50 protein-coding genes and 1 riboswitch (1 of these 51 cut by a window edge) are annotated in these 57320 nt (G+C 63.9%); of the genes, 14 read left to right on the top strand and 36 right to left on the bottom strand.

The genetic code is table 11. The annotated features are described in order from the left end of the window. From J5M71_RS15580 to mdcA, 17 genes are all read right to left on the bottom strand, one after another. Positions 1-1347, bottom strand: partial view of a GspE/PulE family protein gene (locus tag J5M71_RS15580; protein ID WP_233694490.1) — the 5' portion only. The gene continues 459 nt to the left of window position 1, outside the view; only the first 1347 of its 1806 coding nucleotides appear in the window; the start codon lies at positions 1345-1347; its stop codon lies beyond the left edge, outside the window. A 60-nt stretch (positions 1348-1407) separates the two neighbouring features. Continuing rightward, positions 1408-1941 carry a response regulator gene (locus tag J5M71_RS15575; RefSeq protein ID WP_063914269.1) on the bottom strand — a complete coding sequence of 178 codons (534 nt, stop codon included), beginning with the start codon at positions 1939-1941 and terminating at the stop codon, positions 1408-1410. A 248-nt stretch (positions 1942-2189) separates the two neighbouring features. Beyond that, complete coding sequence (locus J5M71_RS15570) at positions 2190-2831, bottom strand: SurA N-terminal domain-containing protein (protein WP_207833351.1); 642 nt, start codon at positions 2829-2831, stop codon at positions 2190-2192. 12 nt (positions 2832-2843) lie between these two features. After that, entirely contained in the window at positions 2844-4334 is a 1491-nt protein-coding gene (locus J5M71_RS15565) for an ABC transporter substrate-binding protein (RefSeq protein ID WP_207833350.1), read from the bottom strand. A gap of 236 nt (positions 4335-4570) precedes the next feature. Then, the gene (locus tag J5M71_RS15560; RefSeq protein WP_207833348.1) at positions 4571-5236 is read right to left on the bottom strand and encodes an SCO family protein; all 666 of its coding nucleotides are present in this window, start codon (positions 5234-5236) and stop codon (positions 4571-4573) included. After that, positions 5233-5889, bottom strand: a complete 657-nt coding sequence (locus J5M71_RS15555; protein WP_207833346.1) for an SCO family protein — start codon at positions 5887-5889, stop codon at positions 5233-5235. The genes J5M71_RS15560 and J5M71_RS15555 overlap by 4 nt, the downstream gene beginning before the upstream one ends. Next, positions 5886-7862: a YncE family protein gene (locus J5M71_RS15550; protein WP_207833344.1), complete on the bottom strand. Its 1977-nt coding sequence runs from the start codon at positions 7860-7862 to the stop codon at positions 5886-5888. Before J5M71_RS15550 ends, J5M71_RS15555 begins: the two co-directional genes overlap by 4 nt. Before the next feature lie 18 nt (positions 7863-7880). Then, positions 7881-13727, bottom strand: coding sequence for a manganese-oxidizing multicopper oxidase MnxG (gene mnxG / locus J5M71_RS15545; RefSeq protein WP_207833342.1), 5847 nt, complete (start codon positions 13725-13727; stop codon positions 7881-7883). Positions 13728-14292: 565 nt separating this feature from the next. Further along, positions 14293-15057: a malonate transporter subunit MadM gene (gene madM, locus J5M71_RS15540; RefSeq protein WP_207833340.1), complete on the bottom strand. Its 765-nt coding sequence runs from the start codon at positions 15055-15057 to the stop codon at positions 14293-14295. Positions 15058-15059: 2 nt separating this feature from the next. Beyond that, the gene (gene madL, locus J5M71_RS15535) at positions 15060-15482 is read right to left on the bottom strand and encodes a malonate transporter subunit MadL (RefSeq protein WP_207833338.1); all 423 of its coding nucleotides are present in this window, start codon (positions 15480-15482) and stop codon (positions 15060-15062) included. A gap of 201 nt (positions 15483-15683) precedes the next feature. Next, on the bottom strand, positions 15684-16604 hold the full coding sequence (gene mdcH, locus J5M71_RS15530; RefSeq protein ID WP_207833336.1) for a malonate decarboxylase subunit epsilon: 921 nt from the start codon (positions 16602-16604) through the stop codon (positions 15684-15686). Then, the gene (locus J5M71_RS15525) at positions 16601-17215 is read right to left on the bottom strand and encodes a malonate decarboxylase holo-ACP synthase (RefSeq protein ID WP_207833334.1); all 615 of its coding nucleotides are present in this window, start codon (positions 17213-17215) and stop codon (positions 16601-16603) included. The genes mdcH and J5M71_RS15525 overlap by 4 nt, the downstream gene beginning before the upstream one ends. Position 17216: 1 nt before the next feature. Then, positions 17217-18008: a biotin-independent malonate decarboxylase subunit gamma gene (gene mdcE / locus J5M71_RS15520; RefSeq protein ID WP_207833332.1), complete on the bottom strand. Its 792-nt coding sequence runs from the start codon at positions 18006-18008 to the stop codon at positions 17217-17219. After that, the gene (locus J5M71_RS15515) at positions 18005-18853 is read right to left on the bottom strand and encodes a biotin-independent malonate decarboxylase subunit beta (protein ID WP_207833330.1); all 849 of its coding nucleotides are present in this window, start codon (positions 18851-18853) and stop codon (positions 18005-18007) included. Before J5M71_RS15515 ends, mdcE begins: the two co-directional genes overlap by 4 nt. Then, complete coding sequence (locus J5M71_RS15510) at positions 18846-19145, bottom strand: malonate decarboxylase subunit delta (RefSeq protein WP_207833328.1); 300 nt, start codon at positions 19143-19145, stop codon at positions 18846-18848. Before J5M71_RS15510 ends, J5M71_RS15515 begins: the two co-directional genes overlap by 8 nt. Before the next feature lies 1 nt (position 19146). Continuing rightward, positions 19147-20091, bottom strand: coding sequence for a triphosphoribosyl-dephospho-CoA synthase (locus J5M71_RS15505; RefSeq protein ID WP_243434207.1), 945 nt, complete (start codon positions 20089-20091; stop codon positions 19147-19149). Beyond that, complete coding sequence (gene mdcA, locus J5M71_RS15500; RefSeq protein WP_207833326.1) at positions 20091-21752, bottom strand: malonate decarboxylase subunit alpha; 1662 nt, start codon at positions 21750-21752, stop codon at positions 20091-20093. The genes J5M71_RS15505 and mdcA overlap by 1 nt, the downstream gene beginning before the upstream one ends. Positions 21753-22056: 304 nt before the next feature. Between mdcA and J5M71_RS15495 the strand changes: the two genes are divergently transcribed. Together J5M71_RS15495 and J5M71_RS15490 are read left to right on the top strand one after the other, a co-directional pair. Beyond that, positions 22057-23127, top strand: coding sequence for an enoyl-CoA hydratase/isomerase family protein (locus tag J5M71_RS15495; RefSeq protein WP_207833325.1), 1071 nt, complete (start codon positions 22057-22059; stop codon positions 23125-23127). Positions 23128-23143: 16 nt separating this feature from the next. Further along, positions 23144-24295: an acyl-CoA dehydrogenase family protein gene (locus J5M71_RS15490; protein WP_207833323.1), complete on the top strand. Its 1152-nt coding sequence runs from the start codon at positions 23144-23146 to the stop codon at positions 24293-24295. A 162-nt stretch (positions 24296-24457) separates the two neighbouring features. Here the strand turns inward: J5M71_RS15490 and J5M71_RS15485 are convergent, their stop codons facing one another. Beyond that, positions 24458-25390: a LysR family transcriptional regulator gene (locus J5M71_RS15485; protein ID WP_207833321.1), complete on the bottom strand. Its 933-nt coding sequence runs from the start codon at positions 25388-25390 to the stop codon at positions 24458-24460. A 125-nt stretch (positions 25391-25515) separates the two neighbouring features. On the opposite strand from J5M71_RS15485, the gene J5M71_RS15480 reads away from it, so the two are divergent. After that, positions 25516-25779 carry a DUF2790 domain-containing protein gene (locus J5M71_RS15480; RefSeq protein ID WP_207833319.1) on the top strand — a complete coding sequence of 88 codons (264 nt, stop codon included), beginning with the start codon at positions 25516-25518 and terminating at the stop codon, positions 25777-25779. A gap of 1 nt (position 25780) precedes the next feature. On the opposite strand, the gene J5M71_RS15475 is transcribed toward J5M71_RS15480, so the two are convergent. Next, positions 25781-26473 carry a tRNA (adenine(22)-N(1))-methyltransferase TrmK gene (locus J5M71_RS15475; protein ID WP_207833317.1) on the bottom strand — a complete coding sequence of 231 codons (693 nt, stop codon included), beginning with the start codon at positions 26471-26473 and terminating at the stop codon, positions 25781-25783. Positions 26474-26694: 221 nt separating this feature from the next. On the opposite strand from J5M71_RS15475, the gene J5M71_RS15470 reads away from it, so the two are divergent. The 3 genes from J5M71_RS15470 (at position 26695) to J5M71_RS15460 (ending at position 29918) form a co-directional block, all read left to right on the top strand. Continuing rightward, complete coding sequence (locus J5M71_RS15470; RefSeq protein ID WP_207833315.1) at positions 26695-26970, top strand: helix-turn-helix domain-containing protein; 276 nt, start codon at positions 26695-26697, stop codon at positions 26968-26970. Positions 26971-27367: 397 nt separating this feature from the next. Further along, positions 27368-28750, top strand: coding sequence for a primase-helicase family protein (locus tag J5M71_RS15465; protein WP_207833313.1), 1383 nt, complete (start codon positions 27368-27370; stop codon positions 28748-28750). A 136-nt stretch (positions 28751-28886) separates the two neighbouring features. Then, positions 28887-29918, top strand: a complete 1032-nt coding sequence (locus J5M71_RS15460) for a hypothetical protein (RefSeq protein ID WP_207833311.1) — start codon at positions 28887-28889, stop codon at positions 29916-29918. 12 nt (positions 29919-29930) lie between these two features. Here J5M71_RS15460 and J5M71_RS15455 read toward each other — a convergent pair whose 3' ends face one another. Continuing rightward, positions 29931-30224: a hypothetical protein gene (locus J5M71_RS15455; protein WP_207833309.1), complete on the bottom strand. Its 294-nt coding sequence runs from the start codon at positions 30222-30224 to the stop codon at positions 29931-29933. 129 nt (positions 30225-30353) lie between these two features. Here J5M71_RS15455 and J5M71_RS15450 point away from each other — a divergent pair, with 129 nt between their 5' ends. Beyond that, positions 30354-31310 carry a hypothetical protein gene (locus J5M71_RS15450; protein WP_207833307.1) on the top strand — a complete coding sequence of 319 codons (957 nt, stop codon included), beginning with the start codon at positions 30354-30356 and terminating at the stop codon, positions 31308-31310. 23 nt (positions 31311-31333) lie between these two features. Here J5M71_RS15450 and J5M71_RS15445 read toward each other — a convergent pair whose 3' ends face one another. Genes J5M71_RS15445 through J5M71_RS15405 form a run of 9 tightly spaced genes read right to left on the bottom strand, consistent with a single transcriptional unit; the run spans position 31334 to position 38967 of the window. After that, positions 31334-31726: a hypothetical protein gene (locus J5M71_RS15445; RefSeq protein WP_207833305.1), complete on the bottom strand. Its 393-nt coding sequence runs from the start codon at positions 31724-31726 to the stop codon at positions 31334-31336. A gap of 2 nt (positions 31727-31728) precedes the next feature. Further along, complete coding sequence (locus tag J5M71_RS15440; RefSeq protein WP_207833303.1) at positions 31729-32133, bottom strand: hypothetical protein; 405 nt, start codon at positions 32131-32133, stop codon at positions 31729-31731. A 2-nt stretch (positions 32134-32135) separates the two neighbouring features. Then, positions 32136-33119, bottom strand: coding sequence for a hypothetical protein (locus J5M71_RS15435; RefSeq protein ID WP_207833301.1), 984 nt, complete (start codon positions 33117-33119; stop codon positions 32136-32138). Then, on the bottom strand, positions 33106-33672 hold the full coding sequence (locus tag J5M71_RS15430) for a hypothetical protein (RefSeq protein WP_207833299.1): 567 nt from the start codon (positions 33670-33672) through the stop codon (positions 33106-33108). Before J5M71_RS15430 ends, J5M71_RS15435 begins: the two co-directional genes overlap by 14 nt. After that, positions 33665-33916 carry a hypothetical protein gene (locus J5M71_RS15425; protein WP_207833297.1) on the bottom strand — a complete coding sequence of 84 codons (252 nt, stop codon included), beginning with the start codon at positions 33914-33916 and terminating at the stop codon, positions 33665-33667. Before J5M71_RS15425 ends, J5M71_RS15430 begins: the two co-directional genes overlap by 8 nt. Beyond that, entirely contained in the window at positions 33913-37392 is a 3480-nt protein-coding gene (locus tag J5M71_RS15420) for a hypothetical protein (protein ID WP_207833295.1), read from the bottom strand. Before J5M71_RS15420 ends, J5M71_RS15425 begins: the two co-directional genes overlap by 4 nt. Positions 37393-37398: 6 nt before the next feature. Next, a complete protein-coding gene (locus tag J5M71_RS15415) occupies positions 37399-38331 on the bottom strand; it encodes a hypothetical protein (RefSeq protein WP_207833293.1) in 933 nt (310 codons plus the stop codon). A gap of 34 nt (positions 38332-38365) precedes the next feature. Next, a complete protein-coding gene (locus tag J5M71_RS15410) occupies positions 38366-38560 on the bottom strand; it encodes a hypothetical protein (RefSeq protein WP_207833291.1) in 195 nt (64 codons plus the stop codon). Further along, positions 38557-38967, bottom strand: a complete 411-nt coding sequence (locus J5M71_RS15405) for a hypothetical protein (protein WP_207833290.1) — start codon at positions 38965-38967, stop codon at positions 38557-38559. Before J5M71_RS15405 ends, J5M71_RS15410 begins: the two co-directional genes overlap by 4 nt. A gap of 649 nt (positions 38968-39616) precedes the next feature. Here J5M71_RS15405 and J5M71_RS15400 point away from each other — a divergent pair. Continuing rightward, a complete protein-coding gene (locus J5M71_RS15400) occupies positions 39617-40165 on the top strand; it encodes a tyrosine-type recombinase/integrase (RefSeq protein ID WP_207833288.1) in 549 nt (182 codons plus the stop codon). Positions 40166-40567: 402 nt separating this feature from the next. Here J5M71_RS15400 and J5M71_RS15395 read toward each other — a convergent pair whose 3' ends face one another. Further along, entirely contained in the window at positions 40568-41878 is a 1311-nt protein-coding gene (locus J5M71_RS15395; protein ID WP_347709865.1) for a site-specific integrase, read from the bottom strand. A gap of 192 nt (positions 41879-42070) precedes the next feature. Here J5M71_RS15395 and J5M71_RS15390 point away from each other — a divergent pair, with 192 nt between their 5' ends. Then, positions 42071-42451 carry a RidA family protein gene (locus tag J5M71_RS15390; protein ID WP_015270613.1) on the top strand — a complete coding sequence of 127 codons (381 nt, stop codon included), beginning with the start codon at positions 42071-42073 and terminating at the stop codon, positions 42449-42451. A 271-nt stretch (positions 42452-42722) separates the two neighbouring features. Further along, the gene (locus J5M71_RS15385) at positions 42723-44723 is read left to right on the top strand and encodes a U32 family peptidase (protein WP_207833284.1); all 2001 of its coding nucleotides are present in this window, start codon (positions 42723-42725) and stop codon (positions 44721-44723) included. A gap of 112 nt (positions 44724-44835) precedes the next feature. Here the strand turns inward: J5M71_RS15385 and J5M71_RS15380 are convergent, their stop codons facing one another. Next, the gene (locus J5M71_RS15380) at positions 44836-46161 is read right to left on the bottom strand and encodes a sigma-54 dependent transcriptional regulator (RefSeq protein WP_207833282.1); all 1326 of its coding nucleotides are present in this window, start codon (positions 46159-46161) and stop codon (positions 44836-44838) included. A gap of 341 nt (positions 46162-46502) precedes the next feature. Between J5M71_RS15380 and J5M71_RS15375 the strand changes: the two genes are divergently transcribed. Beyond that, complete coding sequence (locus J5M71_RS15375) at positions 46503-46769, top strand: hypothetical protein (protein ID WP_013972506.1); 267 nt, start codon at positions 46503-46505, stop codon at positions 46767-46769. A 106-nt stretch (positions 46770-46875) separates the two neighbouring features. Here the strand turns inward: J5M71_RS15375 and J5M71_RS15370 are convergent, their stop codons facing one another. From J5M71_RS15370 to cobW, 4 genes are all read right to left on the bottom strand, one after another. Continuing rightward, positions 46876-47442: a VWA domain-containing protein gene (locus J5M71_RS15370; RefSeq protein WP_207833280.1), complete on the bottom strand. Its 567-nt coding sequence runs from the start codon at positions 47440-47442 to the stop codon at positions 46876-46878. Between the two features lie 101 nt (positions 47443-47543). Then, entirely contained in the window at positions 47544-48566 is a 1023-nt protein-coding gene (locus J5M71_RS15365; protein ID WP_207833278.1) for an AAA family ATPase, read from the bottom strand. 1 nt (position 48567) lies between these two features. Further along, on the bottom strand, positions 48568-52329 hold the full coding sequence (gene cobN, locus J5M71_RS15360) for a cobaltochelatase subunit CobN (protein WP_207833276.1): 3762 nt from the start codon (positions 52327-52329) through the stop codon (positions 48568-48570). A 3-nt stretch (positions 52330-52332) separates the two neighbouring features. Next, positions 52333-53400 (bottom strand): cobalamin biosynthesis protein CobW, encoded by a 1068-nt coding sequence (gene cobW / locus J5M71_RS15355; protein ID WP_207833274.1) that lies wholly within the window; start codon positions 53398-53400, stop codon positions 52333-52335. Between the two features lie 99 nt (positions 53401-53499). Beyond that, positions 53500-53713: riboswitch (cobalamin riboswitch) on the bottom strand. Between the two features lie 189 nt (positions 53714-53902). On the opposite strand from cobW, the gene J5M71_RS15350 reads away from it, so the two are divergent. Continuing rightward, positions 53903-54922: a branched-chain amino acid aminotransferase gene (locus J5M71_RS15350; protein ID WP_046614378.1), complete on the top strand. Its 1020-nt coding sequence runs from the start codon at positions 53903-53905 to the stop codon at positions 54920-54922. A 218-nt stretch (positions 54923-55140) separates the two neighbouring features. Here the strand turns inward: J5M71_RS15350 and J5M71_RS15345 are convergent, their stop codons facing one another. Continuing rightward, positions 55141-55569: a multidrug/biocide efflux PACE transporter gene (locus tag J5M71_RS15345; RefSeq protein WP_207833272.1), complete on the bottom strand. Its 429-nt coding sequence runs from the start codon at positions 55567-55569 to the stop codon at positions 55141-55143. Between the two features lie 92 nt (positions 55570-55661). Here J5M71_RS15345 and J5M71_RS15340 point away from each other — a divergent pair, with 92 nt between their 5' ends. Together J5M71_RS15340 and J5M71_RS15335 are read left to right on the top strand one after the other, a co-directional pair. Next, positions 55662-56516, top strand: a complete 855-nt coding sequence (locus tag J5M71_RS15340) for a LysR family transcriptional regulator (RefSeq protein ID WP_207833270.1) — start codon at positions 55662-55664, stop codon at positions 56514-56516. Positions 56517-56839: 323 nt separating this feature from the next. Further along, the gene (locus tag J5M71_RS15335) at positions 56840-57172 is read left to right on the top strand and encodes a YegP family protein (protein ID WP_207833267.1); all 333 of its coding nucleotides are present in this window, start codon (positions 56840-56842) and stop codon (positions 57170-57172) included. Positions 57173-57320: the final 148 nt, after the last annotated feature.

The raw sequence follows: 57320 nt of genomic DNA, 5'->3' as shown, positions 1-57320 counted from the left end.
CAGGTGGCCGGTGAGCGCCGACTGCACGGCAATCTGCGCGGTGTCCGGATCGCGGATTTCGCCGACCAGGATCTTGTCCGGGTCGTGGCGCAGGATCGAGCGCAGGCCGCGGGCGAAAGTCAGGCCCTTCTTCTCGTTGACAGGGATCTGCAGGACGCCGGGCAGCTGGTATTCGACCGGGTCCTCGATGGTGATGATCTTGTCCACGCCGTGGTTGATCTCGCTGATCATGGCGTACAGGGTGGTGGTCTTGCCGCTGCCGGTGGGGCCGGTGACCAGGATCATGCCGTAGGGTTCGGCCGCCAGCCGGCGCAGGGCGCGCAGGGTTTCCTCGGCAAAGCCCAGGGCCTGCAGCTGCACGCCGCTGACCCGGTCGGACAGGTCCTGCTTGTCGAGTACCCGCAGCACCGCGTCTTCGCCAAAGATGCTGGGCATGATCGATACCCGGAAGTCGATTTGCCGGTCGCCCACGGCAACCTTGAAACGGCCGTCCTGGGGCACGCGCTTTTCGCCGATGTCCAGCTCGGCCATTACCTTGATGCGCGAGATCACCTGGTCGGCGAAGGCGCTGCCGCTGGCCTTGCCAGCGCCGTTGAGCACGCCGTCGATGCGGTACTTGATGGTCAGGCCCTGGCCGGTCATGCCCAGGTGGATGTCGCTGGCGTGCAGCTTGAGGGCGTCGTACAGGGTGGAGTTGACCAGCTTGACCACGCGGCTCTGGTCCTCGCTGATGCTGGCCAGCGACAGACGTTGCAGCGGGTCGCTTTCGCTGCTGGCTTCGGTGTCGTGGTCTAGGGCGTCCACGGCGTGGAAGCTTTCTTCGTGGCGGGCCAGGAAGGTGGCCAGGTCTGCGGCATGGGCCAGGTACAGCGGTGCGCCTTGCAGCACATCGTCGACCCAGGCCAGGCGGGCGTGGTCGAAGGGGTCGGCGAACACGCCCAGCAGTTGACCGCCCTGCTCGATCAGCACGAATTCACGCTTCAGGCACATCGCCAGGCTGACCTTGTCGAAGCGTGGGGTGCTGGCCAGCAGCGATTGGCTGTCCAGCACCGGGTAATGCAGGGTCAGGCCCAGACGCTGGGTGAAGGTATCGGGGGTGTCGCAGGCCAGCTGTTCCAGGCGGGTGAGCAGGCGTTCGTCGCTGGTTTGCAGGCGGGCCTGGGCCAAAAGGTCGCGGGGGTAGGCTGAATGTTCTGTGGCCTGAGCTGGCCCTTTCGCGGGTGAACCCGCTCCCACAGGATTCCCGCTGCCTTCAAGATTGCAGTGTACCTGTGGCAGCGGGTTTACCCGCGAAGAGGCCGGTGCAGGCGGTAGAGCTTCCTGGGTTGCATCGAATGCTTCTGGCATGGCCTGCGACTCCGCTCAGGGGCGCGTCGCAGGCTGGCTCGGCCAGGGGTGCGGGCGCCGCTATTCCCCTGTGAGCAGTTGATCGTCGTCGGGCCCTGGGGGCTTGGCGCCATTACGGCGGCGGTCGGCCAAAACCCAGCTTCCATCGTACAACTGCAGGGGGAACGATTCGTTCCTGTTCTGGCGTCGTTCGACAAACCCTTCAGCCGGGTTGTCCGTGGCCCTGCGCCGGCGCTCGATGCCCATCAGGTCGAAGATTGCACGGGCCAGTTCCACCAACGGGAACGGCTTGAACAGGACATGGCTCACACCCAGTTCGGCGGCCCGCTCACGCACTTCGACGGTGGGGTGGGCGGTAATCAGCACGAAGTGGCACTGCCTGTTCTTGCGTACGGTCTCCAGAACCTGAAAACCCTCCATGTCGGGCAAGCGGTAATCCAGCACGATCACTTGCGGTGCCAGGCTTGCAGCCTGTTCGATACCACTGGCACCGTCGTGGGCAACATGAACTTCCAGGCCTTGCGCCTGCAGGTACGCTTGCAGGTTCTGCGCAAGAGTCTGTTCGTCATCGACTACCAATACTCTGTTCACCAAGGTCGACTCCCAAGAACTGCCCGGTTACCCGGTTTGCGAAGTGCGCCCCTGTACAGGCTTGAGCAGGCTTCGTGCCAGGCGTGAATAGTCATGCTGCACCACTGTAAGTCATTGATTTACCAAGGGCGCCGATCAACACCCGTAAGGCGGCGGGCAGGCACACCCGCCCGGTTCCCCATATGCGGGGAAAATGATGGCACACTGCCATTTCTTTATTCCCCAGCATTGGGGAAACGCCATCACGGGCCTCAGTCGGCAATCTCCACGGTAGCGGACGCACGCAAACGTTGGCGCACGGACTGGCGCGCCTGCGCCTCCCGCTGCCCGATGAGTGTGGCCCTGGCCAGGACCAGCCCCTGTTCGCGTATGATCGAAGGCTTGTCACTTTGTTGCTGCGCTCCTTGCAGGGTTTCCCGGTTGGCATCATAGAATGCCTCGACTTCGGCCTGGCTGGGCGCGGCGACCGCGCTGAGCAGGGCATACACCTGCTGCGCGGCCAGCTCGTGCCGGGTGTAGTCATTGTACTGTGCCCTATCGAAACCCGCTTCCGCCAGCCGCCGTTCAAAAATTGCCGGGCTGCCAGACGCGGCCTCGACTTCGCCGACATGCGCCGACACCTGCTCGTCGCTGATGGCTATGCCGCGGCGCTGGGCCTCCTGCCACAACAGCTCCTTGTCGATCAGTTCATCCAGGGCCTGGTCGCGCAGGCGCTTGTACAGCGTCGGGTTGCGGATGCTGGCTACCGTGCGGCCCTGGGCGTCCAGGTACTCGCTGAAATAGCGCTCCAGGCGCGCCACTTCGATCTCCACACCGTTGACCCGCGCCGCCGCCACATCGGCCCAGCTTGCCTTGGCCAATACCTGCAACAGGCACAACAACAGAACACGCATGGCAACCTCCGCTCAAGGGCTGTCCGGCACTGGCCGGTAGGGGGTGACCGCGGTGAAGCGCGGCCCGGGCAGGGCCACCGCCACCACATGGGCACCGGCCATGCCCTGGCGGCGACCGGGGCCGAAGCCCAAGGCCGGGGTCAGGCCGGTGGGCACATCATGCAGACCTTCCAGCGCGGCAATCAGCTGCTCGCGGCTGGTGTCACGGCCAGTCTGCTTCAACGCTTCGCTCAACAGCCGCAGGGCGCACAGGGTGTTGACCTGCAACGACGCCTGGCGTGGGTCGAGGCCTTGGCGCTGTTGCAGGCCGGCCAGCGCGGCCAGGCCCTGCTCGGTCCAGTCCTCGGGCACGTAGGGATACGCCAGGAACACCCGTTGCGACCACGCCTCGGGCAAGTGCGCCACGGCGCTGGTCACCTGGCTGGAGGCGGCAAACAGGTACGGCTGGCGGCCAGCTGCATGCAGCGCCGAGGCCAATTCGGCAAAGGCCTGGGCACGGCCGAGGAAGACAATGCCCTGCCCGTCCACTACCTGGCCAGCAAAGACCTGGACGGCGGGTAGTGCCCAGCCCTGCTGAAGCAGGCGTTCGCGCACTTGCTCGGCCAACGCCGCTTGCTCATTGCCGGCATACACCACACGCAGGTCGCCCGCTGCCAGGCCCAACGCCGCACGGGCGTGACCTGCCAGGCTCAGCAGTTGCGCGGGCAAGCCGGGCAAGGGGTCAAAGATCTGTACGCTGCCGCCACTATGTGGGGTGCTGCCGATCAGCGGTACATTCTGTGGCGCCAGCAAGGTTGTCAGGCGCTGGTCGAGCATGGGCGCCAATGGCGCGATCAGGGCGAACACCTGCTCCTGCTCCAGCAACTGCTGCAGCGCCCGTTCGGCGCTGGCCGGGTCGAAGCCCGGGTCGAGCACTACCAGTTCCAGGCGTCGCCCGTGGATGCCGCCCTGCTGGTTGAGCTGCGCTAGGCCGTCTTCCAGCACCGCACGCACCACCTGCCCGGCCTCGGCCAGCGGGCCAGACGCCGGCAGCAAGGTACCCAGGCGCAGCACACCCTCCTCCACGCCAGGGTCGCGGTCCTGGGCCAGGCGCTTGAGGTAGGCCGTAAGGTTGCGCTGGTCGGCCAGGGTCAGCTCGAAGCGCGGCATGGCCGGGTCCAGGCGATTGCCGGCCGGGTCGACGCCTTGCTGAATGGCCCGGGCCAGGCTGCTGTCGGTGTATGCCGGGTAGCGGCGGCCGTTGCTTTCGCGTTCGCCTTGGCCTTGCGCCAGGCGCTGCCAGTCTAGGCTGGGTGGCCGCACACCACCTTCGGCACGACCGCGGCCATCGTTGCCGTGGCAGCTGGCGCAGGGCAGCACGCTGGCGGGGACCGTCATGTCGCTGGCGCCGACCCGGGCTTGCAGCTGTGCGTCACTGCTGGAGACGCCCTCGCGGTAGAGGCGTTTGCCGGCTTGTTCATGTTCGGTCAGGTCCAGGGCAAAGGCAGAAAAAAAGGGTGCCATGCCGAGCAACGCCAACCAGATCGCAAGCCCTGTGGGAGCGGTCTTTGTGGGAGCGGCCTTGCGTCGCGAAAGGGCTGCGCAGCAGCCCCAGCGATAGTTGCACCAGCCCAGAAAACGGGGAGCGCTTGGCGCTCCTTTCGCGACGCAAGGCCGCTCCCACAAAGACCGCATCCACAAAGGGAGTTCCCAGAGTGGCAGATGCCACAGAGGCCAATGCCGCAGGGATCGCATGATACTCACCGGTCTGCCAAAGGCAGGGCCAGCAACTGCATGCGCTGGGCAATCGCCGCGGGCGGTGCATCCGGGCGGATCTTGCTCCAGCGCTTGCCGGCCACATCGCCGGCAATCAGCTGTGTGGAATGCTGCTCGGGGCTGGGCAGGAACTGGCCAATGCGCCCAAGCACCAGGTCGACATTGGCCTTGTCGCCGGTCAGGAACAACCAGTTGGGCCCATCCACGCCCTGCTTCTCGGCAAACGCCTTGAGCACCTCGGGGGTGTCGTTGAGCGGGTCGCTGCTGATCGACACGAAGGTCACCTGGCTGGCCAGCTGTGGCCCCATGGCCTCACGGACTTCGCGCAACTTGCGGGTAATCAGCGGGCAGGCGTCGGTGCAGTGGGTGAAGATCACGTTGAGCATCACCACCTTGTCCTTGAGCACATCGCTGTAGAAGCGCAGCTCGCGGCCGTTCTGGTCCTTCACCACAGTGTCGGTGAACCAGGTCCGGGCATCGCGGGTGCCGCCGCCACTGGTCATCGCCTGCGGTGCCGGCTGCGGTTCGGGCGCCTGCGGGGCATGGCCCTCATGGGCGAACGCCACCGAAGCGAGGATCCACAGGCAGCCTCCCAGCACCAGCCAGTCAAAACCGCGCATCCCGACGCGGCGGGAGCTTACCTGGCTCATGGTTGCACCTCGTGATGGTCGGCAATGGCCGTGCTCTTGGCATGCACCCGGCGGGCGCCCAGGCGGTTGATTTCGTCGATCAGCACAGCCGGGTCGGTAAACCCGTAGTAGCGCGTCCAGTGCCCGGTGCGCCCGTCACCCACCAGGATCAGCGGCGGGTGCTGGCTGAGGTCGGCGCTGAAGCTGCCCAGGCCCTTGAGGGTTTCGCTGATGGCGTACGGCGTGCCGGTCAGCCAGCTCCAGCCCGGCCCCTTCTGGAAAGCCTTGGCGTAGTCTTGCAGGCGCTTGGCGTCGTCACGCTGCGGGTCGACGCTGATCGACACCAGATGAATCTCTTGCCCTACCCGGCCACCCAGTTGCTGCTGGACCTTGCCCATGATCGAGGACACCACCGGGCACACCGTGGTGCAACTGGTGTAGATAAAGCCCATGACCACCAGGTGGTCGCCCACCAGGTCTTTTTCCAGGCGTACCGGCATGCCGTCCTGGTTCAGCAACGATACATCGGCAAAACGCACGCTGGCCTTTTCCTGGCGCGCCGCCGGCGGCTGTTCGGCGTGGCCGTTGTGGTCGTGGCCGCCATGGGCCAGGGCCAGGTTGCTGGCAAAGGCCAGGCTCAGGGCCAACAGTTTGCAAGCATGCTTGGCGTTCATCGCAGATTCCTCACGTCAGTCTCGGAAGCGTTGGACGTTGTGGCCGGCAGGACACGCAGGCTGGTGTAGTTTTCTTCGGCGAACCTGCGCCCCAGCGACGGCGACTGCACATGCAGGTACCAGGCGCCGGCTTCGGGCAGGGTCAGGGCCGCTTGATAGATGCCCTCGCCCACCTCCTCCAGCTGCAGGTTGCGCGGCATCGACGAAGGCGCCAGGAAGTAGCGCAGGCTCAGGTCGCTCAGGCCCAGGCGCGGCAGGCCGTCGTCGCCGACAATGCGCACCCGGGCGGTAATCGAGCTGTGCTGCGCCAACGGCCGGTCCAGGCCGATGAACTCGGCGTGTGCGCCCTTGCGCTTGCCGGCATTCGGCGCTTCGGCCACGTCGGTGCTGAAGCAGTGGATGATCTGCGGCTGGTTGAGCAGAAACGCCACGTCGAACTTGCCGGCCGCGGGCATCTTCACCGTCGAGCCGTACACGCCCGGCGCCAGCTCGCGCAGGCTGCGGTCGACGACGATGGCGGCGCGGGCCTGGTGGCCACGGTTGTTGTAGCCGGACATCGGCGCGTTCATGCCTTCGGCGTAGAAGTAGGTGGTGTTGTCCACCGGGTTGACCACGAACACCGAATTGTCGTCACGCGACACCGACAGCCCCTGGGCCAGCGGCAGGTCACCGGCCTGGCGTGGCGCCGCCGGGCCGGCCTCGAAGCCCTGGACGATCGGTGAGCGCCCTTCGCCCAGGCTGGCCAGGTTGATCATGCTCACCTTCGGCGAAGCCAGGCCGCGCACGTAGGCATAGCCCTTGGTGAAGGTCAGCTGGTAGGGTTCGGCCGCTACCGGGATATGGTGGATCAGCTTGTCGGTACTGGCGTCGATCACCAGGGCCTGGTTCTCCAGGGTGTTGAGCACGATGCCGTAGCGGCCATCGCTGCTGAAGCGCATCGGCCCCAGGCCCTGCTCCGCCTGGACCATGTGGCGCAGCTGGTGGTTGCGGGCATCGAACACCCGCACGCTGCCCTCCTCGCCATCGACCACGTACACCGCCTGGGACAGCGCCGAATAGCTGACCGACAGCGGGTGCGGGCCAACCTTGATGGTTTTGACCAGGCGCATTTCCGGGATGTCGATGACGCTCAGGGTGCCGCTGTCGCGGTTACTGACATAGGCGTAGCGCGAGTCGGCGCTGAAGGCGATTTCGTGGTGCCCGCTGCCGGTGTTGAAGGTTTTCAGGGTGTTGCGCCCCGGCACATCGATCACCGTTACGCCGCCCTTGGCCGGATCACTGCTGTTGTTGCCCACCCACAACCGGTGCTGGTCCGGCTGCAGGGCCACGCGCAGCGGCTGGTCACCGGCGTCCAGGTCAGCCACGCGGGTGAAGGTTTCGGTGTCGATCACCGAGACCTTGCCGCGCTCGGGGATGGACACGAACACCTGTTTGTCGTCACCGGTGGCCACCCAGTCCATGGGCCGCCCAGGCAGGTCGATGCGGGCCAGGGTGCTGGTCACGCCCCCCACCGATACGGTCGGGTCGATTACCGTCAGGCTGGCGTCCTTGTTCATCATCAACAGGAAGTAGCTGTTCAGGTCGAGCAACGGCCGGGCGCCGATGCTGCTTTTGAGGAACAGCGCGACACGGGCCTTGCAGCTCTGGTCGCGGTCGCCCTCCGGGGCCGACTGCGTCGGGTCGATCCACGCCCCCGGGGCCATACCCGACAGCGGCTGGCCACTGGCCTGGTCGCTGACCTTGAAACGGATGTTGGCGAAACTGCCTTCCTGCAACTCGCCCCCCGCCAGCGGCCGGGCCTCGAACTCCACGGTCACGCCGTCCCGGCTGAGCCGGTGCAAGGCCTGCGGGTCGGCAGACTCCTGCAACAGCTCACGCGGATCGCACCAAAGGTTTTCATACGCCACGCCCAGGCCGATCAGCGCAACTCCCAGTGCTACCCCCAAGTAAGCAGGGCGAGTCTTCTTGTTCATGCTCGCACACCCCTTCCGTCACTGCGCCGGGGCCGTTGCCGGTGGCGCTTCATTGGTCACCCGCAAGATCCCCCACAGCCCCGAGAGGTTGCCGTAGGCGGCGTAGTCGCGGAACAGGTAGTCACCTGTCACCGCGTTGGCGCCCCCGGCACTCGGCAGCATGAAGCTGAAGTGCGCCGCCGGCAGCACGCTTTCCTGGGCACCGATGAACATGGCCATCGGGTTGTAGCCGAAGCGCACCGAGCCGATGCCGGGCAGGCTCAGCGGGTAGCCGTCAACGTCATTCTTCTCGGCCTGGTAGTTGTGCAGTGGCCAGACGTGGCCATCCAGCTGGTAGACCATGCCGCGGCTGCCACCACTGGGCATCACGATGTGGTTGCGCACGGGCTGGCCAGGTTTGGCGTACAGCACCGGGGTTTGCGGATCACCACCGACCAGGGCGTTGGCATAGGCCATATGGGCGTTGGGCACATCGCCAAAGCCCAGGCCAGCGGCGCGGCCGAATGGCGAGTCGGGGGCCATGCCGAAGCGCAGCCACAGGGGTTCGGTCTTGTAGTTGACTGCCATGTTGCCGTTGTCCTGCGGGTCGCCGGTGGCGCCGTTGCCTTCGGTATTGATGCCCTCCACCGGTCGGCCATCGGCCCAGCGCATGTTCAGCGCACGTTGCCAGACCGTGACGAAGTCGCGGTAGTCCGGTTGGCCTGTGACCTTGACCGTGGCCTGGGCACGGGTAGCGGTGTCCTCGGTCCAGGTGGCGGTCTGCGGCAAGATGCTCATGGCACCCACCAGGCCTTTCTGCGGCTGCTTGATGAAGTCCGACGGGGTCAGGTTGAGGCCGCCGAACTCGATGGCCGTGGTGTTGATGTTGTCCACCGTGCGGCCCAGTTGCGACACCGGCTTGCCTTCACGCTCCAGGTGGCCCGCATAGTACTGGTAGGTGCGGGTCGGCCAGGCGCCGCTGGTACCGGCACGCGGGGCCACGGTCTGCACCGGGTTGAGGCCGACGTTGGCACCGTCGGACTTGGTGATGTCGTAGGCCAGCAGCTGCGCATGCAGGCCCACGTGGCTGGACGGCCGCATCAGGTTGTTGGCGAAGGCAGTGGCCCCCTCGCTGTCGAAGCGGTCGCGCTTGACCACGTTGTGCATCACCGCAGTGCTGGGCAGGTCCGGCATTACCAGTGGCAGGCGGTTTTCCAGGGTGATGCTGATGCACTCGCCGGCGTTGGCGCGCAGCACCAGCGGCTCCACGGGCACGCCCGCCTTGAGCTTGCCGGTGGTGACGTCCAGGTCGGCCTTGCGCACATACAGGATTGCGGTCGGGTCGTGCAGCGGCGCGCTGTGGCCACCGATGGTGAAGGGTTCCCCATCTTCGGGGTCTACCCCACTGACCAGCGGGATGGTGGTCTTGCGGCTGTTGAACACCAGGGTGCCGCCGTTGGCCTTGAGCGGGCCGCCGACATGCTGGCCGACACCGGCCGGGTCGTTGATGCTGACCCCGTTGCGGTTCTCGAGGATGTCGTTGGCCAGTGCCGCGACGATCTCGTAGCTGCGCTTGACCGTGGGGCGGCTGCCGATGCCATTGGGATTGGCCGTGGTTTTCGGGCAGATGCCATCAAAGTTCACGGTGTTGCGCATGGCCACCGGCTGTGGGTTGTTGGGCAGCGGGAACAGGTCGGCACGCTGCGTGGTGTAGTTGCGCATGATGCCCCAGATGCCGTTCCAGTAGCCTTCCAGGGCCGCATCCAGCGAATACAGGTAGTCACCATTGGTGGCTGCCGAGCTGGAGATCATCGACACCGGCGCCATGAAGCCCAGTTGCTCGGAAATACCGATCATCTGCGATGACTTCCAGCCCGAGTTGGAACTGTTGCCATAGCCGGTGCCGTTCTGCAGCCACTTCACGCCATGCAGGGTGACGTTGTGCTCCTCCTCATGGCCGCCGGCGTGCATGCGCAAGCGCACGTTGTCGCCGGAGTAGGTGCGCAGCATCGGGGTAAACGGGTCGCCCGGTTCGCTGCCGGCCTTGTTGATGTGCGGCGGGAACAGCGTGGTGCCGCCGGTGGGGCCGACCGCCGAGGTGATCGCCGACGGCGCCAGGTTCAGCGCCGGGATGGCGCGGTCGGTACGGGTTTGCAGGGCATGGCTGAGGTCGCCGGCCAGGCCGTCGGCCTGCATGCCACGCTTGCCATCCGGGCCGACCTTGTTCGGGTCGAACACACGCAGGGCCAGGGGCTCGTTGCGGTAGTTGACGACGAACATGCCCGGGTCATCCACCGAGATTGCCTGCGGGCAGGGCCGGCTTGGGCAGCCTGGGTTGATGCCGCCGCGTTCCTCGACGATGGCCTCCAGCAGGTTCGACGCCTTGCCGCGCACCGGCGGGTTGATGGCGTAGCGGAAGCTGTCGGCGGTGGCCGGGTACGACTGGGCATTGGGAATGCCGTCCGGCCCGGCACCGACGTACACACCGGCTTCATAGGCGTGCTGGAAGTCGCTGTATTCCAGGAAGAACTCGCGGTAGCTGTCGTTCTTGCCGTCGCCATCGTGGTCGCCGGTCTGGATCACCGCCTGCCACGAGGTCGGGCCTCCGTCCTGGCGCGTGGCCGGGTTGTACAGCTTCTCGCCGGTTTCGGCGTGATACCAGGTGGAGTTGGCCGGTTCGGCCAGCACGGTGGCATACAGCCCAAGCTGCTGGTGGGTCGATGGGCCAAGGTGGTCATGGGTGAAGATGGTGCCCAGGCCGCGGTCGACGTTGTACACGTTGACCAGCGGGTCGGCGAACCAACGCTGCATGGCCGTGCGTGCGCCCAGCCAGTCGGCCCGGCCGAAGCGGCCGAAGTACGGGTGCTGCCGGGCTTGCGGGCAGGCGGCGGTGCCGTCGCGGCTATCGCCCTGGGTGCAGCCGTTATAGGCACGAATGGCCTGTATCCGCTCGACCACGCTGCCGGGCGAGAGAATGCCGTCTTCGTAGTTCCAGCCGTTGGCCGAGCCGTCGGCAGCGGTCAGGTCCCACTTGGGCAGGTGGATGTGCTGGCCGATCACGTCGGTCGGGGTGCGCACCTGGTAGTCGTCCATCTCATAGATGTTCGGGATCAGGTTGGTGTGCTGGTACATGGTGCAGTCGAAGGTGTTCATGCGCATCACCAGCGGCTCTGGCGGGCGCTGCTTGGTGATCACCGGCCAGGCGTCTTCCCACAAGGCGATGATACGGGCTTGCGGGAAGTGGTAGCCGACCTTGTTGTACACCGCATCGAACTGGATGTTGGCGCCCTTGTAGATGCGTGGGCGGTCGGCGGTGAAGGCCGAGGAGCCACGGAAGTTCAGGCCCGACAGGCTCTCGCCGCTGAAGAACTCGCCTACCCCGGAGGACTGGGTCAGGCGTTTGCCCCGGTCATCCATGCACGGCTCGTAGAACGGCGCGCCGGCAGTCGGCAAGGCGCCGTTGGTGCGGAACGTCCTGGCCACCGGCTCGCTGCCCGGGATCAGGGCAAAACTGGGGTGTTCGGCCAGGGCGTGGAACTGCATGGCCGCCTGCTCGACATCGGTGCCCTCTTCTGGCAGGTAGATCGGCTTGGCCTTGTGTACCACCTTGGTGAAATCGAGCTTGGTGGTGGTGGTTTCGGCTTCGCCGCCGGCGGATACACCGTCCAGCGCGTGGCGCCCCAGGCCACCGTCCCAGCCATCGACCTGGTTCGGGTCGAGGTTGGCCCAGAGTGCCTTGCCGCTTTCCTTGAGCTGGCGCGCCATGGCCGGGTCGAGCATGTCCAGTGGTGGGGTGGGTGGACGGTTGCCCACGCTGCTTTCCATACCGCCGATCCAGAACGGGTAGCCAGGGTTTTTCAGGGTACCGTCGGCGTTGCGGTTGGCGTCGCTGCGATCGACCAGCGCCAGCGAGCCGATGGCCTTGCGTACCGGCACCTGGTTGGCTGGCTCTTCATCCTCGTCTTCATCAGGCTCGTCGTCATCATTGGCGGCAACCAGCGCTTCGGACAGCTTCGGTACCACCACCACCTTGCCTGGCATCGGCGCCATGGCCTTGCCGGGAAGCGGCACGATGGCCGGGATCGGCGTGCCGGCAACGATCTCGCCATCGGGCAAGGCCCGGGCGCCAACCGCCGGCTTGCCACTGCGCAGGGCGAACGGGGTGCTGTGGAAGCCATTCTCGCCCTGCCCGCTCACCTCCAGGCGGGTGCCTTCCTCGAACACGTCGTGCACCCGCCACATGGCCCACATGCCCTGGGCGAAGTGCGGGTAGAAGTGGCAATGGTAAATGGCATCGCCCGCCACCCGGTTGCGGTTGCCCGAACCGCCGTTGGCGATTTCGTAGGTGTAGCCGACCCCCGCGCCGATGCCCTGGGCATCGATGTAGTCGGAATTGTCGTCATTGGGGTTGAACAGCCACTGGTGGCCATGCAGGTGGAAGATGTGCTGCTCATGGCCGTTGTGCGTGTTGCGGAACTTGGTGAAGTCACCAATGTAGCTGTGGTGCACGTTGGCAGGTTCGGCCGGATACAGGGCCATGCTGGCCTTGACCCCGACGGCACTGGCCGGCGGCACCTCGCCAGGGCGGATGTGCTCCAGGCCGACGTTGGCCGGCACGTCCACCAGGGTACCGACGTCGCCGACAGTGTGCGCACTGAGGAAGAACTCCTCATAGGCGCACGACAGGCAGTCGTGCATCGGTCCCACGCCCAGGCGGTTGGCCACCACTTCGGCGCCCATGCCACCGGAACCGTAGTTGATCATGAACGAGTCGCGGGTGGGTTCCAGCACATGGCCCATCACCGGGTCGGCCCAGTAGCCAGGGAACGCCTGGGTGCCAGCGACCTCGTCGGCGAATTGCGAGGCGAAGTCACGGAACGCCTCCAGGCGGTTGGGCAGTGCCGGGTTGCGCTTGCCCAGGCTTTCCAGCGGGTAAGTGGATTTGGGGAAGCTGCCATCCGGGTTGGGGCCCATGACGATGGCATCGGTTTCGCTGTTGATGATTTCGTTGCCGTCGACCATGGCAATGATCGGTTTGCCGGCCTTGCCTTCGGCGATCCAGGGCTGCATTTGCGGGTAGCGGGCTTCGTAGTCGATCACCGGCTGGCCGGTGGCGGTGCGGCCGGTGGTGGCCAGGCGCATTTCTTCTTCGGTAAGGGTATTGCGGTAGGTGCGACCGAGCTTGGGCACCACCACTACCTGGCCGAACAGGCCGTTGGCAACGTTCCCCGCAGTGCCCTCGCCGCCGAAGGTGGCGGCCTTGCTGGTGGCGGCGAAGGCGCCTTCGCGTTCGGCGTACAGGGTGTAGCTGCGGGTGCTGCCGGGGCTGACGAAGAAGTTGCCGTTGCGCCCGGTGTAGGCAGAAATGTCGGCGATGCTGTTGACCGCCTGCATGCCGTTGACCTGGAAGCCGACCATGCGCTCGGCCACCTGTTCGTCGGCGACGAAGCCTTCAGCGGCTTCATTTTCGAGCTCCGGCCCCTCCTCTTCGCCCTCAGGCTCTTGCGCCTCGATGCCGTGCTTGTTGGGGTTGGCCTGGTAGTCGAGCAGGTTGGTCAGGTTGACCGTCAGGCAGTCACCGGCGGCTACCCGCAGCACGATGGGCCGAGGGCGCTTGTCCGGGCGCAGGGTGACCTTGCCCGGTACCGCCGCCCCGCCGATGCTGAGGGGGACCCTCTTGTCGTCCACCACATCCTCGCGCAGGGCGAACATCATGCCATTGGCGTTTTGCGCGCCAAGGCGGTTGAACATCAGGGGCTGGTCCAGCGCCACCACGTTGGCGACCAAGGTGCGCTGGCACTGCACGGCCGCTTCGCTGGTCGACTGCCAGCCGAGCAAAGCCAGAACGAGTGATGACAGGATGGGGCCTTTGAGTGGCGTAGACATGCCGCACCTCCGGGACACAGGATCTCTGCGTGGAGTGGGAGCAAGGTGTATGCCAGGAGAAGATTGCTTTGATTTTCAGTTGGTTGCAGCGGCAAGCGAAACAGATTGGGGAGGATCCCCCAACGGTTTTCCCCGAATCGGGGGGCGGCTTGCAGGTGTTCGTCACAAGATTTTCAGTGCCAGTGAGATCGAGCGCCGCCCGCGCGGCGCATCGCGAGCGAAGCTCGCTCCTACATCTATTTCGGGCCAATTATTCCTGAGGCAGAGGTGCGCGACCCTTTGGCGTCCACCTCGATATCGTGTGAAACAAACAAGGCGGTCGCGCGCGCTGGTGCAGGCGTTACTGGCCGGAAACAGATGTAGGAGCGAGCTTCGCTCGCGATGCGCCGCGCGGGCGGCGCTCGATCTCACAGGCACCGACAATGTGGTGGCGAGCCCATGGCGGCCCTAACCCAATCCCCCACCCTGCACCTCACAAACAACAAGTCGCTACCTGTACCAGCCTCATCGCCGGCAAGCCAGCTCCCACAGGGATCTGCGCTGGCTTCCAGGTTTGCGTTTACCGTCAACTGACCAGGGCACGTACGCAGAAGTACAGGATCGACGGCCCCATCAGGCAGCCCAACCCGGTATGGAAGGTGGCTGTCAGCGCCCCGTACGGCACCAGGCGCCGGTCGGTCGCCGCCAGCCCGGCCGTCACCCCCGATACCGTCCCCGCCAACCCGCCGAACACCATCGCCGAACGTGGGTTGTCCAGCGCCAGCAGGCGCGCCGATACCGGGGTGAACACCATCACCAGGATCGCCTTGATCAGCCCGGTGGCAATCGACAGGGCCATCACATCCGAGCTGGCTCCCAGTGCCGCCCCGGTCACCGGCCCGACGATATAGGTCACCGCACCCGCACCGATGGTGGTCATGCTCACCGCATCACGGTAACCGAAGGCATAGGCCACCGCCGCGCCGACAATGAACGGCAGCACCGTGCCGAGCAGCAGCGCCACCGCGCCGATCATCCCGGCCCTGCGCGCCTCGGTGGCCTGCACCTCGAAGGCCGTGGCGACAATGGCGAAGTCGCGCAGCATGGCGCCGCCCATCAGGCCGATGCCGGAGAACAGCGCCATGTCGGCCAGGCCTTTCTGGCCACCAGTAAGGGTGCCACCCACCCAGGCCAGCACCAGGCCGATGACGATGGCGATGGCCGAGCCGTGCACGCGGCCGAAGGTCAGGTACTTCGACAGCACCACCGACAACCACATGATCGCGCCCACCACCGCGAAGGCAGTGATCAAACCGTTATGTTCCAGGGCATTGTCAATGATCGGCCACATGATCAACGCCCTCCTGCAGGGGCAGCCTGCACCTTGGTTTCGGGGCCGGCTTCCAGCGCCGGCAGGGGTTCGCCGCGGTGGCTGCGGCTGATCAGGGCAATGGTCGCACCGCACACCAGTACCGCACCTATCGCCGCCAGCAGTGCTACCGGGCCACCGTGCAGGGCAGTGACCACGTTCTGCTGGGCGGCCATGGCCACCACCACCGGGATATACATGGCGCCCCAGAAGCCCACGCCGAACTCGCATTCCTTGCTCATGCCGCCGTTGCGGTGCATGTAAAGGCGTGCGCAAATCAGCAGGATCATGGCGATGCCGACCCCGCCCACATTGGATTTGACGCCCAGCAGCACGCCCAGGAAGTCGCCGACGATGACGCCGGCAAGCGTACAGACCGCCAGCAGTGCCACACCATAGATGATCATTGTTGTTGTCCTCAGGTAGTGTCGAAGTTGCTTGTTGTTGTTCTTCGCCATCAGTAAACCTGCAAGCACCGCGCTGGCTTCTTCGCGGGTAAACCCGCTCCCACAGGTACTGCAAATACCTTGAGCCCTGTTTGATTCCTGTGGGAGCGGGTTTACCCGCGAACACGGGCGCAGCCCGTGCCATCCGCCGCGGTGTTGCCGTCATCGATCGTTGGCCACCTCCTGGCGCAGCAGCGCATCCAGGCTGTCCCAACGGGTGCCTTCAACAGCTACCACCCTGCCCTGCTCGAACACCGGCCGGGCCAGCCCGCTGAGCACGTTGCCGGGCGGCAGTTCCAGGTGCAGGCGCACGCCACGCTCGTAGGCGTTGCGCAACGTGGCACGCCAGTCGACCATCCGCGCCATGTTGCCGGCCAGGTCGTCACGCAGACGCTGCGGGTCGAATACCGGCCGTGCGCTGCTGCCGCTCAGGTAGGTGATACGCGGTCGCTGCAGCTCGACCGTGGCGAAGGTACTGGCCAGTTCGGCCGCCGGACCATCCAGCAACGGGCAATGCGACGGCACGCTGACCGCCAGGCGCCGGGCCGTACCTTGGCCCAGGCGCCGTGCTCTGGTGGCAACCGCGGCCATCGCGCTATCGCTACCGGCGATGACGATCTGGTTCTCGCTGTTGAGGTTGGCGACATACACCTCGCCGCCCACATCGCTCAGCAAACGCTCCACGCTGGCCAGGTCCAGGCCACTGAGCGCGGTCATGCCGTAGCCTTGCGGATAGGCGCGCTGCATCAGCTCGCCACGCAGGGCAACCAGGCGCACGGCATCGGCAAATGCCAGGGCGCCCGCCGTAACGGCTGCCGGATAGGCACCGATCGACAGGCCGGCCACGTAATCCGGCGCGGGGCTGCGCTGCATCAGCCAGCGCGCCCAGGCCACGCCAGCCAGCAGCAGGCACAGCTGCACGGCACGGGTGGTCTGCAGGGCCTGCTGGCTGTCCAGCGCCTGGGCCTGCTGGCCGAGGGTGTCACTGGCCTCTTCCAGCAGCTGCCCGGCCCCCTCCGGCAGGCGCTGCAGCATGCCCACCTGCTGGGCGCCCTGGCCGGGGAAGGCGAACAGGCTGCTCATGCGGCACGCTCCATCGCTGCCCAAGGGTCACTGATCAGGCGTGGGCCATGGGCCGACTTGAGCAGCACGCGACGGGCGAAACCGGCCCACTCACGCAGGGCAACAGCACCCGCCGGGGTCTCCAGCTGCAGATCGATACGACAAGGTGCGCAATCGAGGATATCCAGCAGCTCACGTGCCCGCGCCCGGGCCAGCGGTTGCGGCGTACGCAGCAGCAAGTCCAGGTCGCTCTCGGCGTGCACCACCTCCATACCCGTGGCGATCTGGTACCCCACCCCGCCTGTCGGCCCCCAGGCCAGGCCACTGGCATCCAGTACCGGCGCGACCGAGGCCAGGGCCTGCAACGCAGGCCAAGGGCTTTCGGCTAGCCAGTGCAGCGTTTCGGGGCCTTGCTGACGCTGGATATCGGCCAGGCACATCAACGCACCCAGGCGCTGCGCCCGGCTCTGACCACGCAACCCGACAGCTACCCAACCGCCCTCACAGACGGCACGGCGTACCACTACCGGCTGACCGCTGACCAACACGTCCTGCGCCCACTGCGGCGCATCGGCAGGCAAGCCCGACACAGGCATCCCCCAGAGCAGGTCGTGCGGCCTTGGCGCGTTCATCTCAAGCGCCCTGCCATTGACGGCGCAGCTGTTCGCGCACGCGGCGCGAGGCACTGCGGTTTTCGCCGGCCAGCCGCGACGACAGATCGCTCGAGCTGCCGATGTCGCGCACCGCCTCAGCCAGGCAGGCACGTACCTGGGCGATGTCGGAGCTGCTCGGCGTCTCGGCATTGTCCACCTTAAGGCGGCGCCACAGCAGGCCCAGCGAGGCGTAGCTGGCCAGGTCGTAGGCCATCGGCGGCACCTCGGCGGCCAAGGCCTCCAGCTGCTCGACGCTGCGCAAGGTGATGCGCGCCGCTGCCGCCTTGCCCATGGCGTGCACCATGACCCCGGCATCGTCCAGGGCGATCAGACGCTGGGCCTGGTAGCCGTGGGCCAGGAAGGCACCAGACATGGCCTTGCCGACCAGCAGGCCGATCACCGGGTGCCCGGCCAGCCGCGCCTGGGCATAGGCATGCACCGCAGCGGCCAGCGCCTGATGAATGCCCAACGCCTCCTCGCGGCGGCCATAGGCCTGGCTGGGTACGTCGATCACCGCGACGATCGCCCGCTTCTGCCTCTGGCGGTCAGCCTCGACCGCTTCGCTCACGGCCTTGGCCAGGCCCCAGCCCTCCAGCAGGCCGACTTCGCCCGAGCGCGCACGGGGGAACGGGTTGCCAGCATCCGGGACCACGGCGATGAAGCGCACCAGGCGGTTGTCCAGTTCGCCATCGATTACCCGCAACGACGCGGGATAACCCGGCAAGGCTTGCCCGCCGGCCAGGCCCGGCAGCCAGTTCAAGGCACGGTTCATTTGGCTTCTCCTTGGTAAAGGTCGCGCACGGCAGCGGCATCCAGTTGCGGGCAACCATCGCCCAGCCGGGCCAGGCGTTCGAGGAACCAGGCGTGTTGACTGGCACGATCCCTTGAAGGTTCGTCGAGCAGTTGCAGCAAGCGTTCGCGCAAAGCCTCGATGTCGTCAGCCACATAGGCATCGACCAGCCCGCTGGCGTGCCGCTGCTCGCCACCGGTCAGGCTCCAGATAAAGGGGCGGTCCTTGGCATCGTATTCACCAATGCCCGCTTCCTGTTCGATCACCTGCGGGCCATTAAGGCCCAGGCGCGCTTCGCGGGTGACCAGCAAGTGGCTGCACAGGCCGGCGGCGATGGACATGCCGCCGAAACAACCGACCGAACCTGCAACCAGGCCGACCACCGGCTGCCAGGCCCGCAGTTCGACAATCGCCGCCTGGATTTCGGCAATCGCCGCCAGGCCCAGGTTGGCCTCCTGCAGGCGTACACCACCGGTTTCCAGCAGTAATACGGCGCAGGTGGGGATGCCGTTGCGGTTGTCTTCAATGGCCAGCTCCAGCGCGCCGGCGATCTTGGCACCGCCCACCTCGCCCATGCTGCCACCCTGGAAGCCGCCCTCGATGGCAGCGACCACAGCGTTGCGCCCATTCAGCAGGCCCTTGGCAATGACCACGCCATCATCGGCCTGGGGCACGATGCCTTGGCGCGGCAGCCACGGCGACATCAGCCGGTCGAACGGGCCAAGCAGTTCACGGAAGCTACCCGGGTCGAGCACGGCGCGGGCGCGCTGACGGGCGCCCAGTTCGACAAAGCTGCGGCTACGCAGCAAGCGTTCGGTGTCAGTCATGAGCAATCTCCTCGAAGCCTTGCTCCAGGCGCAGACGCACCACGCCTGGGGTGGCGCCGAAATCATGGATGTCGATGTTCACCGCCGGCCAGGTGCGGCCCTCGAACAGGCGCTGGAACAGCTGCGCCCAGCGTGCAGCGCTGCCGTTGACCGAGGTCACTACCTGTATTTGCAGGTTGCCGGCGCTGCCGGGTTCGATCAGCACTTCAAGGTCGCCGGAGCTGACACAACCCACCAGCGTGCGGCCGCGCCCCGGTTCGGCGGCGGGGAAATTAAAGGTCAGGGTTTCCATGTCACAGGCTCCCGGCTTTGTCGAGGAACAGGCAGGCGGCCAGCAGATCGGCGGCGCCGCCCGGTGAGGCATTCAGGTGCAGCAGGTGCTGGTCCAGCCGACGCAGTTGCCGGCGCCCGGCCAGTGTGGCGCTGCCGCCTTCGGTGAGCACGGCACGCGCGCCTTGCTGGACGGCAGCCAACCCGGTCGGGCCGCTGCGCCAGAGCACGCAGGTGTCGCTGAGCACGGCCATGATCGCCAGCAGCGCGTCGAGCCGGGCGTTCAGCTCGCTGGCACCGGCGGCGCGGCTGCGCTGCAGTTGCGGCAGGCCGTGACCGATGACGGCGGGGAAGCCTTGTTGCGCCTGCTCGCGGGCGCCGCCAGTGCCATAGCGGCGGCGTACCTGCAGGCCATGGCTGTCTTGGCTGGTCATGGCGGGGTCGTCGAACAGTGCGATGCGACCGGCACGGGCAGCCAGGGTGTTGGTATCGGCCTGGGTGTCGAGGGCCTTGGATGCTACCAGCAGGCCGAGGGCCCAGATTGCGCCGCGATGGGTGTTGACCCCGCCGGTGGCGGCCAGCATCGCCGCCTCGCCTTCGCGGCCGAGCTGGCCCAGGGTGGCGCGCAGGGGCTGGCCGATGGTGCCGATGGCCTTGGCGGCTTCGGCCATGTTGCGCAGGCATGGCCACAGGGCCAGGGCCGAGGCGTGCATCAGGGCCAGGGTCATGTCGCGGTGGGCGCCGTTGCCACGGCGGTCGACCAGGCCGGGCTTTGGGGACAGGTCGGCTTCGTCGATCAGGGCTTCCACGGCCAGGTCGGCCAGGTGGTCGGCCAGGGGTAATTCGGTTGCCTGTGCAGGCCTCTTCGCGGGTAAACCCGCTCCCACAAGGATCGTGCGATGTTCAAATGCGTCACTATTCCTGTGCTTGCGAAGAAGCCCATGCGGTTGCAAGTCGAGTGCTTTCATCACCAGCTCCTGAACCGTGCAGGCGGGTTGTAGAGGCCGCCGGACCATTCGACCAGGTCAGCGATGCTGCGCGCAGCCAGCAGTTCGCGGCTGGCATCGGTGCGGCGGATGCCGAGGTCTTCGGGCAAGGCGACCAGGCCTTGCTGACGCAGGCGCAAGGTGTCCTTGGGGTCGTGCCGCAGGCCGATGGCGGTAACCCCGGCCACGGCGGCGATCATCTGCTGGCGCTCTGCAAGGTTGCGGGCCTTGTACAGGTAGGCAACGCCCTCCTCGGTCAGCAGGTGGGTGACGTCGTCGCCATAGATCATCACTGGGGCCAGCGGCATGCCGGCTTTCTTTGCCACGTCCACGGCATCGAGCGTTTCCACGAAGGTGGGCTTGCCGCCTTCCTGGTAGGTCTCGACCATCTGTACCACCAGCTTGCGACCGCGTTCGAGCATTGTTTCCGGCACGGTCATGTCGAGCCAGGCCGGGGTCGCGTGGCGTCGGCCACGCGGGTCGTGGCCCATGTTCGGTGCTCCGCCGAAGCCGGCCAGACGGCCGCGGGTCACGGTCGAGGAATGGCCATCGCCATCTACCTGCAGGGTGGCGCCAATGAACAGGTCGACGGCGTACTGCCCGGCCAGCTGGCACATCATGCGGTTGGAACGCAGCGAGCCATCACGGCCAGTGAAGAACACGTCCGGGCGCTGGGCGATGTAGTCCTCCATGCCCAGTTCGGTGCCGAAGCAGTGCACGCTTTCCACCCAGCCGGTCTCGATGGCCGGGATCAGGGTCGGGTGTGGGTTGAGTGTCCAGTTGCGGCAGATCTTGCCCTTCAGGCCCAGGGACTCGCCGTAGGTAGGCAGGATCAGCTCGATGGCAGCGGTGTTGAAGCCAATGCCATGATTCAGCGACTGCACCTGGTGCTTTTCGTAGATCCCGCGAATGGCCATCATCGCCATCAGCACATGCACCGGCTTGATATGACGCGGGTCGCGGGTGAACAGCGGCTCTATATAGAAAGGCTGGTCGGCAACCACCACGAAATCGACCCAGGACGCCGGGATATCGACCCTGGGCAGGTCATCCACGCGGTCCACCAACTGGTTGACCTGAGCGATGACGATACCGTCGCTGAACGCGGCCGGCTCCACCAGTGCCGGGGTGTCTTCGGTGCTGGGGCCGGTGAACAGGTTGCCATCGCGGTCGGCCATGAAGCCAGCCACCAGAGTGACGTTGGGGATCAGGTCGACCAGCAGCCGCGAGTACAGCTCGATATAGGTGTGGATGGCACCGACCTCGAGCAGGCCGTCTTCCAGCAGTTGGCCAATGCGCAGGCTTTGCGGGCCGGCGAAGGAGAAGTCGAGCTTGCGGGCAATGCCACGTTCGAACAGGTCCAGGTGCTCGGCGCGGCTGACGCTGGGCATGATCATGTGCAGGTCGTGCAGGCGCCCCGGGTCGACCCTGGCCAGCGCGCGCGAGAGGAAATCTGCCTGCTTCTGGTTGTTGCCTTCGAGCACTACCCGGTCGCCGGGTGCGAGCAGCAGTTCCAGGGCTTCGACGATACGCTCGGTGGGCAGCACCACGCCGTCGGCGAGGTGGCGGACCCGGTCAAGGCGACGCAGCTTTTCGGCGCGCCGCCGGGACCATTGCGGCGGTGGATTCTTGGTTGTTGTCATGGTGACTCCACGGGTTCGCTGTCGTGGGGTCACCTTAGGGCTGGGGGGTTGGGCTATCAATCAAGCTCAGTCGCGGATCGTTACGACCAGGTTAACGATCTAGCTGATGTACAAGGGCGATAGGGCCAGCCCTGCCAACCTGAAACCTTGCTAGAGTGGCGATATCGCCGCCCAAGGCAAAAATGCAGAATCCCCCTGCAGATTTGTCGATTGTGCAAGGCAAATTCGCATGACAGGATCCTGCGATCCTCCAGCGAACTCCAGACTTCACTTGGAAAATCAATAACAAAGCAGGGAGAACGCAATGACTGCGCACGCTCATACCTCGGCAACCGACCATGTGCTGGCCGAGGTCCGCAACCAGATTGGCCACCTGACCCTGAACCGTCCCGCCGGCCTCAATGCCCTGACCCTGGATATGGTCCGCAGCCTGCGCCAGCACCTCGACCTGTGGGCCGAAGACCCGCAAGTGCGCGCCGTGGTACTGCGTGGCGAGGGCCCCAAGGGCTTCTGCGCCGGTGGCGATATCCGCTCGCTGCACGACAGCTTCAAGGCCGGCGATACGCTGCATGAAACCTTCTTCGTCGAGGAATACGCCCTCGACCTGGCCATCCACCGCTACCACAAGCCCGTGCTGGTGCTGATGGACGGTTTCACCCTCGGTGGCGGCATGGGCCTGGCCCAGGGCTGCGACTTGCGCGTGGTCACCGAACGCAGTCGTCTGGGCATGCCCGAAGTAGGAATCGGCTACTTCCCGGATGTGGGCGGCAGCTACTTCCTGTCGCGCGTCCCCGGCGAGCTGGGCATCTATCTGGGCGTCAGCGGCACCCAGATCCAGGCTGCCGATGCGCTGTACTGTGGCCTGGCCGACTGGTACCTGGCCAGCGACCAGCTGGCAGCCCTCGACCAGGGGCTGGACAAGCTGCGCTTTGGCGACCACCCACTCAAGGACCTGCAGAGCCTGCTGGCCAGGCTCGGCACCCAGGTGCTCGACGATGCGCCGCTGGAAAAACTGCGCCCGGTCATCGACCACTTCTTCGCCCTGCCCGACGTGCCTGCCATCGTCGAGCAACTGCGTGCAGTGAGCATTGGCGACAGCCACGCCTGGGCCGTGGCCACCGCCGATCAGCTGGAAAGCCGCTCGCCATTGGCCATGGCGGTTACTCTGGAGATGCTGCGCCGTGGTCGCCAGCTGGGCCTTGACGAGTGCTTTGCCATGGAACTGCACCTGGACCGCCAGTGGTTCCAGCACGGCGACATCATCGAAGGCGTACGCGCGCTGATCATCGACAAGGACAAGCAGCCACGCTGGAACCCGCCGACCCTGGCCGCACTGCAACGCCAGCGGGTCGACCAATTCTTCGAAGGCCTGTGAGCCCGGGAGTACACAGATGCAAGACCTGGAACTGAACGAAGAACAGATCATGATCCGCGACATGGCCCGGGACTTTGCCCGTGGCGAGATCGCCCCGCATGCCCAGGCCTGGGAAAAGGCCGGCTGGATCGACGATGGCGTGGTGCGCAAGATGGGCGAACTGGGCCTGCTGGGCATGGTAGTGCCGGAAGACTTCGGCGGCAGCTACACCGACTACGTCGCCTACGCCCTGGCGGTAGAAGAGATCGCCGCCGGCTGCGGCGCCACCGGGGCGATGATGAGCATCCACAACTCGGTGGGCTGTGGCCCGCTGCTGGCCTACGGCACGGCCGAACAGCAACAGCAGTGGCTGCCACGCCTGGCCACCGGCGAGGTGATCGGCTGCTTCTGCCTGACCGAGCCACAGGCCGGTTCCGAGGCACACAACCTGCGCACCCGCGCCGAACTGGTGGATGGCCAGTGGGTGATCAACGGCGCCAAGCAGTTCGTCAGCAACGCGCGCCGCGCCGGATTGGCGATCGTCTTCGCAGTGACCGACCCGGAGCTGGGCAAAAAGGGCCTGTCGGCGTTCCTGGTACCCACCGACAACCCGGGCTTCAAGGTTGATCGCAGCGAACACAAGATGGGCATCCGCGCCTCCGACACTTGCGCGGTCACCTTCGACAACTGCCGCATCCCCGCCGCCAACATCCTCGGTGAGCGTGGCAAAGGCCTGGCCATCGCCCTGTCCAACCTCGAAGGCGGCCGTATCGGCATTGCGGCCCAGGCGCTGGGCATTGCTCGCGCCGCGTTCGAGGCGGCGTTGGCCTACTCGCGCGATCGGGTGCAGTTCGGCAAGCCGATCAACGAGCACCAGAGCATCGCCAACCTGCTGGCCGACATGCAGGTGCAGGTGAATGCCGCGCGGTTGCTGATCCTGCATGCCGCGCGCCTGCGCAGCGCCGGCAAGCCGTGCCTGTCGGAGGCCTCGCAGGCCAAGCTGTTCGCCTCGGAAATGGCCGAGCGGGTGTGCTCGATGGCGATCCAGGTGCATGGCGGCTATGGCTACCTGGAGGATTACCCGGTGGAGCGCTATTACCGCGATGCGCGGATCACGCAGATCTATGAAGGGTCTAGCGAGATCCAGCGGATGCTGATTGCGCGGGAGTTGAAGCACTATCCGCTTTAAAGCCTTGCGCAATCCCTGCAGGAGCGGCCTTGTGTCGTGAAAGGGCTGCGCAGCAGCCCCAGGATTCTAGCGCAGATGCAAAAATTGCTGGGGCCGCGTTGCGGCCCTTTCGCGACACAAGGCCGCTCCTACAAGGGCCAGCGTTAACCGCCCCACACTCGGCTATCGCCAATAGCGCGAATCATCCACCACCTTGGCATGCCCCTCGAACAGCGCCGGCAGTTGTTCCTTGAGGTAGTCGATCCAGGTGCGCACCTTGGCATCCAGGTAATGCCGTGACGGGTAGATCGCATACAGCGCGCTTTCACGCAGGCGATACGGTGCCAGCAACCGGCACAACCGCCCCTGCTCGATCGCCTGGCTGGCGGTGTAGAACGGCAGCAGGCCAATGCCCATGCCCAGCTCGCTGGCCACCAGCATGGCGTCGGCGACGTTGGTGGAGAAACTGTCGTTCGGCGCGATCACACACTGGTCCACACCTTGCGGGAACACCCAGTCACCTTCGTACACCGGATAAGCCATGCGCAGGCAACGGTGCTGGTGCAGGTCCTCGGGGCGCTCGGGCACCCCATGGGCCACCAGGTAGCTCGGCGCCGCGCAGGGGATGCTGAATATGTTGCCCAGCGGCACGGCGATCAACTGCGAGTCCGGTAACGCCCCGTCAACGGTAATCACCACATCGTGCCCTTCGGCCAGCGGGTCGGGGTTGCGCTGGGACAGGGTCAGCTCGATCACCACTTCCGGGCACAATGCGTTGTAGCCGGCCACCAGCGGCATCAGCAACAGGCCCAGCCCGTGCGGGCAATGCAAACGCAGGCGGCCGCGGGGCGTGAGGTGCGCACCACGGGCTTCGCCCACCGCTTCTTCGGTCAGCAGCATGATCTGCCGCGAGCGCTCGAGAAACCGCTCGCCCGCCTCGCTCATGCGCAAACGCCGCGTGGTGCGGTGCAGCAGGCGGGTCTGCAGCTGGTTTTCCAGCTCGGCAACGATGCGCGAAACCTGCGCCGCAGAAATGTCCAGGGCATTGGCGGCCGCAGCAAAGCTGCCACATTCCACCACACGGGCGAAGGTACGCATGGCATGCAGCATGTCCATGAAGGTGTGCTCCTTGTTCGGTCTTATTCTTGCGTTACAGGCAGGAATCTATCACGGGTTAGACCATTTATTGTGGATGACCAATGAATGGATCATTAGCCATACATTGAAAAAAGGAGCCTGCCATGAAACGTTTGATCGCTGTCCTTGCCGTTGCCGCTACCCTCGCCTCGTTCGGTGCCTTGGCCGACGCCAGCAGCAATCAACCGGTCAGCAGCGGCAACTACGAATACGGCATGCCGCTGGACATTGCCAAAGTCATCTCCATCACCCCGGCCAGCAACGCTGCCGACTGCCAGGTTGGCACCGCGCACATGGTGTATGTCGACCACCAGGGCCAGAAGCGCGAAGTCGACTACCGGGAAATGGGCAACTGCTCGCAGCAGTGAGTCAGGCCAGCGCCTCGGTGATCCAGCCGACCTGTTGCCTGAAGTCATCGATTTTCGCCTGAGGCACCGCATCGCGGGCCCGCTCGAAGTTGGCCAGGGTCTGCTGCTTCTGCCGCAGCATGCGCCGCCACTTGACCAGAAACGCCTCGCTTTTCTCCTGCAACAACACCGGGCCGAAGTACAGCTGTTCAGCGGTATACACCGCCCCGCCCGGCTCGGCGACGATGATCTCGTAGTCGAAGCGGTTTTCCCGCAGCAGTTCTTCGCTGACGATCCGGTAACCATTGCCCATCAGCCACTGGCGCAGTTCGCGCTCAGCGCCATTGGGTTGCAGCACCAGGCGCGTGACACCCGCCAGGCGCTGTTTGCCGGCCTCGAGGATCTCGCACATGGTGTCGCCCCCCATGCCGCAGATGCTGATCACCGAGATGCGATCTTCCGGCTCGACCGCTGCCAGGCCGTCGGCCAGGCGCACGCCGATTCGGCCTTCCAGGCCATTCCTGCGCACGTTGCGCTGGGCCGAGGCGAACGGCGTCTGCGCTACCTCGCCCGCGACCGCCGCTTCCAGCACCCCGCGCAGCATCAGGGCCACCGGCAGGTAGCCATGGTCCGAGCCGATGTCGGCCAGGCGCGCGCCTTGCGGTACTTGTGCCGCCACGCGCTCCAGGCGCCTGGACAATGTCTGTTCGTTCAACGTAAACCCCTGCTTTGCAATCGGCCGCGATTCTGACGGCGAACGCCGCGCATTTCAAACACGGGGGCGCCCTCGACCGGGCCGGCGCGCTCGCGTAGGCTTGCCGCTTTCCTTCCGTAGCAAGTGTTGCCCCGCCTACCTCGCCCTAGCTAGCTCTGGGTATTCAGAAAAGACCATCCGACCGTAAACCCCCAAATATGCCACCTGTGGGAGCGACGACGATGGGCAACCCTAGAATTGAAGTACCCGCACCGATAGCTGACGCGCTGGTGCACCCTACCCCCCTGTGCCAAGCACTGGGAATCAGCCGGGTGACCCTTGACCACTGGGTGGCTGCCGGGCACTTCCCTGCCCCCATCGTGATCGGTCAGATGCGCGGCAGCGGCAAGGTTTCCCGCACTGCCTTCCTGAAAAGCGAAATCGATGCCTGGATCGAAGCGCGCAAGGCCGAGCGTGACGCGGCAAAAAAGCTGCGCACCGAAACCCTGCCAGCCTGACAAAGAAAACCCCGGCGGATCAGGCCAGGGTTCAATGAGGTACCACTATGAATAGTTATATTGTAACGCTGCTAGCCAGCGCCGCAAGCCCATCCGTCACCACCAATGAATGCTGGGACGAATACGATCCGGGCGTCATCCACGCCCTGCTCACCAGTGAGCCGAACACCTGCACCAGTGGCAGCGCGGTCATGCTCAGTCCCGAGCAAGCCACCGCCGCAGTGCTGCGCCCGGCGCCATTACCCGCCCCAGCACGGCGCCCCCCTGTGCCGTTGCCCGTGCCAGTAGTCCGCAACACGGGCCAGCAGCGGACGCGCCAACAAACGGCACAGGGGGCGCCCCAGTGCGCAATGCGAACTCAACAGACGGCAGTGGTTAGCGGGGGTGTGCAATGGGCATGAACATCGACACCGAGTCGAGGGAAATCCTTCGCTATATCTCCCAGGACTTCGTGATGCTGACGGCGAACGGTGAGCAGCGCGCCTACCACATCGAGTCGGGGGATATTTTCGGCCAGAAGGGATTCATCAAGTATTGCAGCAAGCACTACGGTGAAATCACGATCATTCAGGGTGACGGCAAGGAAGAACGGGCCGCCTCGGGTGCCATCTGGTGGAACTGGGAGGACCCGCTGCAACGGGTAGCACGGCGTGTCGTCATGGAACCGACATCCAAGCCCGAGCATGAGGGCAACCCCGAGATGTTTAACCTCTGGTACGAGCGCAAGAAGACCATGTGCCCACCCGATCTGTACGCCACGCCCGAGAGCATTGAGATTTTCGTCAAGCACCTGCTCTACCTGGCCGACGGCGACCAGGTGGTGGTCATGTACTTCCTGAACTGGCTGGCGACCCTGTACCAGACGCCTGAAATCAAAATCCCGAGCGCGTTCCTCTTTTATTCCAAGCTCGGTGGCGTGGGCAAGTCCACGATGTTCAAGCTGCTGGCCCAAGTATTCGGGCCTTGCATGGTGGGCAGCTGCAGCGGCCGAGCGCTGACGAAATCCTTCGATGATGTCACCGAGCACAAACGCCTGTTGATGATCAACGAAATGGCCAGGTCCGAGAAAGCGGACGGCTACGAAAACTTCAAGAACATGATTTCCGAGGAACAGGTTTCGTTCGAAGGCAAGGGCCGGGCGGCCAAGGACATCAAGAACATCACCCACTACATCGTCACGACCAACAACAAGGACGCGCTGCCGCTGATGCAGGGGGACCGACGTATTGCCGTGTTCATGTGCAATGCTGCCCCGAAGGCAGATAGCTACTACGTCAAGTTGGTGGACTGGATGGAGCACGAAGGTCCGGCGCTGGTGGCTGGTGTTCTGGCGCAGTGGAAGTTCCCAGCCGACTGGAACCCATACGCACCTGTGCCGCAAACCGCTGCAGCCAGAGCCATGCAGGACGCTGCACAGGGCGAGCTTTACGGCGTCGTCAAAGAGCTGATCGATCAGCGTCGGGAGCCGTTCGATAAGGACATCATCGTGGTAGGTGAAGCCGCTACCAAGCTCAACAACATGGGGCTGGCCCTGACTAAACCGGCAAACATCACCAGCCTGGGCAAGGTGCTCAAGGTTCTTTGCGGGGAACCGGAACCGCTGCGCATCTTGAAGCGGGAAACCGGCAAGTCGATGCCACTCAATGTGTACCTGATCCGCAATGCCGAGCAGTGGAAAGCTGCGTCCGCCGAGCAACGCATGAACCACCTAGACACCGGGGTGCACCTGTTCCCTGTTCAAGATCAATTCGATGACAGCGAGGTGGCCAACGATGAATAGCGCACCGGTTTCGATCCATACCATTCCGACACATCCGCCTTGAGATGCGTTGCACGTGGCGCAGCGCTAGACATTGTGATGGCAATTGGATAGCGTTGGGTACTCCCATAGATTTCTTTCATACATCACCTTAAATATGAAAATTAATGAAGATCAAGCTCGCACAACGGTCTCAAAAATCTACCAAATTGTAGCCGCACTTCAAAATGAAATCGGACCTGATCGTCTGCCTCCAGATATTGGTGAACAACTTGATCGATTTAAATGGGAGATTGACAATTTTGCCTCTCAGCTCTCAAATGGTCACCCTGTAGATCTAGTAGGTAAAGCTAATCTACTTACCTCGAATACTCAGCAGATAATATCGACAATTCGAAGCGTCAAGTTAGATTTTCGGCCAGAGTTACTTGATGAGCTTTTTAGACAGGCTACGATTCTAAGCGCCATAATGTCTGTGCCGCACGAAAATGAAACAATTTCACTGCGAAACTTGGAAGAAGCTGAAAAAGAGCTGCGGAAACGTATAAATATTGAGCAGGCTCGATTAGCGGATATAGAAATAAAAATCGATAACTTACAGGATGCCGCTAACGACGAAATCAAAAAGATTTCTCTTGCATATGACGAGGCGAAAGCCAACTTAGATGAAAAGAAGACGCAGATTGATGAGTTGGTTGGTCACGCTTCGGCTCAGGTAGTGGCTGGTGATTATGCTAGGTCATCCGAAGTCGAGAAAAAGACGGCCGACAAGCTCAGATGGGGGTCTATTGCGTGCATGGCGTTGGTGGTCCTCCTTCTTGGCGTCACCGCATTCAAGAGCCTTGATGCTGAGATACATTGGGAAAATTTTGTCATTCGAATCACGTTGGCACTGTTGCTTTCGGTGCCGGCGGCCTACTTGGCCAGGGAGTCAGCGAAACACCGAGAGCAGCAATACCAGCACCTGCAGACATCGCTCGACCTGAAAGCCATTACCCCGTTCCTGGCCTCCCTGCCTCCAGAGGAACAGCACAAGATCAAGATCGACATTGCATCGAAAATATTCGCTGGCCGAGATTTCTCCAGGGTTGGTGCTGATCCTTTCCCAATCAATGCCCATGAACTAGTCATGGAAATCATCAAGAAACTTGAGCTGCCTAGGGGCAATTCTCGCGGCCCAGGGCAGTAAGCGGTGAGGCTGCTAAAGGCCGTCTCGGTACCGCTCCAGCTCTCTGTCGATCAAGGCCTGGAGCGCTGCAGTACTCCCCGTGAAATCAATCTCCACCGGCTCGCCTTTCAGCCTGGAAGTCACTGCCAGCTTGAGCCTGGTGGGGCCGCCACTACTGTGCTGTACAGCGCGGAAAATTCGGTTGCTGTCAGCACCACGACGCGGAGCCCCGAGGAAAAATGCCCAGCCGTCAGGGTTGTGGCGCGGCTCAGCTACCAGATGGCTGTACTCACGTTCAACGAATGCCAGGATGTCGTCGGGTGACATGGCTGCTTGCTCCGATGGTGGGCACAGTAAGTTCAGCACACGGTTGGCTTGCGGTCCATGCTGGCAAGATCATCCTCGACGCCGCTATCATCGCTGGCTATGTGCCATGGATAGAGCGAAGGGGTTGCAATGGTTTTATGGGAGCCGATTGACGGCGTATTTACGGCCTCGGCATCGTGGCTGCCGGCGATGGATTTTTGGGATAAGTTCGAGTGGTTCCCCTTCATCATGACGGCTGCCGCCGCGTTCATCACTGCACTGGTCGGTGCGTGGCTCGGTGCATGGGCAGCGCAGCGCATTGCCAGCAGGAACAAATTACGCGATGAGTTACAGAAAGAACTGCGCAGCACCAATGCCGGCATCATGCTGGCACATACGGTGGTTAACCTCGCTTACGCGCTCAAGAAGCAACATATAAAAAGGCTCAAAGAATCATACGAAAATGACTGCAAGGCTTTCGAGCAATACAAGCAGGAGGTGGCTGCGGGAAAAGAGGGAATTTCTTTTGAGATGGCACCCAATCTCGACCGTTTGGAGGAAATCACCACACCTATCACACATCTTCAAGATATCGTGATGGGAAAAATCTCCACCACAGGACGGGCCATTGCGTCCGTGGCTGCAATGTCTGATGCGATACAAAACCTGAATGACACCCTTCGGGGTCGTAATGGGCTTATTGAAAAAATTAAAGACGATAAGCTACCGGCCGGTGCAAAAATTGAAGATTTTTATTTCGGTCTCCCTTATGCAAAAGGAAAGGTTAACCTAGAGTATCGCTGCTACGTTCAGGCGCTATCGCTGTATACAGACGACACAATATTTTTCAGCATCAAGCTTTGTGACGACCTGCGTGAACACGGTTTACATGTAGTCAAGAAGTTCAGCAAAGAGTTCCGGGGGGAGGCACCAGGAGTTAGTAATTTCGACTGGAGCAAGGCAGAGCAGGAAGGTTTATTGCCGAAAGATGAGGATTACGAGAGCTGGCTGTCGGGCTTCCAGCCGTCACCCGAGAAAGAACCCCTAAGTCGGTGGCAGCTACTTAAGAAACGCCTCACGGTTTTTCGTCGCCAACGCGTAGAGTGAGCGGTATCCCTGCCACCTGCGCATCACGCCTCCGGCTGGCACAGGGACTGTCGTACCCGATAGACCAGCCTGAGACTGCAGCCCATTTCTGCGGCAACCACGACCGGTGGTGCGCCTTCGTTCAAGCGCGCAGCGATGCGCTGACGATGCGCTGCACGCTGGATGTCGTACTCGGTCGGTTCGCGGGGGGCCGCGGCCTCCGGCCCCGGTTCCTCGGGCACATAGCCGACCAGTTCATACGCCAGTTCGTTGCGCAGGTTTTCCAGTGTCGGAGCATCCGCCATGGCAGCGAGCGCAGCGCGCATGCCCCTCACGATCTGCCGGCGCTTGGGTCGCAGGTGCACGGGTGACCGCTCTGCGATGCGCTGGAGGTGGCGCAGCAGGCTGTCGACTTGGGGTTCAGTGATGGTCTGCATGGTCAATCCCTCACGATGTAGATTTGCCTCGACTGCCACCCGGCGAAGCGTCGGGCCTGCCCCTTGTGCGCCATGACGGCGGTGGACTCACAACCTTGTGCCTGCGCCCAGGTGCACAGCTGCTCCAGGTGGGCCGGCCAATCGTCCGGTAGCTCGCCATGGACCATGAACAGGTCGCATTCCTTGGCCTGCGGGTACTGGACGATCCGCGTGACGACCACGGCCAGCAGCCCGCCGTCACCGACGACAAGCCACAGCTGAGCATCACGCTCAAGGATCATCGCCAGGATGTCAGCGGCCTCCCAGCGGTGTTCCCTGGATTCGGTCAGGTACTGGTGCACAAGTGAACTGACGATGTGCCATGCCCTCGGCACATCGTCAGCTGGTACGCCTTGCAGGGTGCTCACGGTCAGAACCCGAACCGTGGGGCAGCGCCGTCGCGCATCGATTCGAACAACGCGTTGAACTCGGCATCAGACATCTGCGACACCTGGGAGGCAGAAAGCCGACCTTGTTCGTCCGGCGCCCGGCCGCCACCTGGAAGCGCGCCAAGGCTGGTCGGTGCACGCTTCATGCTCGGGGCGCGGTGCTGGGTCTGGTAGCCGAGGTCAGCGGCCCTGCTGTAAATCAGCTGGGCCGGATTCTGACCGGTGGATGCACAGTACTGGACGAATTGCAGCGTTGCCAACTGCTTGGCGAAAGCGCGCTGCTCCGGGCTTGCGCCGGGGCGCTGCGCTGCAATGCGGGCGTCCACTTCACGGTCAAGGTGTGCATACGCCTGGTGATAGTCGGGGTGCTGCGCTGCAAACTCGGCCTCTAGTTGCGTGACGATTGGTGCGGCTTGCGTAAGTTCGTGCTGCACCTGGGTGGCGGCTTGCTCGATGTGCTGACGCTGCACGGCCGCTTGCTGCTGACCGGCAATGTGCTGCTCGATCTGTGCGAACCGGGCGGCGATGTGCGCCTCAGGGTCTTCTTCGAACGCCGGGACTTGCGCCTGTTGCTGGGCCTGTTGCTGCTGGGCGGCGAGCTGCTGTTGCCACTGCTGGAACTGAGCGACCTGCTGCTGGTGCGCCGCCAGCTGTGCCTGCAGCTGGGCGATCTGTGCTTTGGCCTGTTGGTGACGGGCGCGTTCCCTATGCAGGGCACCGAGGGGCACACGCGGCCCGCCCTGTTCGTCCACCTGCTCGCCTTCGCCATCCTCGGCCAGGTGGCTGTCACGCTGCTCTGCATGCGCGGAGTATTCCTCCACCTCGTCTGCCAAGGCGTTCGGCACAGCGTCATCAGGGCCGGCGTCATTTGGCACGCCGACACTATTGGTCAATTCGGCGGCCAAGCCATCGACTGGCACAGGTTCATCAGGGCCATCGATTGGTTCGACTTCAATGCTGCTCATGGTTCACCTCTTGGCGCGATGCGCGCTTGGCTTTGCTTGGGCGGCCACTGATCGCGGCGCTTGGGGTTTCGGTAGGTGCATGGGCTGCAGCAAGGCCGTAGCGCTCACTCAAAACAGCGGCCCCGCGTGCACATTTTTCGCGGTCGGCCTGTTGTTCCAAGGCTTCGGCCAGCTGTGCCTGGAGCCGGGCGACTTCGCCTGCATGGCTGGTCCGTGCGCGATAGGTCGCCAGCTCGGTTTCGCTCAAGGGCGTGCGTGCGATCTGGTCGCTCGACCAGCCACACACGGTACCGAGTCGCACACGTTGACGTTCGGCTCGATGCAGTTTGATAAGGCCGTCGAGCAGTACCGCTTCTGCGCCCTGGGCAGAGCGGGCGTGCACAGTACGGTCCAAGATGGTTTCGGCCAGCGGGCCAAGCGGTACGACTGGCGGGTCAAACTTGATGATGTAGCCGTGGCCGTTCGACTCTGCGACAAGGGCGGCGCGGCTGAAATCGACGTTGTGTAAGCCGGCGTCTGTACGCAGGCGGTCGAGCTGATTGAGGTCAGACATGGTTGCGTTCCCCCCTGGCGGCGGTGATTTCGGCGGTGAGCTGGTCGATGATGGCTTGTTGATTGGCAGTGGCTGCAGTGCCGTCTGCCTGGGTGAGCCGGCGCAGCTTGGCGACAGCGGCTTCCAAGGCTTGCCCGGCAAGCGGTAGGTGCTTGGCGACATAGGCCTCTGCGTCCTGCAGCTCGGCTACCGCCTTGCGAGCGGCCAGCACAGCAGCCTGTGCCTGTTCGAGTTCGGTATTCATTTCTTGCTCCGGGCCTTGGCGGCCGTCTGCTGCCGGTGAAGGTTGATCGCGCCACGGCTGCCGTTGCGTAGGTACGGGGTGAATGCTTGCTTGGCACTGCGTCGGGCAGCAGACATCACCTTGTCCAAGGCGTCGACACGTTCGTCATCGTCCATGGCCTGCCACGCTTTGGAGCGCATCAAGGCACTGGCGTCGGCATGCATCCGGCTCCCAGCCAGTTCGTTCAGTTCGTTCAGCTGTTCGGTGGTCAGTTCCACCTTCTGGTTGCGCTGGCCGTGTACCTGGGATTTCAGGGAGAAGGTGCGCTTCATGGCCTGCGGCGCCCAACCGAGGCGCGCAGCTTCCTGCCGCAGCGGGTCGTCACTCGGCACAGTGGATGGGATGGGGCCGACCCTGCCGAACTGGCGTTGTGGCTCCATCTGCGCGGCGCCGAACTGATCCCTGCGGATGGGCAGCGTTTCCCGTGCGAACGGCAAGCGATACTTGAGCTGGTCGGTGAAGCTGTCGCGGTCGGTTTCGCGCTGGTACGGGTCCATGGCGCGGCCAACGTGGGCACCGATAGTCCACGGGTCAATCAGGGTGGCAGCGGTGCTGTTCGCCCAACTGGCACCGTACCTGTCAGGGTCAGCCAGCGCCTGAATCATGCTGGTAAGCCCTTTGAGGAAAGTCTTGTTCATGAGGTTATTGCCGATGGCTTTGGTCAGCGCAGCACCACCTGAGTCACCGGCTCTGTAGTTTTGTGCCACATCAGCGCTGATCCCCAGCAACGTCGAGAACGGTTCAATGCGCTGGTAGCTGTACCACTGCCCGTTGATCTTGAGGCTGTACGGCTGGTTGCCTGCGGCGAGCCATGCCCGGCGCTGTCCATCGTCGTTCGGGCCGTTACCAGTGAGGACTCCGGCTGCGCTGCCCAGTGCACCGAGGGACATAATCAGCGAGCCGACAGCCTGCCGGGCCAGCACCTGCTCATGGGCGGCGCCGCCTGCCTTGAATGCGTCACGCGAATCCTTGAAGGCGTAGGTCAGCAGTGGGGTGTGCTTCACCGAATACGCGGCCACTTTTCCCGGGGTCTTAACGAACGTCATCGGCAGGTTGCCAAGCCCCAGCGGAACCTTGTTCTTTGCCAGATTGAGCATGTTGATGACAGCGCCAGACTTGTCTGTGAACGTCTGGAATTCAGCTGATGCCTTGACGCCTGCCTTCATTTTTTCCGTGGGATTGGCAACCAACTCTTTGACGCGGGCACCGAGTGCATCACCTTCGAGGCCTTCACTTGCAGCCGTGCGGTAGGCCAAGGAATAGGTTTCCATTCCAGCGTTGACCGCTTTGAAGAAGGCGTCAGCAGCACCGAGGGCGCGCAGTGGCACACCCCAGTATTTCTGGCCCAGCAGGTCGCTGCGGTAAACGTCGTTCTTTGCGTTGCTGCTGGCTTCATATTCAGTTTCGCGACCCTGCCAGCTGTCGGCAAAGGCCTTGGCACCGCTGCTGATTCCGTCCACAAAGCCACGCAGCTGGTACGCCGGTTCAGCCATGCGGGTTTCACCTTGCAGCCCCACGGCGCGCTTGGCACTGCCGATACCACCGGCCACGGCGCGGGTTGGAATGTTCAGCACAGCGTTAGCCAGGTTGCTGGCCGAGTTCACGATGTGAGTATCAGGGCCAGATAACAGAGCGGCCTTGTAATACGTCCAGAACCAATCACTGCCGGCCTTGGACGCCAGCTTGTTGGCTGCCTTCACGCCCCCTGTGCGGGCTGCAGTGGTCAGTGCCTTGGCCATGTCCTTGGCCGACTCCATGCCACCTACAGAATCGAGCAGAGCGGCTGCCTGCTTACCGGTCTGTACGTTCATTCGTTGAATTGCGAGCGCCCGGCCCAATTCAGCACGACTGCCCATGACGGCGCCCTGCACAGTGCGCAGGTCGTTCAGCGCTGTCATGAAATCGGCGGCAAGTACGTCGTCAGTTTTACCGGCGTTCGTCAGCTCCGACATTTGGTTGGCCAGTTCGAGCGTGCGCGTGGTTTGCTGCTTCAAGAATCTGGTGGCTGCCAGATGATCTTCCGCATTCAGCGGCTGGCCTAAACGACGGGCGCGCATCTTGGCGATGGAAGTACCCGCCAAGTCTGCCAACTGGCTGGTTTCTTCCCATGTCATTTTCCCCCGGCGGGCGGCTTCGATGTTCGGTTCGTCATCCGCGAGCAGGGCCAGGCTGCTGTCCATCTGCTGTTGATCCAGGCCCATCGACTCGAACAGTGGACGCACATTCTGACTGCCCGCGAATGGCACAGGTTGCGGGGCTGGCTGCGGCGCTGGCCGTGGCGGGGTTGGCGGGGCAGCCGGCGCCGGGGTCGCCTGCTCGGGGTTCAAGTAGCGCTGGATCGCGCCGGGCACAGCTGCGCGGGCAGCAGCGACAACTGGATCAACCTGTGGTGCTGGCGGTACTGCGGGCTGTTCTGCCGGGGTGTTCACGGTCGGACGGCTGGCGAGGTTCACGCCACCGCCCATCACGCCACCCAGTACCGCGCCTTGTCCGGCAGCATTGGCCACGCCTTCCATCGCCGGGCGACCCGTCGCCAAGTTGGTCAAAACTTGCTGCTGTGCGGACTGACTGAGTTCTTCCAGGCTCTCGATGCCGGTACCAGCCAATGCCCGGTTGACCAGCGATTTGGCCACATCAGCGCCGCCTTGCCCGGCCAGCATCGAATCAACGTCTCCTATGCCGAGAGCGCGACCGACGCGGGCACCAGCGGCACCGAGCAGTCCAGTCATGCCACCCGACAGCAGCGCCAGGCCAGTTTGACCAGGGGTGAGGTCGCCTGTCCGTTGCACAGTTTGCGCGGCCTGTTGGCCTGCTGCGGCAAGGCCTTCACCGGCACCAGTACCGAGTGCACCGGCCAAGCCTGGGGCGGCACCGGCCAGCCTGGCACCGGCGGCGATGCCGCGACCCGCCACGCCCCCGGCTACCATCTGCGGCACGCTCTCGATGATCGCGCCTGCGGCATACGCTGGGTTGCGCAGTACGGCGCCAGCGGTACCGGCGAAGCCTTGGGCGTCCTCCACTTCCTTGCGCTGGGCCAGGGCCTGGGGCGACATTTCAGCATCGAGCGCGGCCCGGGCCTTCTGCGAGTCCAGGCCATGGCTTTGCAGCCAAGGCGTGACCGCGCCACCGGTTGCCAGGTCGCCTACGCCGGCCAGGGTATCGAACAGGCCATAGGCGCCGCGCCCGATGTGGGCGCCGACATCCGTTGCCCATTGGCCGGCGGTGCGGTTGGGCAGCTCGCCACCTGGCACAGGTTGAGCTGGGGCGGGCTGTACAGGTTGAGCCGGCTCGTCGTCAAGGGCGTCACCGAACGCGGACAGCGGGTCACCGAACGCGCTTACCTGTGGCTGCGCTGGCGCCGGTTGCGGTTGGCGCGCAGCAGGGCCAGGCGCCACTGGATCGTCGGGAATTTCGTCACCGAAAGCACTGGTGGCCATTGCACGTTAACCTCGCTTAGTGGCGGTCTTGCCACTTACTGGGTCGATGTACTGGGTGCCGGCCGGCAGAGCGTCATAGTCCGCTTTGGTGAGCGGGCGGGCGATCTGTGCCTGGCCAGGTACGCGCATGTTCGGCTTGGCCTTCGCTGCGGATTGGGCATTACCACCGGCTGCCGCCATCACGCCAACCGGGCCTTGCTGTGGCCTCGGCATGTAGCTCCCCAAGCTGCCGGTACCTGGCAGTGCGGACGTATCCGGCACAGGTTCGGCCTCGGCGCCCATGATCGCCTCAGTGGCGGCGTCAGCACCGGTTGCGGCTTTGCCGCGGTTCGAGAAGGGACTGTATGGCGATCCATGAGGCTTGTAAGTGCCGCTGGCCGCGTCGTACATGTGGTTTTGCACGCGGCCATCAGGCAGATGCTCCTGGATGATCTGCCGAGGCGTTGGCACTTTGGGCGCGGACGGTCCGGCGTTGGCACCGAGGCGGGCTTCCCGTTCGTTGAAATGGGCATTCTGCTGGGCCAGTTGGGCCTGGCGATGCTGGGCCAGGTTGTCGGCGTTGGTGGCGCGAATCAGCTCGGCCGGGTCGACCCCCAGCTGCGCCATCTGGCGGGCCATGGGGCTGAGCGATTGCAAGAACGCGGGGTCAGCCAGTCGGGCGCGGTATTCAGCCTGCTGCTGTGCCTTGGCCTGGGCGCTCTGCTGTTGCAGGGTCAGTTGCTCCTGCTGCATCCGCGCCAGGTTGTTGCGGTAGTCGGCCAGTTCCTGCTGGCGCTTCTGCTCGCCATACAGTTGCACAGCTTGGCTGCCTGCCTGACCGAGGGCCTGGGAACCGGAACCTTGCCGGCCCTGGCTGAGCAACTGCAGACCCAGCACCATGCGCGGGTCTTGCATCAGGTTGCCGATGCTCTCGGCGGAAAAGAGGTCTGCGAAAGCCATTTCTCCTGTCGCTCCCCTGACGCATGGTCAGGAATCAATGGATGGTGAATCCGCCCTGGTCGCGTTCTTCCAAGGCAATGAGCTGCATCAGCACAAGTTCACGTTCCAGGCCGCGCAGAATCTTGTCGCAGCTTTCCTCATACAGCTGTACGAGGCCCATGAAGGTTTCGAGCGGCAGGCCGCCGACAGTGGGCGCGGGCGGCGTGGCGAAGGCTTCGGCGAAGTTCATGGTCGTGGCTCCTGTTTGACGGCTTGCCGGATGGCCGCCTGTTGGTCTAGGTCGAAATCGTCGGGGCCGAGCTGGGGCACAGCGGTGTAGCCGCCCTGGTCGTTGTCCACCAGACGGTGCGGGCGCTTCGTGGCGTGGCGGTTGCGTGGCGGTGCGGTGCGGCCAGCCAAGGCCAGGCGCAAACGGACTTCCGCTTCGGAAAGGTGCGCGGTCTGGTCGAAGGCGAACGCGGCCAGGTCTTCCAGGGTGAAAGCATGCTGTGGCTTGCCAGGGCGGCCGGTATGCACAGGTGCGGCATGTGGCAGCTCGGGGTGGTGGCAAAGGGCGCTAGGGGTAATAGCCAGAAGATCAGCCAGTTGCTGGCTGGTGACTGCGGCTGTTGCGCTGGTAGTTGGCTGGAAGTTCATCGGCGCATCCCCCCGGATGTTTCGCTGAGTACATTCAAACTAATATCTAATGGTTGTCTATACAATAACTTTCCGACGAGCGGTATGATTCTTGCATATAGTCCTTGCGGCGTAAAAAGTTGCGGGTGAACAATGGGTTAGAATTACCGGGAGATTTTATCCCGGTACCGTTTCGTTTATTTAAATTAAGGGTTGGCACAACTTATTGATTGGGTGGCGGAATTTTAAGTTGCGTTTAAATTTTGCGTTTGCGAGTTGCACAGGTTTAAGTGGTTGGGGCTTGGATTTCCAGCTACAAAAAATTTTTCGGCGCAGGTGATGGGGCTTGGATTTTTGGAAAATCCTGTTGGGGTTTCACGCCTGTATTAGCGTATTACGCGAGATGCAAAGGACGCACCACCCGGCGTACGGTCGCATTCTCAGCCCGTCACCCCCCTTTTCCAGGCGACCCCCACCCCCTGCCGGCATCCGCGCCCTGGCGACGACGCCCGTTGTCGACGCCCCTGTGCCGCTCCCTCTAATTTACACAATACCATTCTGTTAACTAGCCAACCCTCATGGCTGTTGACTTCAAGCAAAAGCGGGCGCATCCTGACCATCAAGAAACATTGTGTTAACTAGCGAAGCCAGCAAACTCAAGGGGTGAGCCATGCAACTCGTTGAAGCGGTGAAGACGCAAGCGAACATCGATCTGGTCCAGCGCAAGCTGACCCTCAACGCCCGGGGCAACACGCTGTACGCGGACGTCTGGAAGTTCGGGATCAACACGGCGCTGCGCATCAGCGACCTGCTGGAAATCACGCTGCAGGAGGCACAGACGGGGCAGCTGAGGGTGGTGGAGGGCAAGACCGGCAAGCCACGCACCATCAAGCTGAATGAGCCGGCTATGGCCATCGTGAAGGCCAGGTCAAAGCCTGGAGCGGTGTACCTGTTCGAAGTGGACAGCAACCGCGCCAAGGGCAAGCCAGTGAGCCGTGTGGCCGTGGCTAAGGCGTTCAAGGCCGTGGGTGATGAGCTGGGCATTGCGCTGGGCACCCACAGCATGCGCAAAACACGGGGGTGGATGATGCACAAGGCAGGCAAGTCCATCGAGCTGATCTGCAAGGTGCTGAACCACAGCAGCCCGGCCGTGACCATGGCCTACATCGGGCTTACTGCACAGGATGTGGCAGACACCTACGACCAGTTCGAACTGTGATCGTTGATCGTGGTTCTCGGGGCCATGGATGGCCGCCAATGATGGCACCGCTATCGGGAGTGTAGTTGGGCAGCGGCGGAGTGTAGTTAGGACCTAACTACAGGCAAAACAGCTCTAGCACAAGGGTTTGAGCACAGGTGTAGTTAGCGTAGCTAGGTTTTACCCTATTTTGCTGGCAATACCTGTATAACCCTGTAGTAGCTATAGGGTTATTACTCTTCCTCTAATTCATGTAAAAACCTAACTACATAACTACAGCAGGACTCAAATACCTGTGCTAGACGCCCCAAGCCTGTAGTTACCTTTTCCGAAACATGCCTACATACCTAACTACCTAACTACACGCTGTGCCATCATGCCGAAGACCCAAGAATCCCGATAAAACCGCCCCACCCTACCCGCCTACAACCCCGTAAGCGAAGCCTCGGCCTGCGCCCTGGAAACGCCGTGCACGACCTCGAACCACAGGTCTTCCACATACGCCGCCCACTTCTCCATCGCCTCCCGCCGCTGCGGCAGCAGGTGCGCCCTGGCGTAGGTATCACCCAATGTCCCTGGCATCCTGTGCCCTAGGCACAGCTCCAGGACGATAGCCTCGATACCCAGCTTTTCGTGAGCCAGGCTGCGGAACGTCGACCGGAACCCGTGTGAAGTCAGCTCGCCCTTTTCATATCCCAGCGCCCGAATCCCGTTGAGCATCGTGGTAGAACAGATGGACTTGCCGGCACCACGGGTAGAAGCAAACACCCAGCCTGTCGCCACTCTTGGCTTGGCAATGCCCCCGAAGGGTGACGGCACAGTTGCAGCCGCCGCCTGTGCTCGATGCTCCCGGATCATGGCGAGCATGCTGATAGCCCGGTCGGGTAGCGGCACGACATGCTGCTTGCCGGTCTTGGGCACCGTGTAGCGCCATTCGGCCTCGCCCGTATTGATGTCCTCCCAGCGCATCTTCGCTAGCTCACTGGGTCGTACAGGCAATAGAACCAGCATCCACAGCGCCCAGGTGGTCGGGCTGCCAGCTGGGGCCTGCTGTTCGAGGCGACGCAAGAATTCCTTGAGGTCGTCTGGACGCTCAATAGCTGCGTGGTGGACGGTCTTGCGTTTTCGGATCAGCCCCTTGCCCCGCCGCGCCGCCACGTTGTCGTCGATCAGCTCCGCCTCCACCGCGTAGTCCAGCACGGCGCGTATGGTGACAAGCGCGTGATTGGCGGCTGCAGGGTGCTGACCAAGATCGACCAAGACCTTCTTTACATGACGGTACTGCACCAGATGGACCGGCAGCGCACCCAGCGCAGGTAGTACGTGGAGGTCCAGCGTACTGCGATAGTTCAGCAGCGTCTTGTGAGCCAGGTCGCCCCTGCTCGCCAACCACTCGCTGCACACCTTTTCGAACGTCTCGCCCTTCTGTGCAAGCTCGGCTGCGATCCGCGCATCCCTCATGTCCTTCGGCTTGTGCCCCTCGGCAACCCAGGTGCGGGCCTCCTGCCCCAGCTCACAGGCTCTGGCATGGCTGATGTCGGGGAACCCGCCGATGGTGTAGGTGCCTTCGACGCCATGAAGCCGGTATTTGAGGAACCAGACTTTTGAGGCCTTTTTCACATGCAAGTACATGCCAGGAATCGACCCCGAGGGGTACTTGCCCGGCTTGTCGAGACTGCGGGCGGCGGCGTCGCTGTTGGCGCGGGGTTTCTCTGGCGATGGCTGTCCTGACACTGGGGGTATCCGCTGCGGCTTGGGGGTACGATTCGCCTGGATCATACCACCAGAAATCGCTATATACACTCCCCAATAGTGGGGGTATAGTGAAGCCAAATCAGGACAAAAGCACCGTAAATGCTGGGCCTGACAGATGGTCACTGAGAGTTAGGCGAATAACAATCCTTCCGTAGCAAGGCAAAACACACCATGGCACAAGCAGACATCATCTACACCCCGGACCCGGACGCCGAGTCGATTTCCTCCGACGTCGCCGAATACAACGGCGTGCTGGTCACCACGCAGATCCCGACCCACGCCGATGGCAGCCTGGAGCTGGGCGGCATCGTCGAGCAGAGCGAGTGCACCCTGCAGGCGCTGAAAGTGGCGCTGGAGAAGGCCGGCAGCGGCATGGACCGCGTGCTGCACCTGACCATCTACCTGACCGACATGGCTGACCGCGCTGCGTTCAACGAGGTGTACCAGCGCTTCTTCAGCAAGCCCTGGCCGGTACGCGCCGCCGTGGGTGTGGCTGCACTGGCATTCGAAGGCATGCGCGTGGAAGTCACGGCAATGGCCGCCAAGCGCTGATTCACCCTGTCAGGTCCAACCTGATGGGAGCGGCCTGTGGGAGCGGCCTTGTGTCGCGAAAGGGCCGCAAAGCGGCCCCAATGATCTTGCGGTGGATCCAAGCCCCTGGGGGCGCTACGCCCCCCTTTTCGCGACGCAAGGCCGCTCCCACCGTTGCCCGTGCCCCACAATATTCCTGCATCCTGCACCTCTCGGCACCCCGATGATGCCGCCAGCCCGTTTCGTCGCTACAATGCCCGCCTAAACCGTGACAGCCCGAACCTATAACGACATGTCCCTTCCAAAGAATCACCTGGAACTGCTCAGCCCTGCCCGTGACGTGACCATCGCCCGTGAAGCGATCCTGCACGGCGCAGACGCCATCTACATCGGTGGCCCGAGCTTCGGCGCGCGCCATAACGCCTGCAACGAAGTCAGCGATATCGCCGAGCTGGTCAAGTTCGCCCATCGCTACCATGCACGCGTGTTCACCACCATCAACACCATCCTCCACGACAATGAACTGGAGCCTGCGCGCAAGCTCATCCACCAGTTGTACGACGCCGGTGTCGATGCGCTGATCGTGCAGGACCTGGGGGTGATGGAACTGGACATCCCGCCGATCGAGCTGCACGCCAGCACCCAGACCGACATCCGCACACTGGCGCGAGCCAAGTTCCTCGACCAGGCCGGCTTCTCCCAGCTGGTACTGGCCCGTGAGCTGAACCTGCAGCAAATCCGTGCAATCGCCGCCGAAACCGACGCCGCCATCGAGTTCTTCATCCACGGTGCGCTGTGCGTGGCCTTCTCCGGCCAGTGCAACATCTCCCATGCGCAGACCGGCCGCAGCGCCAACCGTGGCGACTGCTCGCAAGCCTGCCGCCTGCCCTACACCCTGAAGGATGACCAAGGCCGCGTGGTCGCGTTCGAGAAGCACCTGCTGTCGATGAAGGACAACAACCAGACCGCCAACCTGGCTGACCTGGTCGATGCCGGCGTGCGCTCGTTCAAGATCGAAGGCCGCTACAAGGACGTGGGCTACGTGAAGAACATCACCGCCCATTACCGCAAGGAACTCGACGCCATCCTCGAAGGCCGCCCGGAGCTGGCCCGCGCCTCCAGCGGCCGCACCGAGCACTTTTTCGTGCCCGACCCGGACAAGACGTTCCACCGCGGCAGCACCGACTACTTCGTCACCGACCGCAAGGTCGACATCGGAGCCTTCGACTCGCCAACCTTCACCGGCCTGCCGGTGGGTGTGGTGGAAAAGGTCGGCAAGCGTGACATGCAAGTCGTCACCGAGGTGCCACTGACCAACGGCGACGGGCTCAATGTGCTGGTCAAGCGTGAAGTGGTGGGCTTCCGTGCCAACATCGCCGAACCGCGTGGCGAGTTCGAGGAAGACGGCGAGAAGCGCTACCGCTACCGCGTCGAGCCCAACGAAATGCCCGAAGGCTTGCACAAGCTGCGGCCCAACCACCCGTTGTCGCGCAACCTCGACCACAACTGGCAGCAGGCCCTGCAACGCACCTCGGCCGAACGCCGCGTCGGCGTGCAATGGCACGCGGTACTGCGCGAGCAACGCCTGGTGCTGACTGTCACCAGCGAGGAAGGCGTGAGCGCGCAAGTGGCACTGGACGGCCCGTTCGGCCCGGCCAACAAGCCGCAGCAGGCGCTGGACCAGCTGCACGACCTGCTCGGCCAGCTGGGTACCACCATGTACCACGCCGACAGCATCGAGCTGGACGCTCCGCAGGCGTACTTCATCCCCAACTCGCAGCTCAAGGCCCTGCGCCGCGAAGCCGTCGAGGCGCTGACTGAAGCACGGGTGCAGGCGCACCCGCGTGGCGGGCGCAAGGCCGAGACCACCCCACCGCCGGTATACCCCGAGTCGCACCTGTCGTTCCTGGCCAACGTCTACAACCAGAAGGCCCGCGACTTCTACCACCGCCACGGCGTGCAGCTGATCGACGCGGCCTACGAGGCCCATGAAGAGCACGGCGAAGTGCCGGTGATGATCACCAAGCATTGCCTGCGCTTTTCCTTCAACCTGTGCCCCAAGCAAGCCAAGGGCGTGACCGGCGTGCGCACCAAGGTGGCGCCGATGCAGCTGATCCAGGGTGATGAAGTGCTGACCCTGAAGTTCGACTGCAAACCGTGCGAAATGCATGTGATCGGCAAGATGAAAAGCCACATCATCGACCTGCCGACCCCGGGCAGCGCGGTGGCCCAGGTGGTGGGGCACATCAGCCCGGAAGACCTGCTGAAGACCATTCCCCGCGGGCCGCATTGATCGGTAGCCTGTAGGGGCCTCTTCGCGGGCATGCCCGCTCCCACAGGAACTGCGCGTACCTGTGGGAGCGGGTTTACCCGCGAACACCGGCGTAGCCGGTGCCATCCACTGCTCAGCGCATCTGATGCTTGTGCAGCAACCGATAGAAAGTCGGCCGCGATATGCCCAGCACCTTCGCCGCCACGCTCAGGTTGTCACTGTGCCGGCTAAGGACATCGCACAACGCCTGGCGCTCGGCCCGGTGCTTGTACTCCTCCAGCGTGCCCAGCGGATGCTGCACCTGGTCAAGGGTCTGCAACCCCAGGTCCTGCGCCTCGATTTGCCGGCCTTCGGCCAGCACCAGCCCGCGCCGTACCCGGTTGGCCAACTCGCGGACATTGCCCGGCCAGTCATGCCGGCCCATGGCCGCCAGGGCATGGTCGCTGAACGAACGGGGTCGGCGCCCGGTTTCCAGGCTGTAAAAATGGGCAAAATGACTGGCCAGCATCGACAGGTCGCCATGCCGGTCGCGCAAAGGCGCGGTCACTACCTGCAACACGTTCAGGCGGTAGTACAGGTCTTCGCGAAAGCGCCCTTGCTCGATGGCCCTTTCCAGGTCTACGTGGGTAGCCGCCAATACCCGCACATCCACCGGGATCGGCTGGCTGCCGCCCACCCGCTCAATGTGTTTTTCCTGCAGAAAGCGCAGCAGGTTGGCCTGCAACTCCAGCGGCAGGTCGCCGATTTCATCGAGGAACAACGTGCCACCATGGGCCGCTTCGATGCGCCCGGCTTTGCGCTGATGAGCACCGGTGAAGGCGCCCTTCTCATGGCCGAACAGTTCGGACTGGATCAGGTGCTCGGGGATCGCCCCACAGTTGATGGCAATGAACGGTTGCTCGCTGCGCTGCGACTGACGGTGCAGGGTACGCGCCACCAGTTCCTTGCCGGTACCACTTTCACCGCAGATCAGCACCGGCGATTCGGTGGGCGCCAGCTTGCCCAGCAGCTTGCGCAGCTCACGGATCGGGCGGCTTTCGCCGAGCAGTTCGTGGCTCGCTTCATCCACCCTCGCCGCCCCTTTGCCACGCAGGCGTGCCATGCCGAACGCCCGGCCCAAGGTGACCTGCACGCGGGAAACGTCGAACGGCAGGGTGTGGAAGTCGAAGAACCATTCGCAAACAAAATCGCCGACAGCCGGCATGCGCAGCTGTTCGGCACTGAGCACGGCAATCCATTCGGTATTACTGCGCTTGATCAAGTCCTTGACCCCGTCCGGGCGCCTCAGGTGCGACGCCTGCAAGCGCAACAGGCCCACATCGCAAGGATGATCCAGCGCGGCACCGAGCATGCAGCTGTCCACATCCCAGCCTGCGCTACGCAAACCAGGCAACAAACGGTGACAGTCATCGCAGGGGTCGACAATGAGCAAACGGCGTTGGACGGCAGGCTGCTGCATGACCAATCCTTGGCGCCAGTTTTAGGTTTCTTGAAATAAAACAGTAAGTTGTGGCGCCCGATTAACAGTAGCAACGAATTTGACGGTTCCCAGTACCGTCTGTCTGCCGAATCATTTTTTTACAATACGTGACGGGAATTTTCGCACTTTATCGACATCACATGGCGGCGTGGGCCAGAACGGATTCGACCCTGCAAAAATTTTTTACAACCAATGTGTGACTTGCCCCCGGACAACGAGCATCAGTACACATAACCCCGCGCTGCACTTCGCGATAACCGAGGCGACTTTGAAGCAACGCGGACTCACTTCGATGTTTGGGACCATAGAGAGACCGAACCATGAATGCCCCGCTCCGTGTCAACGAAGCACTGCTGATTGCCGACCACGCCTTCGAACCTTTCCAGTGCGTAGCCTGGGATGCACCCAACGGTACTGGTGAACTGAGCCTGGCAGTGATCGACCGGACCAGCACCCGCATCGGCAGCAAGCAAGTGTCCTCGCGTATTTACTCCGACCCGGCCCAGTGGGCCAGCCTGATCGAGGAAGTGCGCGCCGAACTGTGCGAAAAAGGTTACGACCTGCAACCGTGGTCGATGCCGAAATAATATCGGCTGGCAAACCAAGTGCGTGCGCAGCCACGCACTTGTACAACTTCCGGGTTGCTGTTCTGGCAACTTTCCTAATTGCGACATAGTGTCGCATCGATACTTTTCAATCCATCAGCCTGAACTGTTGCAGGTGCTGGTAATCGGCCTGTAGTTGTTGCGCCAGGCGCTGCGCACGGCCCAGGCGCACCGGCGCCAGTTCCATATCCACCAGCAACGTGGCACACGGCATCGGCTGCACGGCGTTCCAGTGCTGCAGGCGACCGTCGGTAAACACCAGACAGCGCAGCGCCTCTTCGGGGTGGGCCCGTTGCCGCGCCAGTAACCAGTGCCGAGCCTGTTCCAGTGCAGCGATCAACGGGGTTCCGCCACCGGCCCCCAAGGCTTGCAGCCAAGGTTGCAAAGCGGCCGAGGCCTTCAGGCCGTGGCGCTGCCACTGCGGCGTGCGCCCACTGGCGGTAAGCAGGGCCAGCCGGGCACGCTGGCGGTAGGCCTGGTCGAACAGCGCCGCCAGCAGCCCTTTGGTTTGCGCCAACGCCTGGTGGCGGCGGGTCGAGGCCGAAGCATCGACGATGACCAACCACAGTTCTGCGGGCCTGGCCTGGCGTTGCTGCCAGCACAGGTCCTGGCGCTGGCGTGGCCGGCCTTTGAGCAGGGTCGGCAGCCAGGCCACCCGACCGGCCGCGGCACTGCGCGCCCGGCCCCGGCTGGCGCCGTACTGCTCACCTGTGCCTGCTTTGGCATCCGCCCCTTTGGCAGGTGGCTGGGGGATGCTCAGGGCTTTTTTGCCCAGTTCGGCACCTCACGGCGGGCGCCGCTGGCCACCGGTTGCGCTGGCATTGCGCCCCAGTCACCCTGGCCACCCTGTTCGCCAGGGTTACCTGCGCCTTGCTGACCGGGCTGCTGCTCAGGCTGCGGCGGCGCGGAAGGCGGGTTGGCCTGGGGCGTAACGCGGCGGCGATGGCGCAAGGCGAACTCGGCCACTGCATCGACATCGGCTTCTTCGATGGCCGCGCCGCCGCGCCAGGCACAGTGCGCGCGTGCGGCGCGCAGCCAGACCAGGTCGGCGCGCAGGCCGTCGACCCCGGCGGCGTAGCAGCGTTCGGTGATCCAGGCCAGCGCCTGGTCGTCCAGGGCAATGCCGGCCAGGGCGTGGCGCGCCGCCTGGCAGCGCTCGCGCAATTGCGCCTGGGCCTCGGCCCATTGCGCGCAGAAGGCCTGCGGATCACTGTCAAACGCGAGGCGGCGGCGAATGATCTGCTGACGCGCCTCAGGCTCGGGCAAGCCTTCAAGCGCCACATTCAGGCCAAAGCGATCGAGCAGCTGTGGGCGCAACTCGCCCTCCTCCGGGTTCATGGTGCCGATCAGCACGAAACGGGCACTGTGCCGGTGCGAGATGCCATCACGCTCGACGCGGTTGGTGCCACTGGCGGCCACGTCGAGCAACAGGTCTACCAAGGTGTCAGGCAGCAGATTGACTTCATCGACATACAACACGCCACCATCGGCCTGGGCCAGCACACCCGGGGAAAACTGCGCCTTGCCCTGCCCCAGCGCGGCATCCAGGTCGAGGGTGCCGACCAACCGTTCTTCGCTGGCGCCCAGTGGCAGGGTGACGAATGGTCCCTCACCGAGCAGGTCAGCCAGGCCTCGGGCCAGGGTACTCTTGGCCATGCCGCGCGGCCCCTCGATCAGCACGCCGCCGATCTTCGGGTCGATGGCGGTCAGGCACAGCGCCAGTTTCAAGTCGTCCGCACCAACCACGGCGGCCAGCGGAAATTGCACGGGTTCACTCATTTCAAGCCTGTTCCTCGCCGTCGAGCAGTTGTTCCTCAAGGGCTTCGCGGTACTCGCCCGGCGCCTGCCACAGGCCGCGCTGCTGGGCCTCCAGCAAACGCTCGGTAAGGTCGCGCAGGGCCTCGGGGTTGTGCTCGCGCATGAAATCGCGGGTCGCCGGGTCGAGCACGTAGGCATCGGCCAGCGCCTGGTAATGATGGTCGTCGATCAGTTGCGTGGTGGCGTCGAAGGCGAACAGGTTGTCGACTGTCGCCGCCATCTCGAAGGCGCCTTTGTAGCCATGGCGCTTGACCCCGTCGATCCACTTCGGGTTCAACGCCCGGGCACGGATGACCCGGTTCAACTCTTCCTTGAGGGTACGGATGCGCGGCCGGTCGGCCTGGCTGTGGTCGCCGTGGTAGCTGGCCACTGCCGCACCGGACAAGGTTTCCGATGCCGCCAGCATGCCACCCTGGAACTGGTAATAGTCGTTGGAATCGAGCAGGTCGTGCTCGTGGTTGTCCTGGTTCTGCAGCACCGCCTGCACCTTGGCCAGGCGCTGGGCGAACTGGGCGCGTGCCGGGGTACCGTCGTCGCTGGCGCCGTAGGCATAGCCACCGTGGTTGAGGTAAACCTCGGCCAGGTCGTCGCGGCTGTGCCACAGGCGCCCGTCGATGGCGTTCTGCACTCCGGCACCGTAGGCCCCGGGCTTGGCACCGAACACCCGCCAGCCGGCCTGGCGCGCAGCCTGCTCGGCGTCAACGCCCTGCGCCTGCAGCGCGGCGCGCTCGCTACGCACGCGGGCGGCCAAGGGGTTGAGGTCATCGGGTTCGTCCAGCGCGGCCACCGCCTGCACTGCCGCATCGAACAGGCGGATGAGGTTGCCGAAGGCATCACGGAAAAAGCCGGAAACGCGCAAGGTCACGTCCACCCGCGGGCGGTCGAGCAGGCTGAGCGGCAAGATTTCGAAGTCGTCGACCCGCTGGCTGCCGGTGGCCCACACCGGTCGCACGCCCATCAGCGCCATGGCCTGGGCGATGTCATCGCCGCCGGTACGCATGGTTGCCGTGCCCCACACCGACAGGCCGAGCTGGCGCAGGTGATCACCGTGGTCCTGCAGGTGGCGCTCGAGGATCAGGTTGGCCGAGGCGAAGCCCAGGCGCCAGGCGGTGGTGGTGGGCAGGTTGCGCACGTCCACGGTGTAGAAATTGCGACCGGTGGGCAGCACGTCCAGGCGCCCACGGCTGGGCGCGCCACTGGGACCGGCGGGCACGAAACGCCCGGCCAGCGCCGCCAGCAGGCCATGCATTTCAGCGCTGCCGCAGGCGTCCAGGCTGGGGGCCACCGCTTCGCGCAGCGCCTGCACCACGTCGTGTACCGGCTGCCATTCGCTCAGGGCCGGTAACTGGGCGGTTCCGCCCAGCGCCTGGTCGATCACCTGCAGCGCCAACAGCTCGAGGCGTTCGCGGGTATCGCCACAGGTGCGCCAGGGCTCGCTGCTCATGGCCTGCAACTGCTCAGGGCGTGCGCCCTGCCATGGCTGGCCAAGTTCGCAATCGAGCGGGTCAAAGCCCGGCACCAGCGCCTTGGCCAGGGCCCGCAGCAGGCTGGCATTGCCGCCGCGACCGTCGCCGCGCTCGACCCGCAACAGCGCCAGCAAGGTATCCAGGCGCAGCCGGCCCTCAGGCGATTGGCCGAACACATGCAGGCCATCGCGAATCTGCGATTCCTTCAAGTCACACAGGTAGGTATCCAGACGCGGCAGCCACACGGCGGCATCGTCCAGTTGGCCTTCCAGCTGCAGTTCGCGGTCGATGTGGTTGGCCTTGACCAGCTCGAGAATGTCGCGTTGCAACTCGCGGGCCCGCCGCGGGTCGAGCAGCTGTGCTTCGTAGAACTCGTCGGCCAATTGCTCCAGGTGGCGCAACGGGCCATAGGTTTCGGCACGGGTGAGCGGCGGCATCAGGTGGTCGATGATCACCGCCTGGGTGCGGCGCTTGGCCTGGGCACCCTCGCCCGGGTCGTTGACGATGAACGGGTAGATGTTCGGCAACGGGCCGAGCAAGGCGTCCGGCCAGCACTGCGCCGACAACCCGACGCCCTTGCCGGGCAGCCATTCGAGGTTGCCGTGCTTGCCGACGTGGATCACCGCGTCGGCGGCAAAGGCATGGCGCAACCAGAAGTGAAACGCCAGGTAACCGTGCGGCGGCACCAGGTCGGGGTCGTGGTACACCGCGCTGGGATCCACCTGGTAACCCCGCGCCGGCTGGATGCCGACGAAGGTCAAGCCAAAGCGCAGGCCGGCCACCATCAGCCGGCCACTGCGGTACATCGGGTCCTGCTGCGGCGGCCCCCAGCGCTCCAGCACCGCCTGGCGGTTGGCCTCGGGCAGGCGCTCGAAGGCGGCCTGGTAGTCGGCCAGGCTCAGGCTCTGCGCGCAGGGGCGCAGGTCCAGCTGGTCGAGGTCGTTGGTCACGCCGCCGAGCAACTGGTGGATCAGTTGCGTGCCGCTGCCCGGCAAGTCGGCCAGCGGGTAGCCTTCGGCCTGCAGGGCCTTGAGGATGTTCAGCGCGGCCGCCGGCGTGTCCAGGCCAACGCCGTTGCCTATGCGGCCATCCCGGGTCGGGTAGTTGGCCAGCACCAAGGCCACGCGCTTCTGGGCATTCGGCAGGCGCGCCAGCTCGACCCAGCGACGGGCCAGCTCGGCGACAAAGTCCATGCGTTCGGGGTGAGCGCGGTAGCAGACCACGTCGGACTGGCTGCGCTCGCTGCGCCAGGCCATGTCCTTGAAGCTGATCGGGCGGGTGATGATGCGCCCGTCCAGTTCGGGCAAGGCAATGTGCATGGCCAGGTCACGCGCCCCCAGGCCCTGCTCGCTGGCCTCCCAGCCGGGCTGGTTGTCTTGCGCGCAGATGGCCTGCAGCACCGGAATGTCGCGACGGAACGGGCGCAGGTTGGGGCGTTCGGGGCTGGACAGGGCAAAGCCGGTGGTGTTGACCAGCACCTCGGCACCCACCTCGTCCAGCCAGCCTTCGACCTGCTCCAGGCAGGCACTTTCCTTGAGGCTGGCCACGGCGATCGGCAACGGGTTGAGCCCGGCGGCCTGCAGGCGCTGGCAGAACACGTCGATGAACGCGGTGTTGGCCGCCTGCAAGTGCGAGCGATAGAACAGCAGCGGCGCCACCGGTTGCTCGGCGTGCCACTGCGGGTACCAGTCCTCCAGCGTGGCGCTGCCCTTGGCCGGGTGATACACGGCGGTGCGCGGCAAAGGCTGCGGCTCGTCCCAGGCATAGTCGCGGCCCAGCCACTGGCTGGCCAGACAGTTGAACAGGTTGATGGCGTTGGCCTTGCCGCCCTGGCGCAGGTAATGCCAGAGGCGCTCGGCCTGCTCGCCGCTGACGCTGCCCAGGCTGGTCAGCTCCGGGTCCGGGCGGTCGTCGCCCGGTACCAGGATCAGCTGCACGCCACGGCCGGCCAGCTCGACCAGCTGCTCGACGCCATAGCGCCAGTAGCCGACGCCACCGTGCAGCGACACCAGGATGACCTTGGCATGGCGCAGCACCTGGTCGACGTACAGGTCGACCGAGGCATGGTTCTGTACCTGCATCGGGTTGGCCAGGCGCAGGCTGGGGTAATCCTCGGGCAATTGCTCGGCAGTATCGGCGAGCAATGCCAGGTGCGAATCGCCGCTGCAGAGAATCACCAGCTCGGCGGGTGTCTGGCCGAGGTCGGCAATGCTGTCATCCGGCACGAAGCCGCCGGGCTGGGTCCGCAGCAGGTGCACGGGTCAGGCGCCCAGGGCCTGGCGCAGGCGCGCTTCCAGCTGGACAGCGTCGAGGTCCTGGCCGATCAGCACCAGGCGAGTGATGCGCGGCTCGTCGGCGCGCCAGGCGCGGTCGAAGTGCTTGTCGAAACGGGTGCCCACGCCTTGCACCAGCAGGCGCATCGGCTTGCCCGGGATGGCAGCGAAACCTTTGGCGCGCAGGATGCCGAACTCCACTACCAGCTGGGTCAGAGCGTCGAGCAGCAGGCTTTCGTCAGCTTCGGGCAGGTCGATGGAGATCGAATCGAAGGCGTCGTGGTCATGATCGTCATGGTCATCGTCGTCATGGTGCGAATCGTGGTGGGTACGGCGGCCATCGATGTGCGCCTCGGATTCGGCGCCTACGCCCAACAGCACTTCCAGCGGCAGCTTGCCGCTGCTGGCCTCGATCACCTTGACTGCCGGCGGCAGTTCTTCGGCCACTTCGGCGCGGACCTTGGCCAGGCCTTCGGCGTCGATCAGGTCGGCCTTGTTCAGCACCACCAGGTCAGCGCTGGCCAGCTGGTCGGCGAACAGTTCGTGCAGCGGCGATTCGTGGTCCAGGTTAGGGTCGAGCTTGCGCTGGGCATCGACCTGGTCCGGGTAGGCGGCGAAGGTGCCGGCTGCCACGGCCGGGCTGTCGACCACCGTGATCACCGCGTCGACGGTGCAGGCATTGCGGATTTCCGGCCACTGGAAGGCTTGTACCAGCGGTTTGGGCAGGGCCAGGCCGCTGGTTTCGATGAGGATATGGTCCAGGTCGCCACGGCGTGCCACCAGCTCGCGCATCACCGGGAAGAACTCTTCCTGCACGGTGCAGCACAGGCAGCCGTTGGCCAGCTCGTAGACGCGACCGCTGGCTTCTTCCTCGGTGCAACCGATGCTGCACTGCTTGAGGATTTCGCCGTCGATGCCCAGTTCGCCGAACTCGTTGACGATCACCGCAATGCGGCGGCCCTGGGCGTTGTCGAGCATGTGGCGCAGCAAGGTAGTCTTGCCCGAGCCGAGGAAGCCGGTGACGATGGTGACGGGGAGCTTGGCCAGTGTTTTCATGTCGCATTGCCCTTGGCAGATTGGCGCGGGCATGCAGGACGACAGCCGCAGGCCAGGCCGGCCGGGCTTGTTCGCCACCGGATCACCCCGCCCGGTTGAAAGTCGAAAACGTGACGAGGCAGGTCTCCTGGCTCGCACCGTTCCATGTGCCCGCTGGTGCAGCAGGCTGGCGGGATGACGCCTTCCCGCGCGCGGGCGCAGTGGCTGTGTCGATCCGTTGTCGGTGCTTACAGTTGCGGGGGCAGCCGCGGCTTGTACCGCGTTCCCGTCTTAGCTTCGGCCTGGCCGAAGAACCTCGAACTGGCAAGGCTACGCAGTGGCTGGCGGGTGGTCAACCATTGCTGCTGGTGCTTGCCTCGATATGTTCAGCGCCTGGAAGACCTCCGCCGGCAGGAGTTTCGTGACTGGCCGTTCCCGATCCGCCACGGATGTATTATGGTGGCGTGGTGCGCATATAACAGCAGCCCGAGCGATCGGGCACTTGCAAGACAATGAGGGTGTCATGAGCAACGAAAGCATTAATTGGGACAAGCTGGGTTTCGACTACATCAAGACCGACAAACGCTACCTGTCCGTATGGCGCAATGGCGAGTGGGACAAGGGCACCCTGACCGAAGACAACGTACTGCACATCAGTGAAGGCTCCACCGCCCTGCACTATGGCCAGCAGTGCTTCGAGGGCCTGAAGGCCTACCGTTGCAAGGACGGTTCGATCAACCTGTTCCGCCCGGACCAGAACGCTGCCCGCATGCAGCGCAGCTGCGCCCGCCTGCTGATGCCGCAGGTGCCGACCGATGTGTTCATCGAGGCATGCAAGCAAGTGGTCAAGGCCAACGAGAAGTTCGTGCCACCGCACGGCAAAGGCGCCCTCTACCTGCGTCCGTTCGTGATCGGCACCGGTGACAACATTGGCGTGCGCACCGCCCCCGAGTTCATCTTCTCGATCTTCGCCATCCCGGTTGGCTCGTACTTCAAGGGCGGCATGAAGCCGCACAACTTCCAGATCTCCAGCTTCGACCGCGCCGCCCCGCAAGGCACCGGTGCGGCCAAGGTCGGTGGCAACTACGCGGCCAGCCTGCAGCCGGGCGCTGAAGCGAAGAAAGCCAACTTCGCCGACGCCATCTACCTCGACCCGCTGACCCACACCAAGATCGAGGAAGTCGGTTCGGCAAACTTCTTCGGCATCACCGCCAACAACGAGTTCGTCACCCCGAAATCGGCCTCGGTGCTGCCAGGCATCACCCGCCTGTCGCTGATGGAACTGGCGCAATCGCGCCTGGGCCTGACCGTGATCGAAGGCGATGTGGAAATCAACAAGCTGGACCGTTTCGTCGAAGCCGGCGCCTGCGGTACCGCTGCGGTGATCACCCCGATCGGCGGCATCGAGTACAACGGCAAGCTGCACGTGTTCCACGACCTGGAAAAGGTCGGCCCGGTTACCCAGAAGCTCTACAACGAGCTGACCGGTATCCAGAGCGGTGATGTGGAAGCACCGGCAGGCTGGATCGTCAAGGTCGCCTGAGGCGCTTTAGCGGTTTGAAAAACGGGGCATGCCAGCAATGGCATGCCCCGTTTTTCATTGGTTGACGCCGGCACCATTGTGGGAGCGGCCTTGTGTTGCGAAAGGGCTGCAGAGCAGCCCCAGACATTTATGCAACTGCGCTGAATTCCTAGGGCCGCTTTGCGGCCCTTTCGCAACACAAGGCCGCTCCCACAATGGGGCCTGCATCGGCAAAACATTTATGCAAGGCGGCACTGCATCAGCAGGTGCCGGGCTTTGTCGAAGGCCCAGTTGTACAGCACGGTGTAAGGCAAGATGATCACGAAGAAGCCCAACTCCACCATGAACGCCTGCAGCAACGAAATCTCCAGCATCCACGCCGCCACCGGCAGGCACCACACCACCAGCCCGGCCTCGAAGCCCAGGCCGTGCACAAAGCGTGCGCTAGCCCTCCAGTGTATGCGCTCGACCCGCACGTAGCGGTCGACCAGCGCGTTGTAGACCTTGTTCCACAGCATGGCGATGACCGACAGGGTCACCGCCAGCGCCCCCGCCGTCGCCAGTGACTTGCCCATGATCCAGGACAACAGCGGCGCACACAGCAGCACGGCGAACACTTCATAACCGACGGCGTGAACCAGGCGTTCGGTGAAAGACACGTTTTTCATTGCAAATTCCATCCATTGCGTGAGACGTGCTTCCTATTTTCTTTGACAGAACCGATACTCGCGAAATAGCTACCATCGGTTTTATCAATAGCATGCGCTACTCACCCGAAGCTCTGGTCGCCTTTGTCGAAGCCGCATCGCTGGGTTCGTTTTCCGCTGCGGCGCGCAAGCTGCGCAAAAGCCAGTCCACTATCAGCATTGCCATCGCCAATTTCGAGGCCGATGTGGGTTGCCCGCTGTTCGACCGTGGCGGCCGCCACCCCTCGCTGAACGAGGCTGGGCGGCAGGTGCTGAGCCATGTCGAGGCGATCCTCGATGCCAGCGCCCGGCTCGATGCCCTGGCGGTGCGCCTGGCAGAAAATGTCGAGGCACTGGTCTCGGTGGTGATGTCGGACAGCTACAGCGTGACCTTCCAGGGCGCGGTGATGGCCCGCTTCGCCCAGCACTATCCGCATACCGAACTGCGCTGCGGCCCGTCGGAAGATGCCGATGTGATCGAGCTGATCCAGCAGGGCCTGGCACACATCGGCATTCTTGCCACGCAACCCAGCTACCCCGCAGACGTTGCCGTGGCGCGCTTGCCCGAGCAGGCCGAGTTTGGCGTGTACGTGGCCAGCGGGCATTCATTGGCAGCTTTGCCTCAGGTGCAGATGCAGCACCTGGAGAGCGTACGGCAGCTGTATATCAAGACCTATGCCCCCAGCCTGCACCAAGGTCGCGGCCAGGCCTGGTCGGCACCGGATTACCTCACCCTGCTGGAGTTCGCCGTGCGCGGGTTCGGCTGGGCCGAACTGCCCAGGGCGCTGGTGGCACGGTTTGGCAGTGGGCTGGTGGAGTTGCAGGTGGCCGGGTACCCGCGACGGGTTGACATGGACGTGGCCTGGTCGAGCCGGCGCGCGCTCGGGCCAGCCGGGCAGTGGCTGGTGCGGCAGATGTTGGGGCGGTAGGCTTCTTTCAATTTCACGATTCTGGGGTGCGAGTGGAGCTACCGCATCCGCGCGAGCGGCACGCGCCGCGTTTGCAAAAGCTGCGGGACGAACTGCTGGCGGAACTGACCGGGCCCTGATCATATGGCGGTCAGACAAGGAATCTCGTTCTTCCAGGTAACACCGGGAATCTTTCAGCACCTTGTCGCTGAAGTCCTGACCGAACTCGATCAAATAGGTCAGCCCAATACAATGAAAAGTTCCCATACTTCATTCATACTGACCCTGCTTAAAAAACACCTACATCGATGTATCAGACAGTAGCTGTGAGCTAGGGAGCCTGTATGACTGGTTGGTTTGAACTGAGCACAAGCAGTAATGGACAATACCGGTTTGTTCTGAAAGCAGGTAACGGTGAGACTATTCTCACCAGCGAGCTGTATACGAGCCGGCAGGCAGCGGATAATGGAATCGCGTCCGTTCAGGCCAACAGCCCGCTGGCTGAGCGTTATGAAGAGCGAGTCTCCACTAACGGGAAAGTTTATTTCAACCTGAAAGCCGCCAATCACCAAGTCATTGGCACCAGCCAAATGTACGCAAGCACACAGGCACGTGCTGTCGGTATTGCTTCGGTGAAAACCAACGGCCCTTCGAAAACCGTAAAAGATCTCACCTGAGAGAACCCGTTCGAGCCAGGCCGATATGGCTTGGCTCGCGGGCATGCTCCTGGAACTGTACATAACTCATTGAATTAGCAGGGACCCTGTGGGAGCGACTCTAGCCGCGAACATCGGCGCAGCCGGTGCCGTGCACTGCAGACGCACC

It is taken from the genome of Pseudomonas sp. 43(2021), from assembly GCF_017490805.1.
GTDB lineage: Bacteria > Pseudomonadota > Gammaproteobacteria > Pseudomonadales > Pseudomonadaceae > Aquipseudomonas.
This window is presented reverse-complemented; position numbering and strand designations above follow the sequence as displayed.

Coding starts and splice junctions, on each gene's coding strand:
- J5M71_RS15570 (WP_207833351.1), bottom strand. CDS start 2,831: ATGCGTGTTCTGTTGTTGTGCCTGTTGCAGGTATTGGCCAAGGCAAGC.
- J5M71_RS15565 (WP_207833350.1), bottom strand. CDS start 4,334: ATGGCACCCTTTTTTTCTGCCTTTGCCCTGGACCTGACCGAACATGAA.
- J5M71_RS15560 (WP_207833348.1), bottom strand. CDS start 5,236: ATGAGCCAGGTAAGCTCCCGCCGCGTCGGGATGCGCGGTTTTGACTGG.
- J5M71_RS15555 (WP_207833346.1), bottom strand. CDS start 5,889: ATGAACGCCAAGCATGCTTGCAAACTGTTGGCCCTGAGCCTGGCCTTT.
- J5M71_RS15550 (WP_207833344.1), bottom strand. CDS start 7,862: ATGAACAAGAAGACTCGCCCTGCTTACTTGGGGGTAGCACTGGGAGTT.
- mnxG (WP_207833342.1), bottom strand. CDS start 13,727: ATGTCTACGCCACTCAAAGGCCCCATCCTGTCATCACTCGTTCTGGCT.
- madM (WP_207833340.1), bottom strand. CDS start 15,057: ATGTGGCCGATCATTGACAATGCCCTGGAACATAACGGTTTGATCACT.
- madL (WP_207833338.1), bottom strand. CDS start 15,482: ATGATCATCTATGGTGTGGCACTGCTGGCGGTCTGTACGCTTGCCGGC.
- mdcH (WP_207833336.1), bottom strand. CDS start 16,604: ATGAGCAGCCTGTTCGCCTTCCCCGGCCAGGGCGCCCAGCAGGTGGGC.
- J5M71_RS15525 (WP_207833334.1), bottom strand. CDS start 17,215: ATGAACGCGCCAAGGCCGCACGACCTGCTCTGGGGGATGCCTGTGTCG.
- mdcE (WP_207833332.1), bottom strand. CDS start 18,008: ATGAACCGTGCCTTGAACTGGCTGCCGGGCCTGGCCGGCGGGCAAGCC.
- J5M71_RS15515 (WP_207833330.1), bottom strand. CDS start 18,853: ATGACTGACACCGAACGCTTGCTGCGTAGCCGCAGCTTTGTCGAACTG.
- J5M71_RS15510 (WP_207833328.1), bottom strand. CDS start 19,145: ATGGAAACCCTGACCTTTAATTTCCCCGCCGCCGAACCGGGGCGCGGC.
- J5M71_RS15505 (WP_243434207.1), bottom strand. CDS start 20,091: ATGAAAGCACTCGACTTGCAACCGCATGGGCTTCTTCGCAAGCACAGG.
- mdcA (WP_207833326.1), bottom strand. CDS start 21,752: ATGACAACAACCAAGAATCCACCGCCGCAATGGTCCCGGCGGCGCGCC.
- J5M71_RS15495 (WP_207833325.1), top strand. CDS start 22,057: ATGACTGCGCACGCTCATACCTCGGCAACCGACCATGTGCTGGCCGAG.
- J5M71_RS15490 (WP_207833323.1), top strand. CDS start 23,144: ATGCAAGACCTGGAACTGAACGAAGAACAGATCATGATCCGCGACATG.
- J5M71_RS15485 (WP_207833321.1), bottom strand. CDS start 25,390: ATGGACATGCTGCATGCCATGCGTACCTTCGCCCGTGTGGTGGAATGT.
- J5M71_RS15480 (WP_207833319.1), top strand. CDS start 25,516: ATGAAACGTTTGATCGCTGTCCTTGCCGTTGCCGCTACCCTCGCCTCG.
- J5M71_RS15470 (WP_207833315.1), top strand. CDS start 26,695: ATGGGCAACCCTAGAATTGAAGTACCCGCACCGATAGCTGACGCGCTG.
- J5M71_RS15465 (WP_207833313.1), top strand. CDS start 27,368: ATGAACATCGACACCGAGTCGAGGGAAATCCTTCGCTATATCTCCCAG.
- J5M71_RS15460 (WP_207833311.1), top strand. CDS start 28,887: ATGAAAATTAATGAAGATCAAGCTCGCACAACGGTCTCAAAAATCTAC.
- J5M71_RS15455 (WP_207833309.1), bottom strand. CDS start 30,224: ATGTCACCCGACGACATCCTGGCATTCGTTGAACGTGAGTACAGCCAT.
- J5M71_RS15450 (WP_207833307.1), top strand. CDS start 30,354: ATGGTTTTATGGGAGCCGATTGACGGCGTATTTACGGCCTCGGCATCG.
- J5M71_RS15445 (WP_207833305.1), bottom strand. CDS start 31,726: ATGCAGACCATCACTGAACCCCAAGTCGACAGCCTGCTGCGCCACCTC.
- J5M71_RS15435 (WP_207833301.1), bottom strand. CDS start 33,119: ATGAGCAGCATTGAAGTCGAACCAATCGATGGCCCTGATGAACCTGTG.
- J5M71_RS15430 (WP_207833299.1), bottom strand. CDS start 33,672: ATGTCTGACCTCAATCAGCTCGACCGCCTGCGTACAGACGCCGGCTTA.
- J5M71_RS15425 (WP_207833297.1), bottom strand. CDS start 33,916: ATGAATACCGAACTCGAACAGGCACAGGCTGCTGTGCTGGCCGCTCGC.
- J5M71_RS15420 (WP_207833295.1), bottom strand. CDS start 37,392: ATGGCCACCAGTGCTTTCGGTGACGAAATTCCCGACGATCCAGTGGCG.
- J5M71_RS15415 (WP_207833293.1), bottom strand. CDS start 38,331: ATGGCTTTCGCAGACCTCTTTTCCGCCGAGAGCATCGGCAACCTGATG.
- J5M71_RS15410 (WP_207833291.1), bottom strand. CDS start 38,560: ATGAACTTCGCCGAAGCCTTCGCCACGCCGCCCGCGCCCACTGTCGGC.
- J5M71_RS15405 (WP_207833290.1), bottom strand. CDS start 38,967: ATGAACTTCCAGCCAACTACCAGCGCAACAGCCGCAGTCACCAGCCAG.
- J5M71_RS15400 (WP_207833288.1), top strand. CDS start 39,617: ATGCAACTCGTTGAAGCGGTGAAGACGCAAGCGAACATCGATCTGGTC.
- J5M71_RS15390 (WP_015270613.1), top strand. CDS start 42,071: ATGGCACAAGCAGACATCATCTACACCCCGGACCCGGACGCCGAGTCG.
- J5M71_RS15385 (WP_207833284.1), top strand. CDS start 42,723: ATGTCCCTTCCAAAGAATCACCTGGAACTGCTCAGCCCTGCCCGTGAC.
- J5M71_RS15380 (WP_207833282.1), bottom strand. CDS start 46,161: ATGCAGCAGCCTGCCGTCCAACGCCGTTTGCTCATTGTCGACCCCTGC.
- J5M71_RS15375 (WP_013972506.1), top strand. CDS start 46,503: ATGAATGCCCCGCTCCGTGTCAACGAAGCACTGCTGATTGCCGACCAC.
- J5M71_RS15365 (WP_207833278.1), bottom strand. CDS start 48,566: ATGAGTGAACCCGTGCAATTTCCGCTGGCCGCCGTGGTTGGTGCGGAC.
- cobW (WP_207833274.1), bottom strand. CDS start 53,400: ATGAAAACACTGGCCAAGCTCCCCGTCACCATCGTCACCGGCTTCCTC.
- J5M71_RS15350 (WP_046614378.1), top strand. CDS start 53,903: ATGAGCAACGAAAGCATTAATTGGGACAAGCTGGGTTTCGACTACATC.
- J5M71_RS15345 (WP_207833272.1), bottom strand. CDS start 55,569: ATGAAAAACGTGTCTTTCACCGAACGCCTGGTTCACGCCGTCGGTTAT.
- J5M71_RS15340 (WP_207833270.1), top strand. CDS start 55,662: ATGCGCTACTCACCCGAAGCTCTGGTCGCCTTTGTCGAAGCCGCATCG.
- J5M71_RS15335 (WP_207833267.1), top strand. CDS start 56,840: ATGACTGGTTGGTTTGAACTGAGCACAAGCAGTAATGGACAATACCGG.